Origin of the sequence: Lentibacter sp. (genome assembly GCF_965657785.1) — a bacterium.
In the GTDB taxonomy this organism is placed as follows: Bacteria; Pseudomonadota; Alphaproteobacteria; order Rhodobacterales; family Rhodobacteraceae; genus Lentibacter.
In genome coordinates this window covers 1-57400 of record NZ_CBFHPP010000007.1, presented here as the reverse complement: position 1 = coordinate 57400, position 57400 = coordinate 1, and the positions used below count along the sequence as shown (strand labels likewise).

Here is a 57400-nt window from a genome sequence, read left to right as displayed (position 1 = left end):
ATTGCCGCGTTGAAAAAGCACCGACACGAGCGGCAAGGGGATCACCATAAGCGCCACCGCAGAGGGAAGTGTGAGCGCTAGAGAAAGCTCGGTTGCCCGCGAATAGGCGTTTTGTGCGCCCGCATCATCGCCCGCTTTGAGGCGGCGGGACAGGTCGGGCAAGAGCACGATCCCGACCGCAATTCCAACCACCCCCAAAGGCAGCTGATAGAGACGGTCCGCAGCGTAAAGCCAGCTCACGGCTTTTTCATAATCTGAGGCCACCAATTGACCGACGACAAGATTGATCTGGACAACACCCATAGCCAAGGCCGCAGGCACTGCAACGCGCAGAAGCTTGCCCATTTCAGGGCTTGGGCGTGGAAGTTTTGGCACAATCCGCAGCCCTGCACGGCGCGTGGCGACATAGACCAGTGCAAGCTGCGCCATGCCTGCGAAAGGAATACTCCAGACGAGCGCCACCGCGACGGCGCCGCCACTCTGGGCGGCAAACAGCATGGCTGCTGTGAGAATAATGTTGAGCAACACAGGCGCAGCCGCAGCCGCAGCAAAGCGGCCCGTCGCATTCAAAACTCCCGAAAACAGAGCCGCCAGCGAGATAAAGAAAATATAAGGAAAGACAATCCGGCCAAAGCCTGTTGCCATATCAAAGCGTTCATCTCCGGCAAAGCCCTCAGCTGTGGCCCAAATCAGCGCAGGCATAAACACAAGCGCCACGCCTGTAAGGGCAAGAAGCAACAGACTGAGCCAACTTAAGGCTGCAGAGGCAAACCCCTCGGGGTCTTCGCCAGCTTCGAGTTTTTTGGAAAACATCGGTACAAATGCAGCATTGAAGGCCCCTTCGGCAAAGAAACGGCGGAACATATTGGGCAGACGGAAGGCCACCACGAAAGCATCCATCACGGCCCCCGGGCCGATATAGGAGGAAATCAGAATATCACGCGCAAACCCCATGATCCGGCTCATCAGGGTCCAGAAGCCGACGGTGAATATGCCAGAGATAAGGCGGATTTGTTTCATCTAGAGGTCTTTTATTGTTTGAAGCAGGTTTAGACGATTGCCGCGCAGCAAGGAAGCAAAGGTTTTGCACCGTGCTGCGCACGCCGCCCGGTAGGGGGCTTTGCCCCCTAGTTTCAAAAGCCCAAAGACTTTTGAAACCTACCCCCAGGATATTTAAGGCAAAAAGAAAGGTGGAGATGGCTCAGGCGTGGGCGCGCTCGGCACCTTCTGTGATGGCGGTTCGGAGTTTGTTTTCCAATGTTTTCTGTTTGCTCTCGGTGTAAAATTTGAGGCCGAACATATCTTTGACATAGAAGGTGTCGACCACTTGTTCGCCGAAGGTCGCTATAACGGCGGAAGCGATATACACATTGGAGTTTGCCAAGGTGCGCGTAAGATCGTGGAGCAGGCCGGGGCGGTCGCGGGTGTCGACTTCGATGATCGTGTAGATTTCGGAGCCTTCATTATCAAAGGTGATCGAGGTCGGCACACGGAACGCACGCTCCCGTTTCTTGAGCTTGTCGCGGGTCTGAATGGCTTCGCCGGCGATCACCTCGCCTGCAAATGTGCGCTCGATCATTTTTCGCAGGCGCGGCAGGCGGGCGGCTTCAAAGGGGCTGCCTTCTGTGTCCTGAACCCAGAAGGCCGCTGTGGCGTAGCCGTCTTTTGATGTGAAGGTGCGCGCATCGACGATATTGGCTCCGACAAGCGCGAGCGCGCCGCACATACGGCTGAAAATACCCGGATGGTCCGCCATAACAAAACAGACGCGGGTGGCATCGCGGTCATCATCAGGGTGCAGATCAATGCGAATTTCGCTATCGCCTATGCCTTTGAGAAGATTGGCAAAGACGACATGGGCAGTGATATGCAGGCCTTGCCAATAGGGCGGATAGTGGCGCGCTGTTTCTGCCTTTATGTCTTTTTTCGCCCAACCCACAAGTTCGGAGCGGAGCGCTTTTTTGGCTTCTGCGCCTCTGTTCTCGCGGTTGAGGGCTTCCATGCCTTCTTCAAGCGCATGACGCGTCTGGCGATAGAGCGCACGAATGAGCGCGGCCTTCCAGTTGTTCCATGTATCCGGGCCGACGCCGCGAATATCGCAGACGGTGAGGACTGTGAGCAAATCAAGCCGCTTCACAGTCTGCACGGCCTTGGCAAAGTCGCGCACGGTGCGCGGATCGGCGATATCGCGCTTTTGGGCCATATCCGACATGAGCAAATGATAGCGCACTAGCCACTCGACGGTGTCGCAATCATTGCGGCTGAGGCCGAGGCGTGGCGCAACCTTGCGCGCGATTTGTGCGCCAAGAACAGAATGGTCCTGATCGCGGCCCTTGCCAATGTCATGCAGAAGCATTGCGACCATCAAGACTTTGCGATCCACCCCATCGCGAAGAATTTCTGTGGAAATAGGTAATTCTTCTTCAAGTTCCAAGCGCTCGATCTGCGAGAAATTGGAGATCACCTGAATGGTATGCTCATCGACGGTATAGGCGTGATACATATTGAATTGCATCATGGCGACAATCGGCTCGAACTCGGGCAGGAAGGCCGCAAGCACCCCCAATTCGTTCATACGCCTGAGGGCACGTTCCGGATTTCCATGCTTGAGCAAGAGATCAAGAAAAATGTTTTGGGCTTCGCGATTGTCGCGAAACGCCTCGTCAATCAGGCGCAGGTTTGCCGTGACGAGCCGCATGGCATCAGGGTGGATCAACATCCCTGTGCGCAGGCCTTCTTCAAAAATACGCAACAGATTGAGCGGATCTGAGAGAAACGCCGCCTCATTTAGGACGGCAAGCCGGCCATGGATAACGTGATAGCCGTCTTTCACTCGTGGTTTGCGCGAAAAAATGCGTTGCAACAGGGGTTCCGGCTTGGCGTGGATGGCTTCGAGCTTGGTGAGGAAAATGCGGGTGAGGTCGCCCACGCGGGTCGCATTTCGGAAATAGTCCTGCATGAAATGTTCAACCGCCCGCCGCCCGGCGCAGTCTTCATAGCCCATGCGCTCGGCCACCTCGACTTGCAGATCAAAGGTCAGCTGTTCATTGGGGCGGTTGGTGACGAGGTGCAGATGACAGCGTACCGCCCAGAGAAAGTTTTCGGCTTTCTGGAAGCGCTCGTATTCCTCAGGGCGAAACACTTTGAGGCGCACCAAATCTTCGATCTGCTCCACGTGATGAACGTATTTTGCGATCCAATAGAGAGATTGCAAATCACGTAAGCCGCCTTTGCCTTCTTTAACGTTGGGTTCCACAACATAGCGTTCGCCTTGCCGCTCATGGCGTTCGTCGCGTTCGGCGAGCTTTGCTGTGACAAATTCGGTTTCGCTGCCTTTGAAAAGCTCGTCCTCAAGGCGCTGGTTGAGCTGTGTTGCGAGGGCCGCATCGCCAACCAGAAACCGCTGCTCGAGCAGGGCGGTTCGGATTGTGAAATCTTCCCCGCCAAGGGCGAGGCAGTCTGCAATACTGCGGCTTGAGTGCCCGACTTTAAGGCGCAAATCCCAAAGGATATAGAGCATCGCCTCGATCACGCTTTTGGCGCGGGGGGTGACGCGCTTGGGCATGAGAAACAGAAGGTCGACATCAGACTGTGGCGCCATTTCCCCGCGCCCGTAACCGCCAACAGCCAAAAGCGCGAGTGCTTCCTCGTCGCTCTTGCTACTCAGCGGGTGCAAGACTTGTGACGCTAGAGCATAGGTGCAGCTGACCAAGCAGTCGGCCAGCCAGCAATAGGCGCGCCGTGTGGGCAAAGCTTCCAGTGGCGCCGCCGCGAAGGCCGCTTCAATCGCTGACATCCCTGCCTTGCGATAGGCCAGCAAGAGGCTGGCGGCTTGCTTGCGAAGATCTGCCTCATCACCAAAATCCTGCGCAAGGCGCGCAAGATCGGCAGTGAGCTTTTGCGCATCAATGATCTGATCTGCGGGGCAGATCAGGGTGTCATCGCTTGGGGGGAGGTGGATATTGAGCGACAGTTCAGAATCCTACACCGTTGAATGCTCTTGGAGCCTGATCAATGATCACTAGTTTTTTGTCCTGAACCTGAGCAATCGCAAGGCCACGCTCATTTGTCCCGTCAGGGAAGAAGCGGAAAATGCCGTTGGCGCCTTGAAAGCCGGCGCCTTGCGTAATGGAGGCCGCAGAGAGCGCATCGCGCTTGCCTGATTTTGCGAGGGCTCCGACGGCTGCGATCCCGTCATAAGCCAGCGCGGCCAGTGGATGCGGCGGTTGGCCGTAGGCTTCGGAAAATCTGGCGTTGAACTGGGTTGATTTGGTTGGGTCGGGCAGGGCAAACCAGCCGCCCTGAAGGCCAGAAAGCTCGAGCGTTTGAACAGGGATGTCCCAACGGGAGAGGCCGATAAACTGTGTCGTTGGGTGGCTGATCCCGACGTCAGGGAGCATTTGCGCATAAAACGGCAAGGCCGCATCTGATGTTGAGGTCATGAAGACGGCATTGGCGCTGCTGGCCTCTGCGGCCGCCTTGATCCGTTGAACAGCACTTGTCACACCCTGCTGAGAACGTTCATATCCCACGATCCCTGCAAGGGTTGCGCCAGAGCGCGCGATGGCTTGTGTGATCGCGGCTTTGCCAAGCTGCCCGCCGATTTCCTCGTCATGCACCACAAGAATTCGCTCTTTGCCGCTTTGCTGGGCATAGTCGGCAAGGCGATTGGCGGTGTTTTGAAAGGTCGCACCGAGCAAAAAGAGATTGCCGCCAGAAATTGTTGTGTTGTTGGAAAACGCCAGAACATTCACGCCATTGGCTGCAACAGCGATCGCCGCAGCATTGGCCGCCTCGGCACGCAGGGGGCCAAGGATCACTTGTGCGCCGTCCGCGACAGCCTGCTTTGCGGCCGTCTGGGCGCGCATAACATCTCCCGCTGTTGCATAAACGCGCAAATCAACCTGCACACCCTGAAGGTCGGCCACAGCCAGACGCGCGGCGTTTTCCAAGGCATCAGACACCAGACTATCGCCGTCGATCGCGCTGCCCCGTGGCAAAAGCAGGGCCACTTTAACAGGCGCGCCGGCTTGCAAGTTGCCGCCCGAGGTATCAAAGCTCATGGGCTCGCAAGCCGCGAGCCAAATCAGACCGAGCAGGGCAAAGACTTTAGGGAAAGGCTTGCGAATAACACTCAAAACAGCAAACATGGATAACTTCTTTCTCCGTGAGCTTTGGGTCTTGCTGGCAAAATCCTGCCTGCCCAAGCTTGTTGGTTTAGAATGATAATAAACGTTGAGGCGTGAGGGTCTAGAGGTGAATCATAAAGAAATCGTTCTGGAGCCTATGCTCTATCTTGTGGCAACGCCTCTCGGCACCGCGCGCGATATTACTCTGCGCACGCTCGATGTGCTTGCAAGCGCCGATATTTTGGCGGCCGAAGATACGCGGACCCTTAAAAAGCTCATGGAAATTCATGGGATAGCGCTGGGAGACCGCCCCGTGATTGCCTATCACGATCACAATGGCGAGCGGGCACGCCCAAGAATTCTCAAGGCACTGGCGGCTGGGCAATCTGTCGCCTATGCGTCGGAGGCTGGCACCCCCATGATCGCGGATCCCGGCTATCATCTGGTGCGCGAAGTCCAGAGCGCAGGCTTCGGGGTCACCTCCCTCCCTGGGCCTTCAGCGGTCATTACGGCGCTCACCTTGGGGGGGCTGCCGACAGATATTTTCACTTTTGCTGGTTTTTTGCCAAGTACAAAGTCAGCGCGCCGCAAGGTTTTGAAAAGTTTCGAGAATGCGCAAGGCACATTGGTGTTTTATGAATCTCCCAAGCGTATCAGCGCCATGATCAAGGATGCGGCCGATGTCTTGGGGGGCGCGCGAGAGGGGCGGATATGTCGAGAGCTGACAAAGAAATTCGAGGAAGTGATCGGCGGCACATTGGAAAGTCTGTCTGACGCGCTGACAGAGCGCAGTTTAAAAGGCGAAATTGTCGTTTTGATCGGCAAAGGGGCCGCCCCAGAACTCAGCCGCGACACGTTGGTGGCGGAGCTTGAAAGCTTGCTCAAAGATATGAGCCTGCGGGACGCCGCCGACAGGCTTGCCGAAGATACAGGCATCAAGCGCCGTGAAATCTATCAAATCGGTCTGGAGCTGCAAAAGTCTTCATAATTTGTTGAGGAGAATGTGTTTGCTTGGGGTATGGCTACAAAACTTCTCTCCAAAGCGTCGCAAAACGCTCAAAAGCGCGGATCAACCGCCTATCATTCGGGTGTTGCCGCCGAGAATGTCGCCCGGCGCCATTATGCGCAGGCAGGGTATCGTCTCTTGGACGAGCGCTGGCGTGGCAAGGCGGGCGAGATTGACCTTATTTTTTCTAAAAACGGCGAAACCGTCTTTGTAGAAGTCAAACGTGCACGTGATTTCGCGCAGGCCGTCGAGCGGCTTGGCCCGGCTCAAATGGAGCGGATCGCAGTTGCCGCCGAAGAATATGCCGCCAAGCTCGCCCAAGGCCGGCTCAGCCTGATGCGGATTGATGTCGCTCTCGTAAACGGCACGGGGGCCTGCCATGTGATCAAAAACGCTTTTGGCGCGTGAGCCATTGAACACCGTCGCGATCTCGGCCATTTATAGCGCAACTGATGCAACAAGGCTGCGCCATGAAAATTGCTTTCCAGATGGACCCGATTGGACCGATCAATATCAACGCGGATAGCACGTTCCGTATCGCAGAAGAGGCACAAGCGCGCGGTCACGAGCTGTTTTACTATACGCCAGAGCGCTTGAGCTATCGCGAAGGCCGTATTCTGGCGCGGGGCTGGCCTCTGAGCGTTCAGCGTGTGAAAGGCGATCACTTTGCCCTCGGGGCCGAAACCGAAGTTGATCTCTCTACATTCGATGTTGTCTGGCTGCGCCAAGACCCGCCGTTTGATATGTTTTACATCACAACGACCCATCTCTTGGACCGTATTCACCCCGAAACGCTCGTGGTCAATGATCCGTTCTGGGTTCGCAACTACCCAGAAAAGCTCCTTGTGCTCGATTTCCCTGATCTCACTCCCCCAACGATGATTGCGCGGGATTTGGAGGATTTGAGAGCCTTCAAAGCCGAGCATAAAGACGTGATCCTCAAGCCGCTTTATGGCAACGGCGGGGCAGGGGTTTTCCGTCTCACACCTGAGGACAGAAACCTTGCCTCCCTTCATGAGCTTTTTGCGGCAAACAGCCGTGAGCCTCTGATAATGCAGAAGTTTTTGCCTGATGTGTCAAATGGCGACAAGCGTGTCATCCTCGTTGACGGGGTGCCTGTCGGCGCGATCAACCGCGTCCCCGCTGCGGGCGAAACCCGCTCTAATATGCACGTCGGGGGGCGGCCTGAAAAAGTCGGCCTAACAGAGCGGGACCTTGAAATTTGCGCGCGCATTGGCCCGCTTTTGAAAGAAAAAGGTCAGATTTTTGTCGGGATCGATGTGATCGGGGACTATCTCACCGAGATCAATGTCACCTCGCCCACAGGCATTCAGGAGCTTGAGCGCTTTGATGGTGTGAATATTGCCGAAAAGATATGGCTGGCCATAGAAGCGCGGCGCAGCGGCTCAGCCGCCTGACGCTCCGACGCGAAAGCTCACCGCTTCGGCAATGTGGGGCTTTCGCACCGCAAGGCTTTCATCAAGATCGGCAATTGTGCGGGCAACGCGTAAAATACGGTGATAGCCTCGCGCAGTCAGTCCGAATTTTTCGGCAGCCTTCAACAAAAAGTCGCGTCCTTCTGCGTCGGGGGCGGCTATTTCCTCCAGAAGTTCCCCTTCGGCATCCGCGTTCAGAGACAGGGTGTCCTGATCGTCAAACCGCGCAGCCTGCACAGCCCGCGCCCTTGCAACAGTCTGCGCCACATCCGCCGAACTGGCGCCGCTTGCAGGCAAATCCAGATCGCTCAACGATACGGGCGGGACTTCAAGGCGGATATCAAAGCGGTCCATCAAGGGGCCAGAAATACGGCCTAGATATTCCTCACCACAAAGAGGCACACGGGCACAGGCACGGGCGGGATCAAACAGATACCCGCATTTGCAAGGGTTTGCCGCCGCGATCAGCAAAAAGCTGCAGGGATAGCGCACATGGGCATTGGCGCGACTCACCACAACCTCGCCTGTTTCGATAGGCTGTCGCAAGGTCTCAAGCACAGCGCGCGGAAATTCGGGGAACTCGTCCATAAACAACACGCCATTGTGCGCGAGGCTGATCTCTCCTGGCTTGGCGCTGCGCCCGCCGCCGACAATGGCCGCCATCGAAGCGGTATGGTGTGGCTCCCGAAAGGGGCGGCGCCGCGAAATACCACCTTCTTCAATCAGCCCTGAAAGTGAATGAATCATGGAGGTCTCAAGGGCTTCTGCGGCGCTGAGAGGGGGCAGTATCGAGGGCAACCGCGCCGCGAGCATGGATTTGCCCGACCCTGGCGTGCCGATCATAATCATGTGGTGACGCCCCGCTGCCGCAATCTCGAGCGCACGTTTGGCGCGCTCCTGTCCTTTGACGTCGCGCAGATCGCGCCTGCCACTTTCGGCGCGCACCTCACCCGCCTGCGCGGGCGATAAGGGCATCTGGCCTGTCAAATGCTGGATCGTATGCAAAAGTGAAGCGGGCGCGATCACCTGCGCCGCATCGACCCATGCGGCCTCCGCCCCCGAAGCTTCGGGGCAAATCAGGTTGCGCCCTTGCGCGGCGGCGGCAAGAGCGGCGGGCAAGGCGCCGATCACAGGCACAAGAGCGCCGTCAAGAGACAGCTCGCCCAGTGAGGTGACGCCCTCAACAGCATCATTCGCCAAAATCCCAAGGGCCGCAAGAAGCGCCAGCGCAATGGGCAAATCAAAATGACTGCCCTCTTTGGGCAAATCCGCAGGTGATAGATTGATCGTGAGGCGCTTGGAGGGCAAAGCAATTGAAAGCGCGCTCAGGGCCGCGCGCACTCGGTCACGGGCTTCGGAGACGGCTTTGTCAGGCAAGCCAACAATCGAAAAAGCAGGCAAGCCAGGGGTCACGGCGCATTGCACCTCGACCGTGCGAGCCTCAACCCCTTCAAAGGCCACAGTATACGTGCGCGAAACCATTTTACTCATCCCAACTTGGTTAACGGATAGGCAGGGGACGTTTAAAATTGGTTAACGAAACCGTTAAATTCAGCTCTCACATACCGATAGGGGCCAGTCTGCCGTTTTCAGTGGCAGCGGGTAAGGAAAAGGCTGGTAAGAAACAGCCACGCCCTCGGCGCGCCAAAGCCGAAAGGCCGGGTCCATGAGGGTTGTGTTTACATAGGCAGCCACTTCCACGTTCACAGGGAGCCCAAAGCCTGCAATCCGCGCCATCAGCGGAGCGAAAAACGCATCGGCAATCGAATAAGCTCCAAACAGCCAAGGGCCGTCTGTTGCCAAGGCCTTGGCATGGGACACCAAAACCTCCAGCCGCGCGAGCTCTCTTAAAACCGCCTCGGAAGGCTGAAATCCGACCCATTGGTGAAACAATTGCATCGGGCATTCGCCGCGCAATGCCTGAAAGCCTGCGTGCATTTCGGCTGCGATAGACCGTGCCAATGCCCGCGCCTTGGGAGCTTGTGGCCAAAGCCCAGCGTCAGGGTGGCGTGTGGCAAGCTCTTCAGCGATTGCCATACTGTCAAAAAGCACCGCCCCATCTTCGCACACCAGCACAGGAACAGTGCGAGCCGGCGCGAGCGAGGCAATGTCAGCCGCCAGCGTGCCTGAATACAGCCCCACAAGATGCGCGCGGTATGGCAGCTTGAAGTGCTCAAGCATCAACCACCCCCGCAAAGACCAGCTCGAAAAGGCTCTGTCGCCGATATAAAGATCATATGTCATGGCCTATCTTAAGAGCGCTTATCTGTTGCGAAGCAAGAGGCACATCGCAAAAACTGTCGCTCAGGCGTGTAGAAAGTCGCACGCCACAGCGCCTCACCGCAGTGAGCCATTGAGTTTGCCCGCCGCTCGGCTTAACTCTGTTGCGACCAAATAACCTGCGGAGGCCGCTATGCTGGCTGGCAAAAAACTATTGCTCATCATTGGCGGCGGGATCGCGGCGTATAAATGTCTGGACCTGATCCGCCGCCTAAAAGAGCGGGGGGCCAGTGTCACGCCTGTGTTGACCTCTGCCGCGAAAGAGTTTGTCACGCCTCTCTCTGTTGCGGCTCTGGCAGGCGAAAAAGTTTATACCGATCTCTTTGATCTGACGGATGAGGCCGAGATGGGCCATATCCAGCTGAGCCGTGTGGCCGACCTTGTGTTGGTTGCGCCCGCCACGGCGGATATGATGGCAAAAATGGCTGGAGGCCATGCCAATGATTTGGCTACAACGCTGCTTATGGCGACAGATACACCCGTTATGATTGCCCCTGCCATGAACCTGCGGATGTGGGAGCACGCCGCCACACAGCGCAATCTCGCCACTCTGCAAGGCGATGGCATCAGGGTGGTTGGTCCAAATGCGGGCCATATGGCCTGTGGGGAATATGGCGACGGGCGTATGTCAGAGCCATTGGAAATTGTTGCTGCTGTTGAGACGGCGCTCTCTGATGGCCCGCTCAAAGGCAAACGCGTCTTGGTCACATCTGGGCCGACGCATGAGCCGATTGACCCTGTGCGCTATATCGCCAACCGCTCCTCAGGGGCGCAGGGCACCGCCATCGCAGCGGCGCTGGCGCGGCTTGGGGCCGAAGTGGTCTTTGTCACGGGGCCTGCTGATGTGGCGCCGCCTGACGGGGTTCAGGTGGTCAGGGTTCAGAGTGCTGAAGATATGAGGCGCGCGGTGCAAGACGCGCTGCCTGTTGACGCGGGTGTCTTTGCCGCCGCGGTTGCCGACTGGCGCGTGGCGCGCGAAAGCGCCTCCAAGATCAAGAAGCAGGCGGGGCAGCTGCCTGTGCTCGAATTTACGGAAAACCCTGACATTCTGGCCGAAGTGAGCCAGATGACAGCGGGCAGGCCCAAGCTTGTGATCGGGTTTGCGGCCGAAACAGATGATGTGATCGTCAATGCCACGGCCAAACGCAAACGCAAAGGGTGTGACTGGATTGTTGCCAATGATGTCAGCCCTGCAACGGGGATCATGGGGGGCACGGAAAATGCCGTCCATTTGATCACAGATACAAGTTCGCAAGACTGGCCGCGCATGAACAAGGCGGAGGTCGGACGCCAGCTCGCAGAGCGGATCGCTGAGGCTCTGGCCTAGGAAGCCTCCGGCGGGGATATTTTTAGAAAGAAAAAGGGGGGCGTTGTGGTCACTGTAAAAGTCATATGGGATGAGGGGGCGGACAGCGCCTTGGGCCTGCCGGCTTATGAAACGATAGGGGCCGCGGGCGCCGATCTGCGCGCCAATTTTGCGGACCGTGGCGAAATTATGCTTGAGGCGGGCGCGAGGACGCTGGTGCCCACAGGGCTTAGGGTCGAAATTCCGCAGGGCTATGAGGTGCAATTGCGGCCGCGGTCCGGACTGGCTTTGAAACACGGGATCACCCTGCCAAACAGCCCTGGCACGATCGACGCGGATTATCGCGGGCCGCTCGGAGTGATTGTGATGAATGCGGGCAGTGCAGCTTTTACAATCAGACACGGCGAGCGGATTGCGCAGATGGTCGTGGCGCCAGTTGTGCAGGCGCAATTTGAGCTGACAGCAGCGCTTTCTGATACGGCGCGTGGCGTGGGCGGCTTTGGGTCGACGGGGCAAAACTGATGGCCTTGGGGATATTTGGCCTCCTTCTGATGATCTGGGCTTTGGGGCGGCGCTTGGAGTGGTCCAAGACCAAAGTCTGGGGACTTATGTCTGTGATTTATTCGGGCGCACTCGGTCTGCAGTTTGCCCATCCTGAGGGGAACCCTGCACCTTGGGCCATGGTGGGCGGGCTGGCTGCGATGGTTTGGGTTTACGGGTTTGGCCTGTCACGTCTGAAGGCGCGTGTGGCGCCTGAGCCAGCGCCCCCGCCGCAGGGCACGTTTGGCGTGACAGAACTTGAGCGCTATGCGCGCCATATTGTTTTGCGAGAGCTGGGAGGACCCGGCCAGAAAAAGCTCAAAAACGCCAAAGTTCTTGTGATTGGGGCGGGCGGCCTTGGCTCTCCTGTGCTGATGTATCTTGCGGCAGCAGGGGTTGGAACGATCGGAGTGGTGGATGATGATCTTGTGGATCACAGCAACCTTCAACGCCAAGTCATTCACCGCGACGAAACGATTGGAACAGCCAAAGTGCATTCCGCAACGGAGGCCATGCGCGCGCTCAACCCTTATGTTCATCTGCGCCCCTATCAGCGCCGCCTGACACCGGACATCGCAACAGAGCTTTTTGCCGAATATGATGTGATCATTGACGGGACAGACAACTTCGCGACCCGTTATTTGAGCAATGCAGCAGCCGTTGCGCTGAAAAAGCCGCTGGTGTCGGGAGCGTTGGCGCAATGGGAGGGGCAGCTTTCAGTCTTTGACCCTGCGCGTGGCGGCCCTTGTTATCAATGTATCTTTCCCACGGCCCCCTCTGAGGGGCTTGCACCGTCTTGTGCTGAGGCGGGCGTTGTCGCGCCCTTGCCTGGTATCATCGGGAGCATGATGGCGCTTGAGGCTGTCAAGCTGATCACGGGTGCAGGCCACATCTTGCGTGGTGAAATGCTGATTTATGACGGGCTTTATGGAGAAAGTCGCAAAATCACCCTTGCTGTGCGCGAGGAGTGCCCTCTCTGTCAGACCCAAAAGAGCCTGAAAAAGGAAACATTATGACGAACCCACTCTTGGCCGACTGGTCAACCCCCTTCCAAATCGCGCCGTTTGCAGAGATTGCGGACAGTGATTTTGCGCCCGCTTTGGACGAGGCCCTTGCCACCCATACTGCAGAAATTGCGGCGATTGCGCAGGATCTATCGCCTGCCAGCTTTGACAGTGTGATTGGCGCGCTTGAGGCGGCGGGCGGAGCGCTAGATCGGGTTCTTTCGGTTTTCTTTACGGTGGCAGGTGCTGACAGCACCCCGGCGCGCGAAGCTTTGCAGCGTGACTTTGCGCCCAAGCTGGCGGCGCATTTTTCCCAAATCACCGCCAACAAAGCTCTGTATGAAAAGATTGAAGCCGTATGGGCGGGGCGGGCGAGCCTTGATCTGACAGAAGAACAAGCCCGCGTTCTTATGCTCACACGCCGCAGCTTTGTGCGGGCCGGAGCGGCGCTCTCGGGGGCGCAAGACAAACGTATGGCAGAGATCAAATCGCGTCTGGCAGAGCTTGGCACAAGGTTCACGCAAAATCTTCTGACGGATGAGCGAAGCTGGTTTATGACGCTTGACGAAGACGATCTTGAAGGCTTGCCGCAATTTGTCATCGACACCGCTCGCGCCGCTGGCGAAGAGAGGGGCACAGGCGGGCCGATTATGACGCTGTCGCGTTCGTTGATCGTGCCGTTCTTACAGTTTTCGGCGCGCCGGGATTTGCGCCAAAAAGCGTTTGAGGCTTGGACCGCACGCGGCGCGACTGGCGGGGCAACAGACAACCGCGAAATCTGTGCCGAAATTCTGGCGCTGCGCGAAGAGCGCGCCCTGCTCCTCGGCTATGCCAGTTTTGCTGATTACAAGCTTGAAACCGAAATGGCCAAAACGCCTGCTGCTGTGCGCCAGCTTTTGCTGGAGGTCTGGACACCTGCCAAAGCACAGGCTGAGGCCGATGCTGAGGTGCTGACCGAAATGATGCATTCCGAGGGGGTGAACGGCGATCTGGCGCCTTGGGACTGGCGCTATTATGCGGCCAAGCGCCGCGTTGCGGAACATGATCTCGATGAGGCAGACGTGAAGCCCTATTTTCAGCTCGAACGTATGATTGAGGCAAGTTTTGCCTGTGCCACCCGCCTGTTCGGGCTTGAGTTTGCGCCACTTGATGTGCCGTTATACCATGTGGACTGTCGCGCTTGGGAGGTCACGCGGGGCGGTGAGCATATTGCGGTCTTTATCGGTGATTATTTCGCGCGCGGGTCCAAGCGGTCGGGGGCATGGTGTTCGGCGATGCGCGCTCAGGCGGCATACCCTGAGAGGCAAACGCCTGTTGTGATCAATGTGTGCAACTTCGCCAAAGGAACGCCAGCACTTCTCAGTTATGATGATGCCCGCACATTGTTTCATGAATTTGGTCACGCGCTTCATCAGATGCTTTCCAATGTGACATATGAGAGTATTTCCGGAACCTCTGTGGCGCGCGACTTTGTCGAGCTTCCGAGCCAGCTCTATGAGCACTGGCTTGAGGTTCCCGAGGTTCTGGCCGAATTTGCCACCCATTATGAAACCGGCGAGGCCATGCCCAAGGCGTTGCTCGACAAGGTCCTCGGCGCGGCCACCTTTGATATGGGGTTTCAAACGGTGGAATATGTCGCCTCGGCGATGGTTGATCTGGCGTTTCATGACGGGGCTGCGCCGGCCGATCCGATGGCAAAGCAGGCTGAGGTTCTGGCCGAGATGGGACTGCCTAAGGCAATTGTCATGCGCCATGCCACGCCACAATTCGCGCACGTCTTTGCCGGCGATGGCTATTCCTCTGGATATTACTCTTATATGTGGTCCGAAGTCATGGATGCCGATGCGTTTGAGGCTTTTGAAGAGGCGGGAGACCCTTTTGACAAGGCTTTGGCGGCCTCATTGGAAGAGAATATTCTCTCCAGAGGAGGCGCGCGGGATGCCGCCGAGCTTTATGAAGCCTTTCGCGGGCGGATGCCCGGCGTGGACGCACTATTAAAGGGGCGGGGGCTTCTGGTCTGATTGCACAGCTGATGTCGAATGGCCTTGAGGGCCATCCGACCGGCAGGGGGCGCTGCCCCCTGGGTTCAAAAGCCTGTCGGCTATCGAACCTTACCCCCGGGATATTTCTGGAAAGAAAAAGGAGAGGGCTGGGTGAGGGGCAGGCCCTAGAGGGTCTGGTCGTAATCGCCCACTGCAGGCTCGGTTCGGATGACGGCGTCTATATCGGCGAAAATGGCGCGCATTTCGGCCTCGGACTCAGCGCTTTCACAAACGACCACCAGATTGGGGGTGTTGGAGCTGGCGCGCACAAGGCCCCATGAGCCATTGTCAAGAATGACCCTTGCACCGTTGACTGTAACCACCTCTTTGATGGCGCGGCCAGCAAAGCTTTCGCCAGCTTCGGCCTTGGCGACAAGTTTGTCCACCAGCCGTTCCAAGACATCGTATTTTTCCAGATCGGCGCAATAGGGCGACATGGTGGGCGTCGCCCAAGTCTGGGGCAGGGCGCGGCGCAGGTCTGACATCTTCAGGCTTGGGTTGCGGTCCATCAATTTGCAAATTTCAACGGCGACCCGCAGGCCGCAATCATATCCACGGCCCACAGGCTCGGCGAGAAAGTAATGCCCCGATTTCTCAAAGCCCGCCAGCGCGCCAAGCTCCTTGACGCGGCGCTTCATGTGGCTGTGGCCTGTTTTCCAATAATCTGCTGTGACGCCATTGGCCCGCAATTCCGGGTCAGACGCAAAAAGCCCTGTTGATTTCACATCGGCCACAAAAGTGCTGTTTGGATAAATCTTGCTCAGATCACGGGCCATGATCACCCCGACCTTATCGGCAAAAATCTCTTCGCCCTCATCATCCACAACACCGCAGCGATCACCATCGCCGTCAAAGCCGAGGGCAAAATCGGCCCCGCTCTCCTTGACCGAGGCGCTCATGTCATGAAGCATCTCCATGGCCTCCGGGTTCGGGTTGTAATGTGGGAAGCTGTAATCGAGTTCGGTGTGGCTTGGCACAACCTCAACGCCGATGCGTTCAAAAACTTCAGGGGCAAAGGCCGCTGCTGTGCCATTGCCTGTGGCGCAGACCACACGCAGCTTGCGCGACATTTTGAAATCCCCGACCAGATCGTCGATATAGGCCTCGCGCACCCCGTCGACAAACTCGTATGCGCCGCCAGAGCGGGGCAGGCCGCGCCCCTCAAGCACAATGGCGCGCAGCTCGTTCATTTCGTCGGGGCCATGGGTCAGCGGGCGTTCAAAGCCCATTTTGACGCCTGTCCAGCCGTTCGGGTTGTGGCTCGCCGTGACCATAGCAACCGCGGGCGCATTCAAATGGAACTGGCTGAAATACGCCATTGGCGAAACGGCAGGGCCAATGTCTTTGACGTGAATGCCGGCCTGCATGAGGCCGAGCATCAGCGCATTTTTGATCGACAGCGAATAATCGCGGTAATCGTTCCCAACCGCAATCACAGGTTCGATGCCCCGTGCGTGCATCTGTGTTCCAAGGCCAAGGCCCAAGGCGGTGATGCCGGGAAGGTTGATTTCCTCGGGATATTTCCAACGCGCATCATATTCTCGAAAGCCTGTCGGTGTGATCATCGGATCGCGTAAAAAAGACCATGTGTTCGGTGTCGAGGTATTCTTAGGCAGCATAATGGCTCTCGTTCGGCTGAAGGGAAAAATCTGTGGCGCAGGGCAGGCCCATCGCCACAGGGACTAGTTTGAAACTTGTTCTCGCAGGATCGAGCTTGTCAAAGACACCATGAGGTATACCCCTGAAAAAATCAGAAAGGCCAGAACGGTGTTCTCAAATTTGCGCGGATAGCTTGGCGCATCTGATGCAATCGGGCGCACAGGCACCGTGAGATAACGGACTTGGCGCCCGGCCTCCAGCGCGGCTTGCTTCTCACCTTGCAAGGCGGATTGCAGGAAGGCATCCGCTGTCGCAAGATCGGCGCGGGCAAGTTCTATCTCGGTGGACTGCTGCACCAGGGATAGCCCCGAGCTGTCAGCTTCGATCATCCGCGCATAGAGACCCGTCAACACATCCTGAAGGCGGCGGACATCCCCACGGGCACCATCGACCTTGGCTTGGTTGGGGCGCGGGTTGTCCAGTAAGGCTTGCAGAGCAAGCTTCTTTTCAAGCAGCTGTTGATCATAGGTCGTAATCTGGGAGCGCAGGGCGGTAAGCTGCTCTGTTGGATCAGCGGAATACACCTCTTGCAAGCGGATCAGGTTTTCCTGCGCACTGCGGCGCTCCACTTTCGCGCGCTCAAGGTTGCGCCGCGCGTCTTCCATGGCGTCATTTCTGATATTTTGTGAAAGCTCGTCGACCCGCTCTTCGGCATAGGAAATCAGCGCCTTTGAGAAGTCAGTGGCGACGATAGGATCAGCCGCGATCACTTCCATCCGAACAACGCCTTCTGTCGGATCATAGCCAATTTTGATGTTCTTTTTATAGACTTTATGGGCGGCTTCGTTGGTTGTATTCGGGTCAAGCCGCTGAATGGCGTCAATCTGGGGCTGGGCGAAGTGGCGCTTATAGCCAAGCGCCTCATCCAGCCTGATCATGGCGTCTTTTGATGTGAGGTATGACTGAACGGCAATACTCTCCTGAGAGTTCGCCAGTTGCGACGGAATGAGCCCGCTCAAAGGCCCGCCGCCGCCGGCGCCATCCGCCGACTGGATGAGAAATTCTGATTTCGTGGAATACATCGGAGTTGCGATAGCGTAATAATACCACCCTGCCAGAAGAGTGGGCAGAAAGACAAAGGTCGAGAGTCTGGCCAGCAAGAGGATGAGGCGTTTGCGACGGCGGCTGGCAATGTCGCGTTGAATACCCGTGATTTCCATAGCGCGGCGGTCCGCGGAATAAACTTCGGTCTGGGGCACTTGCGCGGAGGCTGGCCTGATCGTTTGGGGCAGCTGGATTTTGCCCATACCGGGCAAAAATGTGCCCATTTCGCCCTCGGTTTCAGCGTCTTGACCGTCTTTAGCAGGCACAACAAGCTCAAGCATATTGGAGGCTTGAAACGGATCAATTCCTTTAACGCGCAGCTGACGCACCGCGTCAAAGTCAGAGATTGGCGCCAGCCCGTGTTTCTGGGCCATGCGCCGCGCCATGCGCAGCTGACGGCCCGTGAGGCCTTCGCGGCGGATCGCGTCAATATCGGTTTCGGCTTTTACTTCGCGCGCGGAGTCAACGGAGCCCGACCGCGTGGCGGCGGGCTGCTCTGGCTTGGGTGCCGCTTCTGCGCCCTGCGGCTCGGGCCGTGCTTGTTCGGCCTCCTGTTGGGGAGGGGCTTGCTGTGGGTCCACTGCGGCGTCGCGCGCTTCGTCACTCAAAGGTGTTGAGCGCCTAATACGAAACTTTCTAGCTTTGGGTTTGGTAGTCATAGAGGTGTTTCGCTTCTTCTAGGGTGTCAAACATATGTAACTTGCCATCAATCAAAACGGCCGCCGAACGGGCGAACTTTTCGAGCACTTGAGCCTGGTGGGATACGATGATCACGGTTGTGGTGCGCAAACGATCGCGCAGGATTTCGCCGGCCTTACGGTTAAACTCCACATCAGTAGAGTTCGGCATACCTTCGTCGATGAGGTAGATATCAAAATCAAGCGCCAGCAATAGCGCAAAGGAAAAACGCGCCCGCATCCCCTGACTATAGGTGCCAAGCGGCTGCTCGAAATATTCGCCAAGGTTGCAGAGCCAGCGGCAGAAGGCCTCCACATAATCGGGGTCGAGCCCGTAAAGGCGGGCAATATAGCGGCTGTTTTCCACAGCCGTGTGGCGCGGCACCACCCCGCCCATAAACCCCAGAGGGAAGCTGATCTTGCAGTCTCTCAGGATGGAGCCTTCATCAGGCTTTTCAAGGCCCGACATCATATTGATCAGAGTGGTTTTGCCAGTGCCATTGGGCGCCAGAATGCCAAGAGACGTGCCAAGCTCCACACGGAAAGAGACCTTTTCAAGGATCACTTTTCTCTGTGTGCCCGTCCAGAAGGACTTGCTAACGTTGTTAAACTCGAGCATGCCCGCTCCGTTTCTTGTCTGACACCTTGGGTATAACCATATTTTACTAAGACGAAGTGTATTGGTCCAAGCGTGCCGTTTTATTGTTTCGTATAAGTATACAGTTGTTTTGGGCAAAATTAAGACGTGTTTGTCGAAACTAGCCAAAACCTGCCAAATGGCTCCGATTGTTTCTATTTGGCGACGGGTTCGCGGGTCCTATGGGCCTGGGTTCTGAGGTGTTGGCCTTGTTTTCCGCTTGCCGCACAGGTCTTGGCGCAATACGTGAGGGCCAGAGCAATATCGGAGGGCTGCGGCCTGCGCTGCGCTGAAAGAGGGTCTGCATGAGCGAAAAAACACTTCTGGACACGGCCCACGCGGCCATGATGCAAAATCCCGAGGATGTGCAGCTGCGGATGAGCTTTTACTCCATTCTGGCCGATATCGAGGTTTTCCTACTCCTTGAAGCCGAGCCAAAAGCCGACATGATCGAGCCGCAGATTGTTGAGGTTGAGGGGGCGCGACTTGTGCTTGGCTTTGATACGGCTGCGCGGCTGTCGGCGTTTACAGGCGGGCCTGCGCCCTATGCGGCGCTCTCAGGAAGGATCATGGCGCAGATGCTTGCATCAGAAGGCGCGGGTCTTGCGCTCAATCTTGAAGTGGCTCCCTCCTCGATCATGTTGCCAGCCGAGGCGATGGCTTGGATGTGCGAGACTCTCAAGGCCGCTCCCAAAGAGGCCGCGCCCACGGCCAAGCGCAAAGGCGGGCTTGCCGCGCTCAAAGCGCCTGATATTCCCGAAGTGCTGCTTCATGCGCTGGATGCCAAACTGAGCCGCGCCGTTGGCTTGGCGAAAGTGGCCTATCTTGTGGCCAAAGAGGAAGGCGGCATGATGCTGGCGATTTTGGGCGCAAAAGAGCCCGCCCAAGCGCCCTTGGCGAAGGCGGCAAGTGAGGCTTTGGTGTTTTCGGGCCTTGAGGATACGAGCCTTGATGTGGCCTTCTTCAATGATAGCGATGCGTTGAGGGAACAGTTCGGCCGTGCAGGGCTACGCTTTGATGTGCCCCAGCCTTCCGAGGCAGACCTTCAAGCCCCGTCAGCCCCGGGGCGCGATCCGTCCTCGCCGCCAAAGCTGCGCTAAACGCCGATTTGCAGTCCTTTGCACAACATGGGCGTGTCGCTTTTTTCGATTTGATAGAGCGGCGCGGCTTGGGCCCCATTCTCAAACGTGGCGCGCAACTTGCCTGCTTCGATATAAAAGGCCCAGCATTGCGGGGTGTCTGGGCTGTCCTCATAAACAAAACAAATCAACTGCTCTGGGGTGTCATACCAGTATCCCTCTTTGCAGTCCCCGTTCAGAAACGACCAGCGCACGCGGCGGTCGTCTAGGTATTCCTCTGCGCCATAGGCCTCTGCGTCATATCCGTAATAAAACGTCTGGCCGCGTGTGAAAGCATCAAAGGTCTCTGCCGTCAGCCGCTCTTGGGCAGCGGCAGGGCAGGCGAGGGCAGCAAGAAGGCATATGAGGCGTCGCATGGCCCCAGCCTATGCTGTCTTATTTGCCTCTTGCAAGCGTCCTATCGCGCGCGCCATGACCCTGCGATAAAGCGGCGGGTAAAGCGCGATCACGGCCATAACAGGCAGGGCATGGGGCAAGGTGGGCATTGTTTCTGGCGTCAAACGCAGGGCGGGGTAGGGCCGCTGCGGGTGCATATGGTGGTCCGAGTGGCGCGGCGCATTCAGCGTCAGGGCGGAGGAAAACCAATGGGGTGCGTTCCACGAATGCGCTTCACTTACCGGCTCATACCTCTCAGGGCCAAGGCGCATCCGGCGCAGTCCGTAATGTTGCACATAATCCGCCAACAGAATTTGCACCTGAGCATAAAGTGCAAGCCCTACATATACCCCTACGCTAAGCCCGCCCCCAAGGGCATAACTGGCAAGAAAAAGCCCGAGGCCGATAAGAGCGTCTCGCAGATAGGGATGGTGTCTGGCAGGGCGGCCTGCGCGGGCAAGGCGCGCGGCTTCGCTCTTAAACCCGGCTCTGAAAGATGCGATCCAAGCTTTTAGAAAAAAACGATAAAAGCCCATGCCACGCGGGGCTGTGTTCGGGTCTTTTTCGCTCCCGACGTGCACATGGTGAACCAAGACGTGCGCCGAGGCGTGATGCCCCATCAGCAAAGACGCATAGACCCAGCGGCCAAGACGGTGGGCATAACGCTCTTTGCGGTGGATCAGCTCGTGCGCATTTGGGTGTGAGACCTGCCCGAAAAACAGGGCAAACCCCACAAAAAGCGCCAGAGCCTCAAGCAGGCTGTGCGCCCCCAACACAAGGCTGTAAAGCGCCAGAAAGAGCAGTCCGAAATGCAAGACGCCCAGCAAAACCGAAAGCCGCGCTCCCGTTGGGAATTCCGCCCCCTCGGGCATTTCTGGAAGGATATAGGGCACAAAACGGTCAAGCGCGGCTGTGAAGAGGGTGATGTAAAGCAGCGCAGCCCAGATAAATCCGCCGCCATAGCAGGCAGCCAGACCCAAAAGCGCGATATGCGCCAACGTTGCACAGGCAAAATAAAACATGAACAAGCCCTCACTCGCCTCATCCTAACGCGCAATCATGGTGAGAATTTGGCGCAAATACGCAGAGTTTTGGCCCCATGAACGCGAATAGAGCGCCTAACGTCGTTTTTGGCCTCGCCTTGAAAGCAGGGCGCAATTAGGGTCGGCTCAAACGCAAAACAGGAGCGCTCGCATGGGCCTGGATGAACGCAAAGGTGTCTGGAAGTCAGGCAAAGGCAAAGGACGTCACACCCCCAAGGGCCGCCAGCTTGATGATACGGCTTGGGATGAGGTCAAAAGCCTGTTGGCCGACGCGCCGCGCCGTCGTGATTTACTGATCGAGCATCTGCATAAAATTCAGGACGCCTTCGGACATCTTTCAGCGGCTCATCTGCGCGCCTTGGGCGAAGAGATGCGTCTGTCGATGGCCGAAATCTATGAGGTCGCCAGCTTTTATGCGCATTTTGATGTGGTCAAAGAAGGCGAAACACCGCCACCCGCCCTCACGATCCGCGTGTGCGATTCTCTGTCTTGCGAGCTTGCAGGGGCGCAGGCCCTCAAATCAGCCCTCGAAGAGGGCATGAACCCCGCCGATGTGCGCGTGGTGCGCGCGCCGTGCATGGGCCGCTGCGACACGGCGCCTGTGCTTGAAATCGGTCACAACCATATCGATCACGCCACAGTTGAAAAAGCTCAGGCCGCGATTGCGGCGGGCGATACCCATGCGCATCTGCCAGCCTATGAAACCTTCGCCGCCTATCAGGCCGCAGGCGGCTATGCGCGCCTTGCCGAGTTGCGCGACAATGGCGATTGGGAGGTTGTGCAGGAGCAGGTCCTCGCCTCGGGGCTTCGCGGTCTTGGCGGGGCTGGCTTCCCCTCGGGCAAGAAGTGGGGATTTGTTCGGATGAACGAAGGCCCCCGCTATCTGGCTGTCAATGGAGACGAAGGCGAGCCAGGAACATTCAAAGATCGCTATTACTTAGAGCGCACTCCTCATGTGTTTCTTGAAGGAATGCTGATCGCGGCATGGGCGGTAGAGGCCGAAACCTGCTATATCTATATGCGCGATGAATACCCTGCCGTGCTTGAGATTTTGCGCCGCGAAATCAAAGCACTGGAAGACGCAGGTCTTGTGGATAAAGGCTACATCGATCTGCGCCGTGGTGCGGGTGCCTATATCTGTGGCGAAGAAAGCGCCATGATCGAAAGCATTGAAGGCAAACGCGGCGAGCCGCGTCACCGCCCGCCCTTTGTGGCGCAGGTCGGGATCTTCAACCGCCCCACTTTGGTGCACAATGTCGAGACACTCTACTGGGTGACCAAAATTGTGAAAGACGGTCCGGAAGTCCTTAATTCGGTTGAGAAAAACGGCCGCACAGGGCTGCGCTCCTATTCGGTCTCGGGCCGCGTTCAAAACCCGGGTGTGCACCTCTTGCCCGCAGGCTCCACGATCATGGATGTGATCGAGGCGGCTGGCGGAATGCTCGCGGGCCACAGCCTCAAAGCCTATCAGCCCGGCGGGCCGTCGTCAGGCATTCTGCCCGCCCGTATGAATGACATTCCGCTTGATTTTGACACGCTCCAGCCGCACGGATCGTTCATTGGCTCAGCGGCTGTCGTGGTCCTGTCTGACAAAGACAGCGCCCGCGACGCGGCGCTGAATATGCTGCGTTTCTTTGAGGATGAAAGCTGCGGCCAGTGCACGCCATGTCGTGTCGGCTGTGAAAAAGCGGTCAAGCTCATGCAGGCCGACACATGGGACACCGCGCTTCTGGAAGAGCTTTCAAGCGCCATGGTCGACGCTTCGATCTGCGGGCTTGGACAGGCCGCGCCCAACCCGATCAGAATGACGATAAAGCATTTCCCTGAGGAAATTTAATGCAAAACTGGCCCTCAGACGCGATCCTTTTCTTCCTTGCGGCTGGGTTTCTCGCGCTTTGCTATCTCGCTATTTCAGGGCGCGACGGGGTCTCATGGCTCAAAACAGTGCTCAAAACGGTCTCCGTCGCCCTCTTGGCGGTGGTGGCGTTTCAGCTTGCCGATATGTTGCTCCTCGCGGTGGCTTTGCTGGCCTGCGCCACGGGCGATTTATTTTTGTCCCGTCACGGCACAGAAAATAGGGTCACAGGGATAGGAGCCTTTGGCTTTGGCCATCTCTCCTACGCGGCGTTGTTTTTCCTTCATCCCAGCGCCGATCTTCACCGCATTTCTGATGGTTGGCCTTTGGCTGCGGCACTTGTCCTGCTTGGTCTGATCATGCTCTATCTTCTGTTTCATAAAGCAGGCCCGCTGCGCTGGGCGGCGCTGCTTTATGTCCCTCTGATTGTTATGATGGGCATTCTGTCGATGATCCTGCCGCCCTTGGGGGCGCTGGCGCTGGTCCTGCCGGCGGCGCTATTGTTTATCGTCTCAGATTTCATTCTGGCGCAAGAGATGTTTGTTCTGCCCCAAGGCCACAAGCTGCGCCGTGTCACGCCCTATCTGATCTGGAGCAGCTACTTTCTTGCCCAAACGCTGTTTTTGCTTGCCTTCACAGCGTCCGCCTAGCGCGCTCTGCGGGTGTTGCGATAGACGGCACAAAGACAGCCCGAACCCTTCAGTCTGTTGCACAAGCGCCATGCGCTCTTGGCGCTGTCGCGGCCAATGCGGGCAAAGTAATATCCCTTCTGTCGGCTGGCGCGGCTCTTTTGAAACACATAATCAGGCTTCTCGTCCCTCAAGAGCGGGCGGCAGCGCGCAGTGGTCTTGTTATATTTCTCTTCAGCCGCCTTCAGACTTGGCCCAAAAGCAAGCTGCACCCCCCAAGGCCTGAGCTGTGGCGCGGTGCGCGGTGGCGGCGAAAGCCGGCGGTTTTGCGCCAGTAAAAGACAAGCGCTCTGAAAGCTAACGGTGCTGGACAGGCTCAAATCAAGCGCCTGAGGCGGCTTGGTCACCCAGCTCTGATAGTCCGCCCCCGTGATGATGCGCACATACTCAATGGTTTCCTGCGCCAATCCGCCTGTGCCCGCAAGCAGGCCCTCGGTGCGGCGTTCCCCGCCGTTATAGCCGATCGCGGCCAGCCCGATGTTGCCATAGCGGCGCTCCATTTCCGCCAGATATTGTGCCGAATGTTCCAGCGCATCTGCTGGGTTATACGGGTCTTCAAGCCCGCGTTGCGCAGCGGTTGAACGGATAAACTGTGCAATGCCCATGGCGTCTGCATGACTTTTGGCAAAAGGGTCAAAGCGGCTTTCCTGCCAGATCAAGCGGGTGAAAAATCCAGTGTCCAAGCCATGCCGCGCCGTCACGGTTTTGATCAACTGACAGGTGTCATGTGCAAAATGCGCCCAGCGGATACATTCTTTCTGGCCCCATTTGGTGGTGGTGCAGGCCCGCTCGGGCGGCTCGGCCCAGAGAGGCCCTGCGAGGCCAAAAAAGAACACCAACACAAAATACCGCATGGTCGCAGATGGCCTGAGCCATGCAATCATGTCAACTCATGGCTTTTCACTTTGGCACAAGCGTATTAACTGAGAGGGGAACTGCTCGGGAACGGATATGTCTTTTTTCAACAAACTCAAAAACAAGCTCTTCAAATCCTCCTCCAAGCTCGAAGAGGGCTTGGATGCGATTGTAAAAGACGGCGGTGTTGAGGACGAGGCCCCCGAGCAAGAGATTTCAGGGCTTGCGCCTGTTCCAGATCACAACAGTCTTCCAGAGCCAGAGCCAGAGCCAGAGCCAGAGCCAGAGCCAGAGCCAGAGCCAGAGCCAGAGCCAGAGCCAGAGCCAGAGCCGGAATCAATCGCGATCCCCGCCTCTGAACCCGCCGCGCCTGCGCCCGCGCGCTCAGAGGCGGTCGCCCCCGCTGCGCCCAAAGCCAAAAAAACAGGTCTGATGGGCCGCCTCTTGGGTCGCAGCGAGGCAAGCCAGAAAGTTGTGCGCCGCGTTCTGGATGATGAAATGCTGGAGCAGCTCGAAGAGTTGCTGATCGCCTCCGATATGGGCGTCGATACCGCGCTGCGCGTCACAGCCAATATGGCCGAAGGCCGTTTGGGCACAAAGCTCTCGACCCGAGAGATCAAACAGCTTCTGGCCCAGGAGATCAGCCGGATCATGACCGAGGTCGCAAAGCCGATGCCGCTCTATGCCAAAAAGCCTCAGGTCGTGCTTGTGGTCGGGGTGAACGGCTCTGGCAAAACCACAACCATCGGCAAGCTTGCCAGCCAGTTCAAGGCTGCGGGCAAGGATGTGGTGATTGCGGCAGGGGATACCTTTCGCGCCGCCGCAGTCGAGCAGCTTCAGGTCTGGGGCACACGCGCGGGCGTGCCTGTGCTCACCGCTCCGGAAGGCTCCGATCCCGCCAGCCTCGCCTTTGACGCCATGACAAGGGCCGAAGCCGATGGCGCAGATCTCTTGATGATAGACACAGCAGGGCGCCTGCAAAACCGCGCCGACCTGATGGAAGAGCTGGCCAAGATCGTCAGGGTGATCCGCAAAAAAGACCCAAGCGCGCCGCACAACACACTTCTGGTTCTGGACGCCACCACAGGCCAGAACGCCCTGTCGCAAGTCAAAACCTTTCAGGAGCTCGCCGATGTCACAGGCCTTGTGATGACAAAACTGGATGGCACGGCCAAAGGCGGCGTTCTTGTGGCGCTCGCCGATAAATTCGGCCTGCCGATTCATGCCATCGGTGTCGGCGAACAACTGGATGATCTCGCACCCTTTGATCCCGATGAGTTCGCCGCCGCCCTCACGGGCCTTGAGGCCGAGTAAGCCCATGCTCTTTCTTTTTGCCCGAAATATCCCGGGGGGTGCGGGGGGCTGGCCCCCCGCTGAAGGCTGTGGTGCAGGGGGCGGCCTCGCGCAGGCAAGACGTGAGTGAGTGGCTGATCTCACTGGAGGGCACCGAAGCGGGCCACCGCCTCGCTCTGACGCTGGCGCTCTTGGCTGCTTTTTTGCACGCTGTCTTTGGGGCCTTGCAAAAGGGGCGTCACGATCCTTGGCTCACGCGCGGCGCAATCGACTTCAGCTATGCCACCATCGCCGCGCCCTTTGCCTTCTTCGTTGTGCCTTGGCCCGAGCCGCATATGTGGCCGATTTTTGCGGCGGTTTTCGTCATCCATGTCGCTTATAAACTCATGCAAAGCTGGGCCTATACCAAAGGCGCCTATACGGTGGTCTATCCCGTTGTGCGCGGCACAGGCCCGCTCTTTACCGTGATCGGCGCTTATTTCCTCTTTGGCGAGCGGTTCAATCTGGTCCAATGGGCGGGTGTCGCCACCCTTCTGGCAGGGATCTATGGCCTCGCCGCCTATAACCTGCGCCATGTGACCGCCGAACGCGACACGCTCAACACAGCCCTGATCCTTGCGGTCATAACGGGCCTCTTCGTGGCGCTCTACACCACATGGGACGCCTACGGCATCCGTGCCACAGCCAACCCCTTCACTTTCCTCGCTTGGTTCTTCTTCATCGACGGGCTGTTCTTCCCATGGGTCGCCTATGCCCGCTACCGCAGGATGAGCCACCCGCCTGCGCTGGCCCCGCTCATGCAGCGTGGCCTGATCGGCGCGTTCGTGGCCTTTGCGAGCTTTGGCTCGGTGATGCTGGCCACTCGGCTTGATAACGTCGGCGAAGCGGCGATCCTGCGCGAAACCTCGACAGTGTTTGCCGCCCTCATAGGATGGCTCGCGCTCAAAGAAACAGTCGGGCCACGGCGCATCGCACTTATGGCATTGATTGCTCTGGGTGCTGTGATAGTTGAAATGGGTGGTTAACTTAGGAATGAACATGGCCGAAAAACGCGAGATCAACCCCCTCTTGAAAACAGCGCTCGAACTGGGGCCTGTGCTTGCCTTCTTTGCGGCCTACCTCATGTTCAAAGACGATGTCTTCACAGTCGCTGGCCGCGACTACTCGGGGTTCATCTTCGTGACAGCAGGCTTTGTGCCACTGATCGTGCTCACAACCGCGATCGTCTGGAAGCTGACGGGCCATATCTCCAAGATGCAGATCATGACGCTGGTGCTGGTCGTGGTCTTTGGCGGCCTGACTGTCTGGCTCAATGATCCCAAATTTCTCAAGATCAAACCGACCATTTTCTTCAGCCTGATGGGGGCCGCCCTTGCTGTCGGCCTCTGGCGGGGGCAGTCCTACCTGCGCTACATGATGGAAGGGATGATGCCGCTGCAAGATGAAGGCTGGATGATCCTCACACGCCGCCTGATGTGGTTTCTCTTTGCCACAGCGCTCGCCAACGAGCTGATCTGGCGCTTTATGTCCGAAACAACATGGGTCTATTTCAAGACATTTGGCGACACGGCCGCATTGTTTGTGTTCTTCATGAGTCAGACCAAGCTCTTTACCAAATACGCCCTTCCCGACGAAGGCGAAACTTGACCGACCCCTCGATCAGGTCTAAACGCACATCCCAGTGGCGATTTGTTACCAGATTGCGGGCCACTTAAAATATTCTGCTAAAAGGTCGGGAAGAAGGAGGCTCCTTCGGCTTGGCCGATGGGGCTTTTTTTACGGGGTATGAGACCGATGACAAAAACAAGCAAAAACCGCACCGCCCTTGTTCATGGCGGCACCCGCCGCTCGCAATATGGCGAAGTGAGCGAAGCGCTGTTTCTCACGCAGGGCTTTGTCTATGAAACAGCCGAAGCCGCCGAGGCCCGCTTTGTCAAAGCGGGTGAGGACGAGTTCATCTATGCGCGCTACGGAAATCCGACAGTGCGGATGTTTGAAGACCGCATTTCTGGCTACCTCGGCTATGAAGACGGCTTTGCCTGCGCCTCTGGCATGGCGGCGGTCAATGGCGCGTTGATGGCGCTCTTGAAGGCGGGAGATCATGTTGTGGCGTCCCGCGCTTTGTTTGGCTCCTGCCTTTATGTGCTCGAGGATGTGCTGGCGCGCTTTGGCGTGAAGATCACATTGGTGGATGGCACAGACAACGCGGCATGGGAGGCGGCGATTGATGCGCAGACCCGTCTTGTGTTCTTGGAAAGTATCTCCAACCCGACCCTTGAGGTGATTGATCTGCGCCATGTTTGCGAGCTGGCCCATGCCAAGGGCGCATTGGTCCTGGTTGATGATGCCATGGCGACGCCTGTATTTTCCTATGCTCAAGATTGCGGTGCCGATCTCACCATTATTTCTACAACAAAGCACATAGACGGGCAGGGCCGTATGCTCGGCGGGATCATCTGCGGCTCCAAAGAGCTGATCCGTGGCCCGATTGAAACCTATGTGAAGCACACAGGCGGCGCGATGAACCCGTTCACAGCGTGGTCCCACCTCAAGGCGCTGGAAACGCTTGAGTTGCGGGTGCGGGCACAGGCAGATGCGGCCTATAAAGTGGCCGATGCGCTTGCCGGCCATCCCAAGCTTGTCGCCGTTCGCTATCCGACCCATGCGGCCCATCCGCAATCCGATCTGGCGCTTGCGCAGGCTGAAGCGGGCGGAACCGTGTTGACCTTTGAAGTCAGGGGCGGGCGCACACCCTGCTTTGCCATGATGAACGCGCTTCAGGTGGCAACGATCTCAAACAACTTTGCAGACTCCAAATCCATCGCCACCCATCCCGCAACCACCACCCACCAGCGCTTGCCGCAGGCCCAAAAAGACCTGCTCGGGATCTCGGACGGCTTGGTGCGCTTTTCCGTCGGGCTGGAGGATGTTGAGGATATCATTGCCGATCTTCTGGCCGCGCTTGAGGCGGCATGATCTATCTGGCTGTCCATATAGCTTGCCATATAGACTGCCACATAGGCTGCCCTACGTCCTCAAAGCGTATATTTGCCCGATGACGCTTGCGAGATGTTTTTGGTCTGAGTTGGCAATACCCACGTATTGACCTTAGGGTAAATATAACGTGAGCCTAGGGGGCGATACTATGAACAAGCAGGTTGGAACGATGATTGCTGCACCAGACCGTGCCGAAGCCGAGGCGGCTCTCCTGCGACTGCGCGCTTGGGCACAAGGGGCAACGCCGGAAGAGGTTGCTGATCTTGACCCTGCGATCGCGCGGCTTCTGCCCTCAGGCGAAGTTCAGAATTATCCAGCTCTTGCAAGGGCTTACCCTGAAGATTTTGCGGTTGATGACGCTTATAAAGCCAGTTTGCCAGACCTTCAGAACGGCCCCTCGAGCCTGATCAAAGGCGCGCCACGGGTGATCCAGCACGTTGGGATCTCGAATTTCCGCCTGCCTTTGAAAGTCCACACCCGCGACAATGGCGATCTGACATTGGAAACATCCGTGACAGGAACCGTCAGTCTGGAGGCGGGTAAAAAAGGCATTAATATGTCGCGCATCATGCGCAGCTTTTATAAACACTCGGCCTCTACATTCTCCTTTGATATTATCGAAGCCGCCCTCAACGATTACAAAACCGATCTCGAAAGCTTCGACGCCCGCATCCAGATGCGCTTTTCCTTTCCGATGAAAGTGGGCAGCCTGCGCTCGGGCCTTGAGGGCTATCAATATTACGATTTTGCGCTCGAGCTTATTGAGGTCGACGGAATACGTCGTAAAATCATGCACTTAGACTATGTCTACTCCTCCACTTGCCCATGCTCTCTTGAGCTGTCCGAGCACGCCCGCCAAACCCGTGGGCAGCTTGCCACACCGCATTCCCAACGCTCGGTTGCGCGTATTTCAGCAGAGATGACACAGGGCGATTGCCTGTGGTTTGAAGACCTGATCGAGATGTGCCGCGACGCTGTTCCGACCGAGACGCAAGTCATGGTCAAACGCGAAGATGAACAAGCCTTTGCCGAACTGAACGCTGCGAATCCTATCTTTGTAGAAGACGCCGCACGCCTCTTTGCCCAGAAACTCGAGCAAGACGAGCGCGTCGGAGATTTCCGCGTTATCGCAAGCCACCAGGAGAGCTTGCACAGCCATGACGCTGTCAGCGTGCTCACGGAAGGGCCTTTGTTTGAAAGCGAAAGCCTTGATCCAAAACTCTTTTCCACGCTGTTTCACGTGGGCTAAGCTATGCGCTCCGTGCGATTTGGCTATGCAGGATCAGCAGTGGTAAGGTGAGCATTGCTGACCTATGTTGGTGGCAGGGGAGGAAACCACACACCTAATACGAGGTTTCCAAATGGCACTAACATCTACAAATTCGATCGCAAGCTTTGGGTTTTCGCGAGGCTTTTCTAACATTCTCGACAACCTTGTGAGCTGGTTTGAGCAGCGTGATGAGGCGCGCAGCGCGCCTTACCGTTTGCGCATCGCAAGTCTTCACGCTTTGAGCGACACCGAGTTGAAAGCCATGAATTTGCGTCGCGAAAACATTGAAGTTTATGTCTTAAGTCACTTTTTTTACTGCTGAAAAGTGAAGCTTGTCGTCATCCTGTTGCGGCGCCTGGCTTGGCGCTGCATCGGGTGCTCTCTGTTTTTGCGCAGCTTGATCACGTCATACGCTTGACAGCCGCATGGGTTACATCCAAGCCTTCGCGTCATGTTTGATTTGCGCCCCGTAGGATATGTGATTGGTCTGCTTGTCGCCGCTCTGGGGCTGACAATGCTTGCGCCATTGGCGGTTGATCTCGCCGAAGGGCGGGGCCATTGGCCGGCCTTTGCAGAAAGCGCCGTGATCACAATTCTGATTGGTGGCTTGGTTGCCATTGCCTGTCAAAATGGCCTCAAAGACCGATTGAGTATTCAGCAAACCTTCCTGCTGACAACAGGTGTTTGGCTTGCGCTGCCGGTGTTTGGCGCGCTTCCCTTCATGATCGGTGCGACTGAACTTTCCTTTGTTAACGCTATGTTTGAAGCGATGTCAGGGCTGACCACAACGGGCGCAACCGTTCTGACAGGGCTCGATGAAATGCCGCAAGGTATTCTGCTTTGGCGTGGCATTCTGCAATGGCTCGGCGGCATTGGGATTATTGTTGTCGCGATGGTTTTCTTGCCCGAATTGCGGGTTGGGGGAATGCAGATATTTCGTGCCGAAGCCTTTGATACCTTTGGCAAGATTTTACCACGGGCAACGCAGATCGCCTCCCAGATTTCAGCGATATATGTGAGTGTGACAATCGGCTGTATCGTGACGTATTTGGTGCTTGGTATGAACCCGTTTGATGCGGTTGTGCACGCCTTTACCACGGTCTCAACGGGGGGAATGGCAAATTATGATGCCAGCTTCGGAACGTTTTCAGGGCCGATAGAATATGCGGCGTCCTTGTTTATGATCCTCGCGGCCCTCCCGTTTGTAAGATATGTCCAGATGCTGAACGGCAATTATAACGCGCCGTTCATGGACGTTCAGGTCCGCGGCTTTCTCTATACGATTGCGGTGCTAGTGGGTGTGACGAGTGTGTTGTTGACGCAAATTTTCCCGCACCATTGGGAGCAGGCTTTTCGTGAAGCCCTCTTTAATATCACCTCGATCATTTCAGGCACAGGCTATTCGAGCGTGGATTATATGAGTTGGGGCCCGTTTTTGATTACAATTTTCTTTTTCATCGGGCTGATAGGCGGCTGCGCTGGCTCGACTGCCTGTTCGATCAAGATCTTTAGATATCAGATTCTTTTTGCGTCGATTGCCTCCCAAATCAAAAAGATCAGAGCCCCGCATGGTGTTTTTACACCAAAATACAGCGGTCGCCCCATCTCGGAAGATGTGCTCAACTCGGTGATGAGTTTTTTCGTCTTTTTCATTCTGACCTTGGGCTTCGTGGCGGTGGCCCTGTCTTTCACAGGGCTTGATTTTGTCACATCGGTTTCGGGTGCCGCAGCCACAGTTGGCAATATCGGGCCTGGACTTGGCGATATCATCGGCCCGTCGGGAAACTATGCCAGCCTCAATGATGCGGCCAAAGTCATTCTGACATTTGCCATGCTGATCGGGCGCTTGGAGCTGCTGGTTGTGTATGCCTTGCTCATCCCCGCTTTCTGGCGAGGTTGAAAAAGCAGACCTGCGCGCCCCCGATCAGCGCGCTATATAAGCCTTAATCCCAACACCCGATCAGAACGGTTAACTCCTGTGCCTCATCTGTGAGATCTTCAGGTGCAATTCGGTTTGTCCGACCCGTCTGGTTTGTGCTCAGGCCGACAGATTGCGCCACTTTGCTGATTGTATCCGCGTCGATCGCAAAGCTGACATCCTCAGGAAGCTGGCGCGCGCCTGTCGCCTCTGGGAGCAACATACCAAGGACCGCACCTGTATCATCAAACACTGGCCCCCCAGCATCGCCAGCCAGCGCAGTCAGCGCGAGCCGTTTCAGCTCGGGTTCTCCATCAAGTCCTTTCACATCGCTCAGCACCCCGAATGTCAAAGTGGGAGCGCCAAGCACCCCTTCATAACTAAAGCCTGCGACGGCAATTTCAGTTTGAAGGCGCGGATCGGCAGAAGACAAAATGGCAAATCCGGTGGGGCTGAGGGCCTCTTTAGGCTTGAGGATGGCAATGCCTGACATCAGATCATCGGCGATAACATCTGCCTCAAAGGCGTTTTCGATTGTGATGCGCGCACAGGATTGAACGGCTTCAGACGTGGTGACAATATGGCCTGATTGGTCCAGAAAGAAGCCTGATCGCGCCAGTCTTGGCCGGCGAATTTCCAACCCGGAGACTAGATCAATGCTCTGTTCGGCTGTGCCTGCGGAGGCATTCATGACACCGTCTATGCTGGTGAAGCTGGCCAGCATTTCGTCCAAGAGGCGTTGGCGGCGCGCTTCGTCGCCCGTCGGCCAAATGAGAGTAAAGCCTTTAAGGCTCCCGTTTGTAAGCCAAACTTGGGTATGGGAGATAAAATCTGCCGCTTCCCCGACCAGCGTAAACGACGCGTCGTTGCGCTCGCGCGGGCCTTCTTCGGGAACGATTTCCAGAGTTTGCATAATGTCATAAAGGCCGAAAAGCGTATTCTGGTCGCCTTGCTGGCTGATTAGAAGGACACGCTCATTGCTTGCACCAAGGCTGTCATATTGTGCAAAAGGCGGGCTGTATTCCGAGAATTTGACGCGCGCGAGGGGCATCTTGATTGCAATACCTGCTGTCGCATCCTCCACAAGCCTCAAGTCAAGGTCACTCAAGATCGCGTTGTATTGTGCCAAGAGTTCGGCGCGCTGGCGCGTCGTCAGAACGCCTGTGCTTGGGTGGTTGTTGGCCTCTTGCCATGCGCTCATAGAGCTGCGCGTGCCGCGCCCAAAAGCGCCGTCAATGGCGCTGTTGTAGTGTCCCGCCCATTGCAGCGCGATTTGCAGCTCTTCGCGCTCATTGCGAGACAGGGAGGCCTCAGAGGCCCGCGCTTGTGAGAGTGTTTCATCGGGCAGGACATCCGTAGGCTCTTGAGGGGTTTCGTTTGCAACAGGTGTCGAATTTGTTTGAGCCTGTAGCTCAGGCTCTGCGAGAGGGGCCTGCGCTGGGTCAGTTGCGCTGGTCATTGCCTGACCAACAGAGGCCCCGATCGGCCAGAACTGTTGGCGGAAATTGGCAGGATACGCGATATAGCTGTCACGCGGGATTTGCCCTTCCCGACGATAGACCCGCAAGACTTCACGCGCGTCCTCGGCGGTATATGGCCCAAGCGCGATTGCATACCAGCCGCCGCCAAGCGAAAAGCCGTTCACATCAGGAAGCACTGCGCCATAGTCTCGGGCGCGGTCCTGTGCTTTGCTCAAGCTGGGTTGCGCTTCGATCTGAACCCAGACAGGGGATTGGTCTTGGGCCATCACGCCGCTGACCCAGAAAATTACTGTAAAAAATACTGCACCTATAAATCGTACCATTTTGTGAGATGTCCTCGCCTATACTCATATCAACCCGGAGCTTAAGCCGTTTTATCAAATTCTTTTCACAGTGCACTTAAATAACGATAAATATGCGGTTTTTGTTCGATTTCCCCAGTTGTGCTCCCTTCAGGCCGTGACGCCTAATTGACCTAATGGGAAGAGCGGCATAGGTAGGGCCAACTTATCTACTCACGCTGAGAAAAGGCGAACGCATGGCCGTAAATGCTGACAAACCGCAAAGCTTTCAAGAGATCATCTTGCGACTTCAAGCCTATTGGGCAGAGCGGGGCTGCGCCGTGTTGCAGCCCTATGACATGGAAGTCGGGGCAGGGACGTTCCACCCTGCCACAACCTTGCGATCACTGGGGTCAAAGCCATGGGCTGCCGCCTATGTTCAGCCGTCGCGCCGCCCGACAGACGGGCGCTATGGTGAAAACCCGAATCGCTTGCAGCATTACTACCAGTTTCAGGTATTGATTAAGCCAAGCCCGCCAGATCTTCAGGCGCTCTATCTTGGCTCGCTGGAAGCGATCGGGATCGACATGGAGATGCATGATATCCGCTTTGTGGAAGACGACTGGGAAAGCCCGACACTTGGCGCTTGGGGGCTGGGCTGGGAAGTCTGGTGCGATGGTATGGAAGTCTCGCAGTTCACCTATTTTCAGCAGGTTGGCGGACATGACTGCCACCCTGTCTCGGGAGAGCTAACCTACGGCCTCGAGCGCTTGGCAATGTATGTCTTGGGTGTCGAACACGTGATGGATATGCCTTACAACGCTCCGACAGCGCCGATTGCGCTAAGCTACGGTGATGTTTTCCGTCAAACAGAGCAAGAATACAGCCGTTGGAACTTTGATGTTGCGGATACAGACATTTTGCTGCGCCACTTTGAAGAGGCCGAAGTCGAATGTCAGCGGATCCTGAGCCAAGAGGCGCAAGACCCCAAAACAGGCAAGCGGATCATCATGGCGCACCCGGCCTATGACCAGTGCATCAAGGCATCGCATTTGTTTAACTTGCTCGATGCGCGCGGAGTTATTTCTGTCACAGAGCGTCAGGCCTATATCGGGCGCGTGCGCGCGCTTGCCAAGCTTTGCGCTGATGCCTTTGTTGAGACAGATGCAGGAGGATATGCCGCATGAAGTTCGCAGTGAGACACAGAACGATTGGATTGAGAGGCTGTGCTCGGGTCGTGAGATTTGATCATGCCGCCTTTGTCCCGAATGGAGGTGCTCAATGATGGCTTCTAAATTACTGGTGATTGGAATTGTAGTGATTGCATTGATCTCAGGTGCTGCGATTTATTATTTGCAGGTCTACGCTTATTATGAGGACGTTGTTTCTCAGGGCGAAACCGATGTGCAGCTCACGGCCCTCATGAGCGGTGCTCCGGAGCCTATTCTCTATGATGCGTTTCAGGCGATCACGGCGACCAGCTCGCCCATTCGTTATCGCGCGTGTTTTACAACGCCACAAAGTATTGCCCTCTTGAGCGAGACATACGAGCTTTACGAGAAAGCCGAGCCTCTTGTCGCTCCCAGCTGGTTTGAGTGCTTTGATGCGAAAACCATTGGCACCGGCCTTGAAAGTGGCGAAGCCGTTGCGTTTCTGGGCGAGCAGAACATCCAATACGGCATTGACCGTGTCGTAGCTGTTTTACCCGATGGGCGGGGCTTTGCCTGGCATCAAATTAATGAATGTGGCGCTGAAGTCTTCGACGGAAAACCCGTCCCTGAAGGCTGCCCTGCGAAACCATGACATAAGAAAGAGCAGCCAATGCCAAATCTGCTGATTGAGCTTTTTTCCGAAGAGATCCCTGCGCGTATGCAAGCGGGTGCGGCGGAGAATTTAAAAACACTTCTGACCAATAGCTTGGTGGAGGCTGGCCTCACATATGCTGGAGCAAAAGCCTTTAGCACCCCACGCCGCCTGACTTTGGCTGTTGAGGGGCTTTCGGTGGAAAGCCCGACCCTTCGGGAAGAGCGCAAAGGTCCGAAAGTGGGGGCGCCTGAACAAGCGATTGAAGGCTTTTTGCGGGGCGCAGGTCTCACACGCGACCAGCTTGAGGAACGGGAGACCCCCAAGGGGGCCGTCTATTTTGCAACCGTTGAGAAAGAGGGCCAGCCCGCCGAAGTGATTGTTGCGCAGGCCTTGGAGGCAACCGTTCGTGCCTTCCCATGGCCCAAGTCAATGCGCTGGGGCAGCGGCAGTTTGCGCTGGGTGCGGCCGCTGCACTCGATAATCTGTCTCTTTGAAGACGAAGCGGGAAGCCGTGTTGTTGAGCTGGACATCGACGGCATAAAGTCGGGCGACACGACCGAAGGCCATCGCTTTATGGGGACAGGGCCTTTTTCTGTCACCTCGTTTGACACATATGAAGCCGCGCTGAAGCGCAATCATGTTGTGTTGGATGCACAAGAGCGCGCAGATCATATTTGGCAGGACGCCACCAATCAGGCTTTCGCAAGCGGTCTTGAAGTTGTGGAAGATAAAGGTTTGCTTGCCGAAGTTGCAGGGCTCGTTGAGTGGCCTGTTGTCCTGATGGGTCAAATCGGAGAGGCGTTTCTAGAGCTGCCGCCCGAAGTCTTGCAAACCTCCATGAAAGAACATCAAAAGTTTTTCTCGGTCAAGAACCCCAAGACCAATCGCATTGAGCGCTTTGTGACAGTGGCAAATCGGGAAACCTCTGACAATGGAGCCACTATTCTGGCTGGAAATCAGAAGGTTCTTGCCGCCCGCCTGAGCGACGCCAAGTTTTTCTGGGAGAATGATTTACGCGTTGCCAAAGAAGGCATGGACGCATGGACGCGCCAACTGGAAAATGTGACGTTTCATAACAAGTTAGGCTCTCAAGCCGAGCGGATTGAACGGATCGCGGCTTTGGCGAAAGATATCGCGCCCCACATTGGTGCAGATGCTGACCAAGCAGAGCAGGCAGCACGTGTCTGCAAAGCGGATCTAAGTTCTGAAATGGTCTACGAGTTCCCCGAGCTGCAAGGTTTGATGGGGCGTTATTATGCCAAAGCTGCGGGCCTTTCAGAGGCGATTGCCGCCGTGTGTCAGGAGCATTACGCGCCTCTCGGGCCGTCTGATGTTGTCCCGAACGCTCCGTTGTCTGTCGCGGTCGCTTTGGCTGACAAGCTTGATACTTTGACAGGCTTTTGGGCTGCCGATGAAAAGCCGACTGGCTCGAAAGACCCGTTTGCCTTGCGTCGTGCGGCCTTGGGGGTGATCCGCCTGATACGTGAAAACCAGCTATCGCTTCGACTGGAGCGGTTTATCCAATTGCAGCTTGGTCGCCATATGGCCCATCTTGCCAAGTCGCTTGCAGAAGAGGGCGCCGCCGGACTTGACGCGCTTCAGGCCGAGCAACTGCCCAAGGCGACAAACGATCTCATGGGATTTTTCCATGATCGCTTGAAGGTGCACCTCAAAGATGAAGGTATTCGTTATGATGTGATTGATGCTTGTTTGGCGAATGAGATTTCGGATGATTTGCTCTTGGTGTCTCAGCAGGCGGTTGCTCTTGAGCGTGTTTTGAAAACCGATGAAGGCGCCAACCTCGTTCAAGGTTTTAAGCGGGCAAACAATATTTTGAAGCAAGCCGAAGCCAAAGATGGTGTCGAATATAGCTATGGCGCAGATTCGAAATACGCCGAAACCGCAGAAGAGAAGGCGCTGTTTGTGGCTTTGGACGCTGCCGATGTCACAATTAAAGACGCCCTGAAGGATGCAGGCTTTGAAAACGCGATGACCGCAATGGCACAGTTGCGCCAGCCTGTTGATGCCTTTTTTGAGGCTGTCCAGATCAATGTTGAGAATGAGGTCTTGCGACGCAACCGCCTCAATCTCTTGAGCCGGATCAGAAGCGTTTGTGGGCAAGTCGCTGATTTGACGCAACTTGAAGGCTAGGCTTGCGCTGGTTTCAGAACTGGAGTTAATGTGCCGCAGTGCAGAAAGATAACAAAAATATCACGCTGATCACGGCCTCCGCTCCGATTGCCTCAAAAACGCATGGCGGGCGGGCAAAATGCTTGCAGCGACTGGTCAGGCTTGATTTGCCTGTTCCCAAAACTGTTGCTCTGTCGTTTGATGCCGTTCACGCTATAGCGGCAGGGCAGATGCCGGATATGGATGCGCTTCTGGCGCCCTTTGATGCAAATCCGCTCCTATGCGTCAGGCCGTCTTCTGAAGACCCTGATTGGGGCGGGCCAGGGGCTATTTTAAATATTGGTATGAATGATGCCCGATATATCGATTTTTGCGATGTCTTGGGGCAGGATGCCGCCGCCCAAATCTATCTTCGCTTCGTTCAGGCCTATGCCATACACGTTGCAAGGCTTGATCCTGATCTGTTTGAAGGGATTGAAGCCGATGGGCAAGAAGGGCTTTCAGCCGCTCTGAAGGCCTATGAGGATGAGGCCGAGGAAGCCTTCCCGCAGGCCCCCTCTGTTCAGCTTGGGGCTGTGTTGCGCTCCATGGCGCGTGCTTGGGAAGGAACAACGGCTCGATTGTTGCGCCAAGCCAAAGGCGCACCAGCGGATGCTGGCCTCGGGCTGGTTGTGCAGGAAATGGTCTTTGGCATTGGGGCGGGCGAAAGTGGCTCCGGTGTCATTCAGCTTGTCGACTCAGCGACTGGAGAGGCCCAAATAACGGGGCGCTACCTGTCTCAAAGTCAGGGGCGAGACGCGCTGCAAAAAGGGGCATCTGCTTTGTTTTTGGAAGCAGACGCACGTGGTCCTTCGCTGGAGGAACTGGCCCCGCAAGCCTTCGCGGATCTCAAGGCCCATACCGCCTTGATGCGCCACAAGCTGCGTGAGGAAATGCAGGCGGAATTTGCGATCGAAAATGGCAAGGTCCATCTCCTAGATGGTGTGCGAATCGCGCGCTCTGCACGTGCTGCGGTGCGGATTGCTGTGGATTTGGCCAAAGACAAAATTATCCCGCGTGAAGAAGCTTTGTTGCGGATCGAACCAAGGGCTTTGAACGAATTATTGCACAGACAGATCGACCCCGAGGCCAAGCGTGACCGTATTGCGACTGGCGTCGCAGCCAGCCCGGGTGCCGCGACTGGTAAGATTGTCTTTACCTCCTCTGAAGCCCAAGCCAGTGCGGCGCGGGCTGAGCCATGTGTCTTGGTGCGCAGAGAGACCTCGCCTGAAGATATCAGAGGAATGCACGCAGCTATTGCCGTCTTGACCGAGCGGGGCGGGATGACAAGCCATGCTGCAGTGATTGGCCGCGGAATGGGTCTGCCTTGTGTGGTTGGTGCGTCTAGCCTGACATTCAATCTGCAAAAGAGAACGCTCACGGCGTCAGACGGCCGTGTCTTCCGCGAGGGAGACACCCTCACGATTGATGGCTCGTCGGGAGATGTTTTGGTTGGCGAACCAACCATGCTGGAAGCAACCCATGACGATGCATTTCAAGAGCTTATGGAATGGTCTGACCTCGTGCGTGACATTGAGGTGCGCGCCAATGCCGATACGCCGAAGGATGCGATCACGGCCCGTAACTTTGGTGCAGAGGGTATTGGCCTCTGTCGCACCGAACATATGTTTTTCGAGGCCGACCGCCTGACGCCGATGCGTGAGATGATTTTTGCTGACAAAGCACAGGACAGGCGCGCGGCTCTTGAGCGCCTTTTGCCTATGCAGCGCGATGATTTCACCGAGCTTTTTCGGATTATGCACGGGAAACCAGTTTGTATTCGCCTGCTTGACCCGCCGCTGCATGAGTTTTTGCCGCAAGATAAAGCAGGGTGCCGCGAGCTGGCAGAGGCGCTTGATTTGCCCCTGTCAGATGTCACAAGACGGGTGGAAGCTCTTGGGGAATACAACCCGATGCTTGGTATGCGGGGGGTCCGCCTTGGTGTGACTGTGCCCGAAATCTACGATATGCAGGCAAGAGCCATTTTTGAAGCAACGATTGCGGCAAGCCGTGATGGGGATCCTGTCGTGCCGGAAATCATGATTCCGCTGGTCTCGGCCATGCGCGAGGTTGAGCTTGTCAAAACCCGTATTGATGCTGTGGCTGCGGCTGTGCGGACCGAAACAGGAGAAGATTTTGAGTTTCGCTTGGGCGTCATGGTCGAGACACCTCGTGCCGCTTTGCGCGCCGAGGAGATTGCACCTTATGTTTCGTTTTTGAGCTTTGGGACGAATGATCTTACACAAATGACATACGGGCTGTCGCGGGATGACGCGGGGCGCTTTATGTCGACCTATGTTCAACAGGGGGTATATCCTGAAGACCCGTTCCATACGCTTGATCTTGACGGGGTCGGGGAGCTTTTGGAGATTGGCGCAACGCGTGGGCGTAAGGCTGAACCAGATCTGGTCTTGTCGATATGTGGCGAGCATGGCGGCAACCCTGAATCGATCGCTTTTTGCCGAAATGCAGGCTTTAATTATGTCTCTTGCTCCCCCTTTCGTGTGCCCGTCGCGCGCTTGGCCGCTGCGCAACTCGCATTGCGAGATAAAATAGGCTGAGATATGTCAACTGCGCGAGGAAGAGGCGCGGTGCTTTGCCGATCGGCGTAAATTCGCAACAGATGCGAGATATGCGCTTTATCGTAAACTTGCCTCAAGACAACAAACCGCCTAAGAGTCGCCAAAATTTCACAAGACAACCTAAGTCTCAGGAGGCCCTACTGATGTTGCGGCTTATATTTTCTTTTGCTCTTGGTGCTTCTTTGGCGCTTCCCGTTTCAGCGGATGTGTCCTTAAAGCGCCTTTACGGTAAAGAACAACGGTCTCTAAACTCTATCCCACAAGATCGCCTTGCCAACCTTCTGGAGCGTTCTGCAACAGCCAAAATGTCTTATGGCGGCATTTCATACACCCGCGAATGGCTTGCGAGCCAGCCAGTGTCCGCGGGCGGCGCAGAATGGCGTTGTCTTGCCGAAGCGCTTTATTTTGAAGCACGTGGTGAAAGCGTTAAAGGGCAGTTTGCCGTTGCTGAAGTGATCATGAATCGCGTCAACAGTGCACGCTATCCAGATACAATTTGCGGAGTTATTCACCAGGGAACTGGCCGTAAGTATGCGTGCCAGTTTAGTTATACCTGCGATGGATATGCAGAAGTGATTTCTGAACCGAAAGCGTTTGAGCGTGTCGGGAAAATTGCGAAAATTATGGTAAAAGGCGCCAAGCGTCCTTTGACGGACGGTGCGACGCACTATCATACCAAATCCGTAAATCCGCATTGGGCCAGCAAGTTCCCAAGAACAGCGACAATAGGGTTTCACCATTTTTACAGGCAACCCACGCGCCTTTCGAGCAATTAGACGGCCTTTGTCTGCCTCTGTAACACCTCTTGGGGTTTACCTAAGCCATATGAGGTGTATAGGCGAGAGCGAGCCAAATACTGGGAGCGCAGCACCGTGAAGAGTGAAACATCACAAGCCTTTGATCACCCTGATGCCAGATCGCGAGCGACCTCGATGGCAACTCCGCTTGATCGCATTTCCTTGCGGGATCACATTGTCGATGTGGAGATCGGTGCCTTTCAGGCCGAGCGGGGAACAACCCAGCGTATATCCTTTAATGTGGTCGTTGAGGTTTTGCCTACGCAACTCAATGTAGAAGACGATGTCGACAAAATATTGTCTTACGACAAGGTGACGGAGGCTATCTCAATCGCTCTTGGCGAGGAGCGGCTCAATCTTTTGGAGACGCTGGCCGACCGCGTTGCCGAGCGTATTCTTTGGGAGCCGCAAGCCGTTCGGGCCTTTGTGCGCATTGAGAAGCTTGATCGCGGCCCTGGGGCGCTGGGCGTTGAGATTGTGCGCGCGAAGGCCAATGATGGGAGTGTTTCTAACAAAGAAACCAAAATCTCCCCGTTGGTTGTGTTTTTTTCCAATGAAGCAATCGCCTCTGCGCATTTGCAGGGCTGGATTGACCAGTTGGCAACAAACACTGCCCCAACTCTGATCTGTGTTGGAGCACCTGACACAAGTCCTCCCCAAGCTTTGTCGCCCCTGGCGCAACGCAGAATTGATCTTCTCTCGATCGAGCAAAATGCTTGGATACTTGCTGCACGTGACAAGCGCTGTGTTGTTGTAGAAACGCGCACAGAGCTTGATTGGGCCATGAAAAACAACCAAATTAGCGTCTGGGCGCCGTCTAAACTTGTGCTAGACACAGTTGATGGGCCTTCAACAGAGTGCAAGGATGCTTTGGATTTGGCGCTTTGGTTTGCGACAGATATGGGCGCTGAACGGTTCGTTGCTTTTGATCAAGCCGATGTTATGCTCCAGACTGCTTTTCCTGTAGCTTTTCGAAAATCCACCGAGCCCAAGATCTGACTCTTGTTCACGGGCGGGTGTTGGGTAACATCAAAACATGACCAAATATTATTACCGTCCACTTGTGCAAACAGGTCAAAAGCGTCCGCCTGATGCTGTCTCCCTAGCGGGCGGTCCCTGTTGGTTTACGCAGGTCGAGGTGCTCCAGCGGGCCCAAGAACCCTATTTTGTCGAAGCTGCCCGATTGCCCGCAGATGTTCTGATGCGGCTCGAGGACGCACGGGCGCCAATTGCTGGTATAGGGCTGGAAACCCCGCGCCTCATGGGAATTTTAAATGTCACGCCTGACAGTTTTAGCGACGGTGGGCGCTTCAATGGAGCGGCGATGGCACTTCAACACGCCCAAGCCATGGCGAGTTCGGGGGCAGACATTATCGACATCGGCGGCGAAAGCACACGACCAGGCGCTCATGAAGTGCCGCGAGATGCCGAGATCGCCCGCACAACCCCAGTGATCAAAGCGGTCAGATCGGTCTTGGAGACGCCCATCTCTATTGATACGCGAAAAGCCGAGGTTGCCAAAGCCGCCTGTGATGCGGGCGCGACTATGGTTAATGATGTCTCTGGTTTCACATTTGATACGGGCTTGGCTCCGTTTTGTGCCGCCAGAGACCTGCCCGTATTTGTCATGCACTCGCAGGGCGGGCCGGAGACCATGCAAGACAATCCTTCCTATGAGGATGTTGTGTTTGACGTGTATGACTTCCTTGAGGGTCGCATTCAAAATCTGATGGAAGCTGGCCTTCCCAGAGAGCGTATCGTGGTAGATCCCGGAATTGGGTTCGGAAAGAAAATCGAGCACAATCTTGCCCTTCTTGCCAATTTGAGTGTGTTCCATAGCCTTGGATGTGCGATCCTTCTCGGGATTTCACGCAAAGGCTTCATCCATAAAATCGGGGGCGCCGAAGAGCCTGACGCACGAATGCCTGGCTCGATTGCCGTCGGGTTGGCGGGTGTTGCTCAGGGCGTCCAATTGCTACGGGTTCATGATGTCGCTGAAACGAAGCAGGCGTTAAAGCTATGGTTGGCGGCTATACGAGGAGATTGTTAATGACACGAGAGCTTTTTGGCACCGATGGTGTGCGCGGAACGGCAAACACCTATCCAATGACAGCCGAGATGGCCCTAAAAATCGGCGCCGCCGTCGGCCGCTTCTTTCGAAAAGACAGCTCCGCCGCCCATAGGGTTGTGATTGGGAAAGATACGCGCTTGTCAGGGTATATGTTTGAAAGTGCGTTGACAGCTGGCCTCACAAGCACGGGAATGAATGTGCTTTTGTTGGGTCCGATCCCGACGCCTGCAGTGGGCTTGCTGACCACATCAATGAGAGCCGACTTGGGCGTGATGATTTCAGCAAGTCATAACCCCGCTGTGGACAACGGCATTAAGTTTTTTGGCCCTGACGGCTTCAAGCTTTCTGACGAGGCCGAAATGGAGATTGAAGCTTTGGTCAAAGCGGGCGTTGAGCCCGCACAATCGCGAAATATCGGACGCGCCAAGCGAATTGATGACGGGCGGTTTCGGTATATTGAGCGGGTCAAGTCGACCTTTCCGAGCGGTATGCGGCTCGATGGGATCAAGGTTGTCATCGATTGTGCGCATGGTGCGGCGTATAAGGCTGCGCCCGAAGTGCTTTGGGAGCTTGGGGCCGAAGTCATTGCGGTTGGGACGTCTCCAAACGGCTTTAATATCAATCAGGAATGTGGATCAACGCAGCCCCGCGTTGCGGCCGAGACCGTTGTGGCACATGGGGCTGATCTCGGGATTTGTCTTGATGGAGATGCTGACCGCGTCATCTTGATTGATGAGACGGGCGCTGTTGCGGATGGTGATCAGATCATGGGGTTGTTTGCAGCGCGCTGGGCGCAAGAGGGGCGTCTGAAGGGCAACGCTCTTGTTGCAACTGTAATGTCCAATCTGGGATTGGAGCGTTTCTTGAGCGACAAAGGTATCGGACTTGAGCGCACCAATGTTGGCGACCGTTACGTTGTGGAGCGGATGCGAAGCGGTGGCTTTAATCTGGGCGGCGAGCAATCGGGTCATATTGTTATGACAGATTATGCCACGACCGGTGATGGCTTGATGGCAGCTCTCCAATTTCTAGCCGCCTTGGTGCAGTCTCAAAAACGGGCCTCAGAGCTGTCCAACGTGTTTGAACCCGTTCCTCAGCTTCTCAAAAATGTCCGGTTCCAATCAGGGCAGATGCCGTTGGAGGTTGCGTCTGTAAAGGCCGAAATAGCGCGTGTTGAGAGCGAGCTGTCTGGACGTGGCCGGCTTCTGATCCGAAAGTCGGGCACTGAGCCTTTGGTGCGGGTTATGGCCGAATGTGAAGATGAGGCTGTTTTAAATGCATCCGTTGACGCCATTGTCAGCGCGGTTGAAGCGGTTCTTTAACGGCGCTTGAAGAGCTGGGTGATGGCCCCGTATTGTGTCAGCCCTACACCGGCCAAAATGAGTATCATTGCCGCGATCAGGCTACTTGGGAGGGGTTCTGACAAGATGAGTGCCCCCAGAAGGACAGACCAGATTGGGACTTGGTAGTTTGTCAGGCTCATAAAGACGGGCCCTGCGGTGCGGATAACCCAAACACGTAAAAAATTTGCCCCAGCAGTGGGAACAAGCCCCAAAAACGCCAAAATGAAAAGTGTGCGGGCTTCTGGGAGGGGGGGGAGGCCTTCGTTCAGATAGGCCGTGGGAATGACAATTGCTGAGCCAAAAATCAAAGGCACGGCTGCAAGCCCGATCGGATCAATCGGCGGCAGGCGGCGCATCACAATTGAACTGACGGCATAACAAGCGGCGGCTCCTAGGCAGGCGAGGCGTCCTTGCGTTTCAAGAGCTGCGCCAGTGGATGTGAAGGCGTTTGAGCCGATTAGAATAAGCACCCCACTGAAGCCGATAAGGAGACCGATGACGCGCTTGTGTGTCATGCGCTCACCCGCAACAAAAAAATGCGATAGGGGAAGAACAAGCAAAGCAACCGCAGCCATAGAAACCCCAGCGAAGCCAGAGCTGACATATTGCTGGCCCCAACTTAGTAACATGAAAGGGATCGCCGAGGAGGCTGCACCCACAAGTATGAGTGAGCCCCATGCCCGTTCTGGGCTGCGCCATATATGACGCCCCATAAACGCCCAGATCGCCAATGTGAGCAGTGTCGCAAAACCAATGCGTGCAGCTGCAATCCAAAAGGGGCTTAGAGCTTCCAGCGCTAATTCGATAACTAAAAATGTGCCCCCCCAGATAAAGCCCAATAGTAAAATGGCAAGCCAACTGAGCGGCGTGATCGCGGGGCTATTTGGCATTGGATGACCTTATGGAAATTGTTGTCTGTGACCTAACATGACTGTTGAAAGGTTTCGCACATAAAAAAGGCGCCATCTAGGGCGCCTTTTTTCTTTTGTTTTAAAGAGCTTAGTTTTTCTCTTTGTCGACCATTTTGCCAGCGGAAATCCATGGCATCATACCACGGAGTTTTGCACCGGTTTCTTCGATCATATGCTCATCATTGGCGCGGCGCGAGGCTTTGATAGTCGGTTGACCAACGGCATTTTCAAGCATGAAATCACGCACGAACTTACCTTGCTGAATGTCTTCCAGAACGGCCTTCATGCGCGCTTTGGTTTCGTCGTATTTCAGGATCCGTGGGCCCGTGACATACTGACCGTATTCCGCTGTGTTCGAGATCGAGTAATCCATATTGGCGATGCCACCTTCGTAGATCAGGTCTACAATCAGCTTCACTTCGTGCAAGCACTCAAAGTAAGCCATTTCAGGGGCATAGCCTGCTTCGACGAGTGTTTCAAAGCCACAACGGATCAGCTCAACAAGCCCGCCACAGAGGACAGCTTGCTCGCCAAAGAGGTCTGTTTCGCACTCCTCGCGGAAGTTTGTCTCGATAATGCCCGAACGACCACCACCAATAGCAGAGCAATACGAAAGGCCAATTTCCAGGGCTTTACCTGATGCATCGTTATCGATGGCAACAAGGCAAGGCACGCCGCCGCCTTTGGTGTATTCGCCGCGCACTGTATGGCCTGGACCTTTGGGCGCCATCATGATGACATCAACACCTTCTTTCGGCTCAATCAAGCCAAAGTGAACATTCAGGCCATGGGCAAACGCGATGGCTGCACCTGGCTTAATGTTGTCGTGGACATATTTTTTGTATGTTTCAGCCTGAAGTTCATCGGGCATGGTGAACATGATCACGTCACACCAAGCGGCGGCTTCGGCGATCCCCATAACTTTGAGGCCTTCGCCTTCAGCTTTTTTGGCCGAGGCTGAGCCTTCACGAAGAGCCACAACAAGATTTTTAGCGCCGCTGTCACGCAAGTTGAGCGCGTGGGCGTGGCCTTGTGAGCCATAGCCCAAAATGGCTACTTTCATGTCTTTGATGAGGTTGATGTCGCAGTCACGATCATAATAAACGCGCATAGTAGCTTCCTTTTGATGTCTTGAATAATCTGAAGCCAACATAGCCAAGTTGAAGAAATGGGCTTGTCAGAATTGATTGAATTTCCCGCATTTGTGAGATAAGTATTCACAAAATGTTACTTATTGAGAAAAATTATGCTTGATGACGTTGATCGACGTATTTTAAGACAGTTTCAGGCCGCTCCTGAGATGTCTGTTGCCCAGCTTGCAGAGCGTTGTTTTCTCACTACGGCGAGTTGCTGGAGGCGGTTGGAAAAGCTGGAGAGCAGTGGCGTCATTTTGGGGCATGAAGCTGTTGTTGATTGGCAAGCTTTGGGTTTTGGCGTTGAAGTCAGCTTACGGATTACCTTGGACAAAACCCAATCATCAGCTTTTGACGACTTTCTGACCAAGGCGCGTGATGTGCCTGAAGTGTTAGAAGTTCAAACATTCTTGGGGCGCGTCGATGTTCGCCTCTTGGTGATTGCGCGCGATATGGCGCATTATCAAGATGTGTATCGTTCTCAGATATTGTCACTCCCTCACATCGCCGACATTGAAGCGCTCATGCATATTGCAAGGCTGAAATCTGACGAAGTTCTGCCGATATGATTGAAACAGATGAAATTGACCGAAGAATTCTAAGGATATTGGTTCGCGATGCTCGTAAAAGCAGCAAGGCGATTGGAGAAGATCTGGGGCTTTCGCAGCCTGCGGTTTGGCGGCGGATTCGTCGTTTGAAGGACTGCGGCGTCATTCGGGGCCAACGGCTGTGCCTCAAGAGCGAAAAGCTAGGGCTCGGCGTGATGGTTTTTTTAGGGGTGAAGCTCGCTGCCAAAGGACGGGGCAGTATCGAGAGCTTTGAGCGGGCGGTGTCTGCGATTCCTGAGGTTCTGAGTGTTGAGCACGTTCTTGGGCTATACGACTATCGCCTAAAGGTGGTTGCTCGTGACATACCTGATTTTGAGCGCGTATTGCGTCGACGGATTATGACCCTCCCAGGAGCGGGGCAGGTTGAGGCGAATGTCTTGCTCAGCGAAGAGCGAAAGTACGGTCCTTTATAAAGGGAGATCGGTCTGGTCGTTAGGATGCGTTATTGGTAGTGAGTTTGTAAGCACTTGAATTGGAGATAAATATGGCATTGCTAAAAACAGTCGACCCAGATGGTCTAGACGAATTTTCTGTCGTTTTCACCGATCGTTCGCTCAACCATATGAGCGCACGCTTTCGAAGCGTAATGAATGATATTTCCGAAATGCTTAAAGATGTTTATGCCGCTGATGCCGTCGCTTTGGTTCCTGGGGGCGGGACGTTTGCTATGGAAGCTGTAGCACGCCAATTTGGATCGGGTGCCCATGCATTGGTTGTGCGCAATGGCTGGTTCTCTTTCCGCTGGAGCCAAATTTTTGAGGCGGGAGGGTTTGCGCAAGAGGTCACTGTTCATAAAGCGCGCCAAACTGGTAATGGGGCGCAAACCCCGTTTGCTCCAGCACCGATTGAAGAGGTCGTTGCGGCGATCAAGTCAACAAAGCCTGATGTAGTGTTTGCCCCCCATGTAGAAACCTCCGCGGGCCTTATTTTGCCTGATGATTATCTTACAGAACTGGCTGCGGCGGCCCACAATGTGGGCGCTCTCATGATTTTGGATTGTATCGCATCAGGTTGTGCATGGGTTGATATGAAAAAAACAGGCGTAGATGTGTTAATTTCAGCGCCGCAAAAAGGCTGGTCGGCGTCTCCATCTGCGGGTCTTGTCATGATGTCAGATCGGGCGGTTGAGCGGCTGGACAAAACAACATCTGATAGTTTTGCAATAGATCTCAAAAAATGGCGCGACATTATGAAGTCTTATGAAGGTGGAGGGCATTCTTATCATGCCACCATGCCGACAGATGCGCTTGAGAAGTTCCGAGATACTATGCTTGAGACCCGTGATTTTGGCTTTGATAAATTAGAGCAAGCGCAATGGGATTTGGGCAGTGGTGTACGTGCTATGTTAAAGGAAAAAGGCGTTCATTCGGTTGCAGCTGATGGATTTGGGGCGCCTGGCGTGGTGGTGAGCTATACGCAAAACCCCGATATTCAGAATGGCAAAAATTTCGCGGCGCAGGGTATGCAGATTGCGGCTGGTGTTCCTCTTGCCTGTGATGAGCCTGAAAACTTCATGACGTTCAGGCTTGGTCTCTTTGGGCTGGACAAGCTTTATGATGTTGATGGCACATTGGCGCGCTTGAAAGCGGTGATTGATAAAGTGCTTTAATTGCGCGCGCCAAGCCCTATTTTCATCAAGGTTTTTCGGATGGGCGAGAAACCATATATGATGTTGAGCCCTAAGGCCCTCATATCGCGAAGTGGGCGTGAGGAGACCATTGAGGCGCGGTTTAGGGCGTCAATTCCCATGACACGTGTTCTGATGTCTGTGTGTCTCGCGCTATGATAATCCGATTGCATTTTTGTGCTGCCGATGTCGTTGGGATAGGTTTTTGCCAGATCATAAAGGGCTCTTATGTCGGCAAGAGACATATTTAGCCCTTGCGCTCCAATAGGGGGCACCACATGGGCCGCTTCTGCAACAAGGGCTGTTCTCTGGCCGCTCATAGTTTGGGAGTATTGCGAAATGATGGGCCAGATTGTCCTGGGACTGTTGAGAGTAAGAGGGCCCAATATGGAGCAAGATCTTGTATTGATTGCATCCATAAATGTTGAAGTATCCACGTTTTGAAGGCGGAAGGCTTCAGAACTTCGTTCCATCCAGACAACTGCAGATGCTGGCAAGCCATTGTGATCTGGGAGAGGCACCATCGTGAAGGGGCCACCTGTTCTATGTATCTCTGTTGATATATTTTTGTGTGGTATTGAGTGGGTGACGGTGAATGCAAGCGCGTGCTGACCGTATCGAATGGTTTTGGACTGAATACCAAGAGCTTCCCGCACGTGTGAGGTTCGCCCGTCAGCCGCAATCAGCAGTTTGGCCTTGATTTGTTCGTTATTGCTGAGAGAAACGGTTGCGCTGTCTGTTCTTGTCATGACCTCAACAACAGACACTCCGGTTTCGAACGTGAGGGATTTAAGCTGGGAAATTCGTTTCAGGCATTCTCGACGAAGCAGCCAATTTGGAAAATTCCACCCAAATGGCTGGTCCGAGATATCCGACGAATTGAACTCAGATTGTGTTCTTACGACAGGCTCTGAGCCACCGGCATCAATTATTTTCATAATCTGAAGGGGGGCGGCGTAAGCTTCAACAAGCTCCCACAATCCGATTTCTGTCAGTAGCTTTTTAGCCGGTTGCAAAAAAGCCGTTGATCTCATGTCTGCGTTTTTTGCGAGCTGGTCTGTCACAGGCGGCGACGGATCGACGCAAACGGTCTTGTAACCCAGTGACGCAAAGCTAATGGCAGAAATCATTCCTGCAATGCCGCCACCTGCGACGCAAACATCTACTTCGATTGCCGACATTAAACCGCTCCTTTGATTTGAAAATAATTTAGCTTGTCACGTGAGGGTTTCAACTGTGAAGGCCGCGTGAAATGAGCGCAACCAAGCGCTTTGAGGGTATGTTTCATTCTGGCGTAGTAGGCTTGTGAAGAAAAATAAGAAAACGCCCCCGCCTCAAAAATTTTCAGCTCAAGCGGCTCAGAAACGTGGATAAATCATCTGTATGGTAATGGATATGCTGTGCTGGTTCAGGCGTTGGCCCAACATGAACGGTCTTCATGCCCAAATTATATGGAACAACGAGGTTGCGGCTGACATCTTCAAACATCGCGGCCGTTGTGGGATTTACTTTAGCTTGTTTGAAGATTTTTAGAAATGCACTTTTGTTTGGCTTCGGTTCATATGCAGCGTGCTCGATGCCGAAGACGCCATCAAAAAGGCCATTCAAGCCACGCGCTTTCAGAACACGCTCGGCGTAGGGCGCGGTTCCATTTGTATAGACGATTTTGCGACCGGGGAGGCGAGAGATATGCTTTCTTAAGGCTGGATCAGGTTTAAGCGGATGAAGTGAAATGTCGTGCACGTCCTGAAGATACGGCTCAGGGTCGATAGCATGAAATTTCATCAGCCCCGCGAGAGTTGTCCCGTATTCTGACCAGTAGTGGTTTCTCAACCTGTCGGCTTCCCTTTGAGAAACGTTCAGTGTCCGCATCACATAACCAGTCATTTTGGCTTCTATTTGGGGAAACAGGTTCATATGTGAGGGATATAAGGTCTCATCGAGGTCGAAGACCCAAGTTTGCACTTCTAAGAAGAGTTTGCGTGTCATTGGCATGATGTTATGCAAGGCGAGTGCATTGTGCAATGAATGTAATGAAGTTTCGTGCGAACGCGGTGGCCTGAACTAAGGCTGAAAGGATGCTGAATGAAAGAGCCTAAACCCACACAAAAAGATGCTTATGGGCTCATTCTTGAGGCTATCGATCGCGGTGTTTATCGTCCTGGAGATAGGTTGGTTGAAAATGAACTTGCCGAGCGGTTTGGAGTGTCAAGAACGCCCATTCGTGAAGCGCTGCAGAGGCTTGAAACGCAATCGTTGCTCACACGTGACGGGCGCAGCCTTATTGTTTCATCCCTCGATCACAATCAAATGGCCGAGCTATATTCGGTTCGTGCGGAACTTGAAGGGTTGGCGGCCCAACTGGCTGCTCGGCACGCAACAGACGAAGAAATGCGCGTGTTGCGCGACATGATTGAAGAAGATCGCTCTCTTCTGGACAATCCAAATGCGCTTGCCCAGGCCAATCGCCGTTTTCATCGTCAAATACATTTGGCGTCGCACAATAGATTTTTGGTGCAACAACTAAATTTGGTGCATCAGTCAATGGCCCTCATGGCAACAACGTCTCTTGCCGCGGAGGGGCGTAGCGCCAAGGCGCTTGAGGAGCATGATACCATTGTTAAAGCCATTGAAGCGAGGGACGAAATCAAAGCGAGGGAAGCTTTAAAAGCTCATATCTCAAAGGCTTTTGTGACCAGACTCAAGCTCGACGCTGCCAAGGCGGGGGGGTAAGGAATTCTGAGTTTGTTCTTGAAGATGTGATAGAGAAAGGCCGTGCTGGGTTTTGTCCCAGTAAAATGGCTTTGCGACCAATTCAAAGAGAGCTTTGTATGCTGCTAATGCGCCGAGAGGGTAATAGAAGTGCATAATTGGAACCCATGCAAATAAATGTTTCAGCTCAGGTTTTGAAACGGCACTCGCGTTTATCAATGCATTTGCAAGCTCAATTGCGAGAAATGATAGGCCAAGTGCGACCAGTATTTCATGAGATACATATGCTTCCAGAGGGTGTGGCAAGCCAAAGAGAACAAGCCAAAAACTCCATAAAACGGGAGCCAGTATGAATTGTGACAAGGCGGTTACAAAATGTGCCTGAAACCCGATAAAGCGCCAAAGGCCGATTTGTCGATATAGTTTTGCGGGTTCTCGCATATGAACAAAATAGGTCACCATGTAGCCCTTTAACCATCGAGAGCGCTGTTTTATCCAAGGCCAAATGCGGCAGTTTGCTTCTTCGCCTGTGCGCGTTGGAATAACATCTGTTCTATAGCCATGACGTGCCAGCCTAAAGCCAAGATCGGCGTCCTCTGTTACATTATGAGCGTCCCAGCCCCCCAGACTTTCTAACGCGTTACGGCGAAAAAATAAGGTGGTGCCGCCAAGAGGAATAGCAAATCCTAACTTTGCCATGCCAGGTAAAATAAGTCGGAACCATGCCGCGTATTCAATTGTAAAACAGCGTGCGAGCCAGTTTTGCCGACTGTTGTAATAATCTAATACACCTTGCAGGCAGACCAGCTCTGGACTCGCGCTATGAAAATAATTCGCGACAATCTCGAGTTGGTTGTCTGCGGGGGCATCTTCGGCATCCCAAATACCAATTATGTCACCTTTACAAAAATCTAACGCGTAATTCATGGCCCGTGGCTTCGTTTTTGGTGTGCCTTCTGGCACCTCAATGATGCGGATCCATGGTGGGAGTGAACATTTAGACAACACTGCTTTGGTTAAGGTGTCATTTACCTCAACGACGAGCGCCACGTCCAACAGAGCTTTTGGGTAAGTGAGATGTGTAAGCCGTTGTAATAACGCCGTGGCAATTTCGCGTTCTTTGAAGAGGGGAACCAAGACTGATATTGTTGGCAGTTGATCGTCAGGGCAAACGGGCGGAGCTTCGTTTGGCACGCTTGACAGTTCTGCTGCGAAGGCTGAAAGGCGTAAGAGAGCGGATACGAAGAGCGTCATAATCGCCCAAAGGGCGAAGATCCCCAATGTGGCTTTGGGGAAAGCGAGAATAAGTGCTAAGAAAAAGGTTAACCCCAGAAGGGTTATAATCAATCGCTTTTGACTCGTGTGCCGCGCCCACCCTCTGCAACTTTCGCTTTCTGGAACACGCGCAGAGGCTTTACCTCTCAATTCCTCTTCGTGGTGTTTCATTAGCCAGCTTAAAATCTGGTCCCGCTTGCCCAGTGCAAACTCGTATTTTTCGCTGGTGGTGTCTAAATGTGATAGAAATGCTGAATAGGCTTCAGGACTTTCACAGAGCAAAATCACTTTGCTGCCTTTTTTCCGCCAAGGAACAACACAATATCGAACCAGCGTAGCGGGCTCAAATATGTTGGCAAGTTTAGTATCTGGTGGAGACATATTGATATTGATGAAGTCGATATTAAGAAAACGCGCGTTCGCTTGGGACAGCACATCACTCTTGACTACATTGGCTGCAATTAGGCTGCGATCGAGTGAGCAGTTCAACCGCTGGCTCTCCAAATGCGCCACCTTTAAAGATGCTGATGAAATGTAACCGCGTTCGACAAGATACCCCCCGAAGTCGGAGTGCGTCTTGAACTCTTGGTTCTCAATGTGTTTCACAACCACTACCTACAAAATGGTAAAATTAACCATTAAGAGGATATATGAAACTGGTTAATTGACCATTAACCAAACGTTAACAAGATGTTACTATTGGCTGCGTGTTATGATCTCGCGCTCATGTACTCTGCGAATTTCTCAAAGAGGTAGAAGCTGTCTTGTGGGCCAGGGCTCGCTTCGGGGTGATGTTGCACAGAGTATACGGGGCGATCATCAAGAGCTATGCCACAGTTTGAGCCATCAAACAGTGACACATGAGTTTGACGAACACCTGTTGGCAGTGATTGTGCATCAACAGCGAAGCCGTGGTTCATGGATGTGATTTCCACTTTTCCGGTCTCGAGGTCTTTCACGGGATGGTTAGCGCCATGATGCCCGTGGTTCATTTTGATCGTTTTGCCGCCCAGTGCCAGAGCCAGCATTTGGTGGCCAAGACAAATGCCAAAGACAGGCAGATCCGTTGTTTCCAGGATTTCCTTTATCATGGGCACTGCATAAACGCCTGTTGCCGCTGGATCACCTGGGCCATTGGACAGAAAAACACCGTCAGGTTTATGGGCTAAAACGTCTTGTGCCGTTGCATTTGCGGACAGCACGATGACGTCACATCCTGTCGAGGCAAGGCAGCGCAAAATGTTTCTCTTGGCGCCATAATCAATCGCAACGACTTTGTGTTTAGGATCTTCTTGAGGCTGATACCCATCTGGCCAAGCCCAACGCATTTCATTCCAGCGATAGGATTGAGAGCAAGTCACGTTTTTGGCAAGGTCCATACCTTCAAGACCGACAAAGTCACGAGCGGCTTTTACTAGTGCATCAGTGTCGAAAACTCCGTCAGCATTGTGTGCGAGCGCCACGTGTGGCGCTCCCTGCTGTCGGATTGCTCGGGTAAGGCGACGTGTATCTATTCCGCCGATGGCAATTCGGTTTTGTGTTTCAAGCCAGTTTGAAAGTGTTTCGGTCGACCGCCAATTGCTCGGTGCAGTGGGGTCCCACTTTACAACCATTCCTTCTGCAACAGGATTTGGGGTTTCATCATCTTCTGTGTTGATGCCGGTATTTCCAATGTGTGGGAAGGTAAACGTTACAATTTGGCCGGCATATGAGGGATCAGTCATGATTTCCTGATAGCCTGTCATAGCTGTGTTGAAGCATAATTCAGCCACGCAATGCCCCTGAGCTCCAAAGCCGTATCCGTAAAAAACTGTCCCATCAGCAAGTGCAAGGCAAGCGGTAGGGTGCGAGGGGGTTGCCTGCGCCATGTGAGTCACTCCAGCTGATAAATCGGGGCATTCCTACGTCTGGCGTGCGCGAGGGTCAAGAGCTCATGCAACTGTTGTCACGGCCACTCCATTTCGGTAGTGTCGTCTAGCTGTACTAGAACTCAGACTGAGGGCCATCACCAAATGCGCAACGAAATTAGCGCTGCTTTGAAGCAGGCAATGAAAGACAAGAACACGGATCGTCTCTCGACATTGCGCCTGATTAGCGCCGCGATAAAAGACCGCGATATCGCTGCAAGAAGTGACGGGAATGACGCAAGTGTGAGTGATGAGGAGGTGCTTGCCATTCTTGTTAAGATGGTTAAGCAGCGTCAGGAAAGCGCTCGCGTGTATGAGGAAGGCAACCGTCTTGACCTCTCTGAGCGCGAGCTGGCTGAAATTATTATCATTGAAGAGTTTTTGCCTCGCCAATTGGGAGAGGAAAAAACAAATGCCGTTATCGCCCAAGCTATTGCCGAGACGGGTGCCGAGAGTATTCGTGACATGGGAAAAGTCATGGGAATACTTAAGTCAAAATACACGGGGCAAATTGATTTTGGCGCAGCAGGTGCCAAAGTCAAAGCTGCATTGACGGGCAATTAACGTTTCAACGCAGCGATCTACGCGTTGTATTTGCGCCAATTTTTCCTGATTGATTGAGCAACGTGCGCTCAAGTGAGCGCGTGTTAACCTATCGTTGATACTTCCTTCTGCCGTGCGGGCTGTTCCCCGTACGTGGCTTATGACCGTCCATATAGGACGAGAAGAGGGAATGGATGAACAAAGTTATTTCGGATGGTGCGCTATTGATGCCGCCCAAATTTACTCCAGCGCTCGATGTTTGGTCCAGTCAAGATGGAACACCGGGCTCAGACACATATGCAAACAACCCAAATGCCGCTTTTGTGCCTGCAGATTCTGACTTTGGGGGGTGTCTAGAATTGGTGAAAACGGCACCCGTTCAAAAGGTGCGTTACATGGGGGAAACGCCTCTTTTGTCCGAGTGCTACCTTCAAGTGCGCGCCAAAGTGAAAGCAATCAGTGGCCCGCTGCCTAGCGTGCGGATCGCTGCATGGGCTGGGGGCCAAGGCGGAGCACACGTGACGAATGTCACAGAGCATGGCCCGGCCACGCTATTGACAGCTTATGGTGAGGTGGTCGAAATCAAGGCGATTATTGGCGTCGGAAATCGTTCTGGAGTCGATATGGTATGGGGGGCGAACGCACTCTATGGACACATCGGGTTAGATATCCTTGGCACCACCGGCGGCGTTGTCAGGATTGATGATCTCATCATCGAGGATATCACATCCGCGTTTTTGCGCGATATGCTCGCAACGGTTGATGTGCGCGACTATGGTGCCATTGGTGACGGTATCACAGATGATCTAGCTGCCTTTGAAGCAGCTGATGCTGCTGCAAACGGGCGCACTGTAATCGTATCCAAGGGGCTCTACTTTTTAGGTGATGATATCACCTTTGAAAATCGGGTTCGGTTCGAGGGAACAGTGACCTTGGCGGATGAACACGCTTTCGCGCTTACAAAAAACTTTGACCTTCCAGCGTATATAGACGCTTTTGGCGATGAGGAACTGGCGTTCAAGAAAGCGTTGCAAGCGCTATTTGGATCATCTGATCACGAATCTCTGGATATGGATGGTCGGCGTATTCGCATTGACAGCCCGATTGATGTTCGCGCGGTTATAGGCCGTGATCGGTATTCTACGCGACGCCATGTTCACAACGGGCAGTTTGACGTGACACCAGGGCCTGCCTGGGACACAGAAATTTTCACAGCTCAGGGCACTTACACAAGCGCAAATGGCTTTAAGCTCACAGGGGTCGCCAATATTGCCAGCATACCCGTTGGCGCTTTGGTCGAGGGGAACGGTGTGGGGCGCGAGGTCTATGTTCGTTCAAAAAATGTTGCCGCGCAGGAGATCATGCTTTCACAGAGGCCTTATGATGCTGAAGGCACGCAAAACTATACGTTTCGCCGGTTTAAGTATGTTCTTGATTTTAGCGGTATGGAGGACTTGGACAGATTTTCTATTAAGGATGTCGAATTTAGGCTTCAAGGAGAAGCGAGTGGGATTCTTCTCGCTCCGACCGGATTGATCTTCTCAGTCGAAAATTGCTTTTTTACGGGCCCGAAAGATCGGGGAATTACGAGCCCCGGAGAAGGCTGTCAGGGTATGCTGGTGGACAGGTGCCAATTTCTATCTGATGAAACGGATGTTCCTGCGCAAGACAGGACATCTATCGCGATGAATGCGAATGGAAATGACATCAAGCTTCGGAACAATCGTATTGTGCGCTTTAGGCACTTTGCCATTATCGCAGGTTCTGGCTCGATCATAACTGGAAATCATTTCTTTCAGGGAGATGGGGTGTCAAACGGTTTGCGGCTTGCTGGGATTGTGATTACAGGAACGAATTGTCGTGCCACGATCGACGGCAATTACATCGATAATTGCTTTATCGAGTGGGCAAATGAGCATGATGATGCTGAGCAGCCCCACTTGAGTGGTCCATATTAAAA

50 protein-coding genes and 1 riboswitch (1 of these 51 cut by a window edge) are annotated in these 57400 nt (G+C 54.8%); of the genes, 32 read left to right on the top strand and 18 right to left on the bottom strand.

Annotated elements, in window-relative coordinates:
• Positions 1-1020: the 5' portion of a murein biosynthesis integral membrane protein MurJ gene (gene murJ / locus ACTF58_RS06330; RefSeq protein WP_438991129.1), read on the bottom strand. It extends 522 nt beyond the left edge of the window; only the first 1020 of its 1542 coding nucleotides appear in the window; the start codon lies at positions 1018-1020; the stop codon falls past the left edge of the window.
• A 181-nt stretch (positions 1021-1201) separates the two neighbouring features.
• Complete coding sequence (locus tag ACTF58_RS06325; RefSeq protein ID WP_438991181.1) at positions 1202-3910, bottom strand: [protein-PII] uridylyltransferase; 2709 nt, start codon at positions 3908-3910, stop codon at positions 1202-1204.
• On the opposite strand from ACTF58_RS06325, the gene ACTF58_RS06320 reads away from it, so the two are divergent.
• Positions 3833-3994, top strand: coding sequence for a hypothetical protein (locus tag ACTF58_RS06320; protein ID WP_438991128.1), 162 nt, complete (start codon positions 3833-3835; stop codon positions 3992-3994). The two genes, ACTF58_RS06325 and ACTF58_RS06320, sit on opposite strands and share 78 nt — an antisense overlap.
• Here ACTF58_RS06320 and ACTF58_RS06315 read toward each other — a convergent pair.
• Positions 3975-5150: a penicillin-binding protein activator gene (locus ACTF58_RS06315; protein ID WP_438991127.1), complete on the bottom strand. Its 1176-nt coding sequence runs from the start codon at positions 5148-5150 to the stop codon at positions 3975-3977. The two genes, ACTF58_RS06320 and ACTF58_RS06315, sit on opposite strands and share 20 nt — an antisense overlap.
• Positions 5151-5256: 106 nt before the next feature.
• Between ACTF58_RS06315 and rsmI the strand changes: the two genes are divergently transcribed.
• The 3 genes from rsmI to gshB all read left to right on the top strand — a co-directional run bounded on the left by rsmI (position 5257) and on the right by gshB (position 7553).
• Positions 5257-6117 (top strand): 16S rRNA (cytidine(1402)-2'-O)-methyltransferase, encoded by an 861-nt coding sequence (rsmI, locus tag ACTF58_RS06310; protein ID WP_438991126.1) that lies wholly within the window; start codon positions 5257-5259, stop codon positions 6115-6117.
• Between the two features lie 30 nt (positions 6118-6147).
• Positions 6148-6543: a YraN family protein gene (locus ACTF58_RS06305; protein ID WP_438991125.1), complete on the top strand. Its 396-nt coding sequence runs from the start codon at positions 6148-6150 to the stop codon at positions 6541-6543.
• 62 nt (positions 6544-6605) lie between these two features.
• Entirely contained in the window at positions 6606-7553 is a 948-nt protein-coding gene (gene gshB / locus ACTF58_RS06300; protein WP_438991124.1) for a glutathione synthase, read from the top strand.
• On the opposite strand, the gene ACTF58_RS06295 is transcribed toward gshB, so the two are convergent.
• A complete protein-coding gene (locus ACTF58_RS06295; protein WP_438991123.1) occupies positions 7542-9053 on the bottom strand; it encodes a YifB family Mg chelatase-like AAA ATPase in 1512 nt (503 codons plus the stop codon). The genes gshB and ACTF58_RS06295 overlap by 12 nt on opposite strands.
• A gap of 69 nt (positions 9054-9122) precedes the next feature.
• Positions 9123-9815, bottom strand: a complete 693-nt coding sequence (locus ACTF58_RS06290; protein WP_438991122.1) for a glutathione S-transferase — start codon at positions 9813-9815, stop codon at positions 9123-9125.
• Between the two features lie 169 nt (positions 9816-9984).
• Here ACTF58_RS06290 and coaBC point away from each other — a divergent pair, with 169 nt between their 5' ends.
• From coaBC to ACTF58_RS06270, 4 genes are read left to right on the top strand one after another with little or no spacing between them, the layout of a single operon-like run.
• Complete coding sequence (gene coaBC / locus ACTF58_RS06285; RefSeq protein WP_438991121.1) at positions 9985-11178, top strand: bifunctional phosphopantothenoylcysteine decarboxylase/phosphopantothenate--cysteine ligase CoaBC; 1194 nt, start codon at positions 9985-9987, stop codon at positions 11176-11178.
• A gap of 45 nt (positions 11179-11223) precedes the next feature.
• Complete coding sequence (gene dut, locus ACTF58_RS06280; RefSeq protein WP_438991120.1) at positions 11224-11679, top strand: dUTP diphosphatase; 456 nt, start codon at positions 11224-11226, stop codon at positions 11677-11679.
• Positions 11679-12713: a HesA/MoeB/ThiF family protein gene (locus tag ACTF58_RS06275; protein WP_438991119.1), complete on the top strand. Its 1035-nt coding sequence runs from the start codon at positions 11679-11681 to the stop codon at positions 12711-12713. Before dut ends, ACTF58_RS06275 begins: the two co-directional genes overlap by 1 nt.
• Positions 12710-14722: a M3 family metallopeptidase gene (locus ACTF58_RS06270; protein WP_438991118.1), complete on the top strand. Its 2013-nt coding sequence runs from the start codon at positions 12710-12712 to the stop codon at positions 14720-14722. The genes ACTF58_RS06275 and ACTF58_RS06270 overlap by 4 nt, the downstream gene beginning before the upstream one ends.
• A gap of 146 nt (positions 14723-14868) precedes the next feature.
• Here the strand turns inward: ACTF58_RS06270 and ACTF58_RS06265 are convergent, their stop codons facing one another.
• The 3 genes from ACTF58_RS06265 to ACTF58_RS06255 form a co-directional block, all read right to left on the bottom strand.
• Positions 14869-16362: a phosphomannomutase/phosphoglucomutase gene (locus ACTF58_RS06265; protein ID WP_438991117.1), complete on the bottom strand. Its 1494-nt coding sequence runs from the start codon at positions 16360-16362 to the stop codon at positions 14869-14871.
• 63 nt (positions 16363-16425) lie between these two features.
• Positions 16426-18105, bottom strand: coding sequence for a capsule biosynthesis protein (locus ACTF58_RS06260; protein ID WP_438991116.1), 1680 nt, complete (start codon positions 18103-18105; stop codon positions 16426-16428).
• Positions 18083-18742, bottom strand: coding sequence for an ABC transporter ATP-binding protein (locus ACTF58_RS06255; RefSeq protein WP_438991115.1), 660 nt, complete (start codon positions 18740-18742; stop codon positions 18083-18085). Before ACTF58_RS06255 ends, ACTF58_RS06260 begins: the two co-directional genes overlap by 23 nt.
• Before the next feature lie 323 nt (positions 18743-19065).
• Between ACTF58_RS06255 and ACTF58_RS06250 the strand changes: the two genes are divergently transcribed.
• On the top strand, positions 19066-19860 hold the full coding sequence (locus ACTF58_RS06250; RefSeq protein ID WP_438991114.1) for an SseB family protein: 795 nt from the start codon (positions 19066-19068) through the stop codon (positions 19858-19860).
• Here ACTF58_RS06250 and ACTF58_RS06245 read toward each other — a convergent pair.
• Entirely contained in the window at positions 19857-20255 is a 399-nt protein-coding gene (locus ACTF58_RS06245) for a hypothetical protein (protein ID WP_438991113.1), read from the bottom strand. The two genes, ACTF58_RS06250 and ACTF58_RS06245, sit on opposite strands and share 4 nt — an antisense overlap.
• A 9-nt stretch (positions 20256-20264) precedes the next feature.
• Entirely contained in the window at positions 20265-21296 is a 1032-nt protein-coding gene (locus tag ACTF58_RS06240; RefSeq protein WP_438991112.1) for an alkane 1-monooxygenase, read from the bottom strand.
• Positions 21297-21468: 172 nt separating this feature from the next.
• On the opposite strand from ACTF58_RS06240, the gene ACTF58_RS06235 reads away from it, so the two are divergent.
• A complete protein-coding gene (locus ACTF58_RS06235) occupies positions 21469-23154 on the top strand; it encodes an NAD(P)H-dependent oxidoreductase subunit E (RefSeq protein ID WP_438991111.1) in 1686 nt (561 codons plus the stop codon).
• A complete protein-coding gene (locus ACTF58_RS06230) occupies positions 23154-23822 on the top strand; it encodes a lysoplasmalogenase family protein (protein ID WP_438991110.1) in 669 nt (222 codons plus the stop codon). Before ACTF58_RS06235 ends, ACTF58_RS06230 begins: the two co-directional genes overlap by 1 nt.
• On the opposite strand, the gene ACTF58_RS06225 is transcribed toward ACTF58_RS06230, so the two are convergent.
• The gene (locus tag ACTF58_RS06225) at positions 23819-24715 is read right to left on the bottom strand and encodes a lytic transglycosylase domain-containing protein (protein ID WP_438991109.1); all 897 of its coding nucleotides are present in this window, start codon (positions 24713-24715) and stop codon (positions 23819-23821) included. The two genes, ACTF58_RS06230 and ACTF58_RS06225, sit on opposite strands and share 4 nt — an antisense overlap.
• 97 nt (positions 24716-24812) lie before the next feature.
• Here ACTF58_RS06225 and ftsY point away from each other — a divergent pair, with 97 nt between their 5' ends.
• The 7 genes from ftsY to ACTF58_RS06190 all read left to right on the top strand — a co-directional run bounded on the left by ftsY (position 24813) and on the right by ACTF58_RS06190 (position 32176).
• Positions 24813-26030, top strand: a complete 1218-nt coding sequence (gene ftsY / locus ACTF58_RS06220; RefSeq protein WP_438991108.1) for a signal recognition particle-docking protein FtsY — start codon at positions 24813-24815, stop codon at positions 26028-26030.
• A gap of 101 nt (positions 26031-26131) precedes the next feature.
• On the top strand, positions 26132-27034 hold the full coding sequence (locus ACTF58_RS06215) for an SMR family transporter (RefSeq protein ID WP_438991107.1): 903 nt from the start codon (positions 26132-26134) through the stop codon (positions 27032-27034).
• Positions 27035-27047: 13 nt separating this feature from the next.
• Positions 27048-27656 (top strand): inner membrane-spanning protein YciB, encoded by a 609-nt coding sequence (locus tag ACTF58_RS06210; protein WP_438991106.1) that lies wholly within the window; start codon positions 27048-27050, stop codon positions 27654-27656.
• Positions 27657-27680: 24 nt separating this feature from the next.
• Positions 27681-27757: riboswitch (SAM riboswitch) on the top strand.
• A 46-nt stretch (positions 27758-27803) separates the two neighbouring features.
• Positions 27804-28985, top strand: coding sequence for an aminotransferase class I/II-fold pyridoxal phosphate-dependent enzyme (locus tag ACTF58_RS06205; RefSeq protein WP_438991105.1), 1182 nt, complete (start codon positions 27804-27806; stop codon positions 28983-28985).
• Between the two features lie 169 nt (positions 28986-29154).
• A complete protein-coding gene (gene folE2, locus ACTF58_RS06200; RefSeq protein ID WP_438991104.1) occupies positions 29155-30255 on the top strand; it encodes a GTP cyclohydrolase FolE2 in 1101 nt (366 codons plus the stop codon).
• 112 nt (positions 30256-30367) lie between these two features.
• Complete coding sequence (locus ACTF58_RS06195; RefSeq protein ID WP_438991103.1) at positions 30368-30598, top strand: hypothetical protein; 231 nt, start codon at positions 30368-30370, stop codon at positions 30596-30598.
• A gap of 129 nt (positions 30599-30727) precedes the next feature.
• On the top strand, positions 30728-32176 hold the full coding sequence (locus ACTF58_RS06190) for a TrkH family potassium uptake protein (protein ID WP_438991102.1): 1449 nt from the start codon (positions 30728-30730) through the stop codon (positions 32174-32176).
• 43 nt (positions 32177-32219) lie between these two features.
• Here the strand turns inward: ACTF58_RS06190 and ACTF58_RS06185 are convergent, their stop codons facing one another.
• The gene (locus ACTF58_RS06185; protein WP_438991101.1) at positions 32220-33998 is read right to left on the bottom strand and encodes a serine protease; all 1779 of its coding nucleotides are present in this window, start codon (positions 33996-33998) and stop codon (positions 32220-32222) included.
• 215 nt (positions 33999-34213) lie between these two features.
• On the opposite strand from ACTF58_RS06185, the gene ACTF58_RS06180 reads away from it, so the two are divergent.
• The 8 genes from ACTF58_RS06180 (at position 34214) to glmM (ending at position 44703) form a co-directional block, all read left to right on the top strand.
• The gene (locus ACTF58_RS06180) at positions 34214-35143 is read left to right on the top strand and encodes a glycine--tRNA ligase subunit alpha (RefSeq protein ID WP_438991100.1); all 930 of its coding nucleotides are present in this window, start codon (positions 34214-34216) and stop codon (positions 35141-35143) included.
• A 97-nt stretch (positions 35144-35240) separates the two neighbouring features.
• Positions 35241-35759, top strand: coding sequence for a DUF6446 family protein (locus tag ACTF58_RS06175; protein WP_438991180.1), 519 nt, complete (start codon positions 35241-35243; stop codon positions 35757-35759).
• Positions 35760-35777: 18 nt separating this feature from the next.
• On the top strand, positions 35778-37913 hold the full coding sequence (gene glyS, locus ACTF58_RS06170) for a glycine--tRNA ligase subunit beta (protein WP_438991099.1): 2136 nt from the start codon (positions 35778-35780) through the stop codon (positions 37911-37913).
• 38 nt (positions 37914-37951) lie between these two features.
• Positions 37952-40492 carry a pyruvate, phosphate dikinase gene (gene ppdK, locus ACTF58_RS06165; RefSeq protein WP_438991098.1) on the top strand — a complete coding sequence of 847 codons (2541 nt, stop codon included), beginning with the start codon at positions 37952-37954 and terminating at the stop codon, positions 40490-40492.
• 164 nt (positions 40493-40656) lie between these two features.
• The gene (locus tag ACTF58_RS06160; protein WP_438991179.1) at positions 40657-41289 is read left to right on the top strand and encodes a cell wall hydrolase; all 633 of its coding nucleotides are present in this window, start codon (positions 40657-40659) and stop codon (positions 41287-41289) included.
• Positions 41290-41385: 96 nt separating this feature from the next.
• Positions 41386-42309 (top strand): dihydroneopterin aldolase, encoded by a 924-nt coding sequence (locus ACTF58_RS06155; RefSeq protein WP_438991097.1) that lies wholly within the window; start codon positions 41386-41388, stop codon positions 42307-42309.
• A 37-nt stretch (positions 42310-42346) separates the two neighbouring features.
• Positions 42347-43360 (top strand): dihydropteroate synthase, encoded by a 1014-nt coding sequence (gene folP, locus ACTF58_RS06150; protein ID WP_438991096.1) that lies wholly within the window; start codon positions 42347-42349, stop codon positions 43358-43360.
• Positions 43360-44703 carry a phosphoglucosamine mutase gene (glmM, locus tag ACTF58_RS06145; RefSeq protein WP_438991095.1) on the top strand — a complete coding sequence of 448 codons (1344 nt, stop codon included), beginning with the start codon at positions 43360-43362 and terminating at the stop codon, positions 44701-44703. The genes folP and glmM overlap by 1 nt, the downstream gene beginning before the upstream one ends.
• Here glmM and ACTF58_RS06140 read toward each other — a convergent pair.
• Positions 44700-45614, bottom strand: coding sequence for a DMT family transporter (locus ACTF58_RS06140; RefSeq protein ID WP_438991094.1), 915 nt, complete (start codon positions 45612-45614; stop codon positions 44700-44702). The genes glmM and ACTF58_RS06140 overlap by 4 nt on opposite strands.
• A 109-nt stretch (positions 45615-45723) precedes the next feature.
• Positions 45724-46788 carry a ketol-acid reductoisomerase gene (ilvC, locus tag ACTF58_RS06135; RefSeq protein ID WP_438991093.1) on the bottom strand — a complete coding sequence of 355 codons (1065 nt, stop codon included), beginning with the start codon at positions 46786-46788 and terminating at the stop codon, positions 45724-45726.
• 93 nt (positions 46789-46881) lie between these two features.
• On the opposite strand from ilvC, the gene ACTF58_RS06130 reads away from it, so the two are divergent.
• The 3 genes from ACTF58_RS06130 to ACTF58_RS06120 all read left to right on the top strand — a co-directional run bounded on the left by ACTF58_RS06130 (position 46882) and on the right by ACTF58_RS06120 (position 48985).
• Positions 46882-47337 (top strand): Lrp/AsnC family transcriptional regulator, encoded by a 456-nt coding sequence (locus ACTF58_RS06130; protein WP_438991092.1) that lies wholly within the window; start codon positions 46882-46884, stop codon positions 47335-47337.
• Positions 47334-47789, top strand: a complete 456-nt coding sequence (locus tag ACTF58_RS06125; RefSeq protein ID WP_438991091.1) for an Lrp/AsnC family transcriptional regulator — start codon at positions 47334-47336, stop codon at positions 47787-47789. Before ACTF58_RS06130 ends, ACTF58_RS06125 begins: the two co-directional genes overlap by 4 nt.
• Positions 47790-47860: 71 nt before the next feature.
• Entirely contained in the window at positions 47861-48985 is a 1125-nt protein-coding gene (locus ACTF58_RS06120) for an aminotransferase class V-fold PLP-dependent enzyme (protein WP_438991090.1), read from the top strand.
• Here ACTF58_RS06120 and ACTF58_RS06115 read toward each other — a convergent pair.
• Together ACTF58_RS06115 and ACTF58_RS06110 are read right to left on the bottom strand one after the other, a co-directional pair.
• Positions 48982-50184 carry a UbiH/UbiF family hydroxylase gene (locus tag ACTF58_RS06115; protein ID WP_438991089.1) on the bottom strand — a complete coding sequence of 401 codons (1203 nt, stop codon included), beginning with the start codon at positions 50182-50184 and terminating at the stop codon, positions 48982-48984. The two genes, ACTF58_RS06120 and ACTF58_RS06115, sit on opposite strands and share 4 nt — an antisense overlap.
• A gap of 163 nt (positions 50185-50347) precedes the next feature.
• A complete protein-coding gene (locus ACTF58_RS06110; protein ID WP_438991088.1) occupies positions 50348-50992 on the bottom strand; it encodes a pyrimidine 5'-nucleotidase in 645 nt (214 codons plus the stop codon).
• Between the two features lie 96 nt (positions 50993-51088).
• On the opposite strand from ACTF58_RS06110, the gene ACTF58_RS06105 reads away from it, so the two are divergent.
• Positions 51089-51736, top strand: a complete 648-nt coding sequence (locus tag ACTF58_RS06105) for a GntR family transcriptional regulator (protein WP_438991087.1) — start codon at positions 51089-51091, stop codon at positions 51734-51736.
• Here the strand turns inward: ACTF58_RS06105 and ACTF58_RS06100 are convergent.
• Together ACTF58_RS06100 and carA are read right to left on the bottom strand one after the other, a co-directional pair.
• The gene (locus ACTF58_RS06100) at positions 51683-53596 is read right to left on the bottom strand and encodes a glycosyltransferase family 2 protein (RefSeq protein ID WP_438991086.1); all 1914 of its coding nucleotides are present in this window, start codon (positions 53594-53596) and stop codon (positions 51683-51685) included. The genes ACTF58_RS06105 and ACTF58_RS06100 overlap by 54 nt on opposite strands.
• Before the next feature lie 104 nt (positions 53597-53700).
• Positions 53701-54858: a glutamine-hydrolyzing carbamoyl-phosphate synthase small subunit gene (carA, locus tag ACTF58_RS06095; RefSeq protein WP_438991085.1), complete on the bottom strand. Its 1158-nt coding sequence runs from the start codon at positions 54856-54858 to the stop codon at positions 53701-53703.
• 144 nt (positions 54859-55002) lie between these two features.
• On the opposite strand from carA, the gene ACTF58_RS06090 reads away from it, so the two are divergent.
• Both ACTF58_RS06090 and ACTF58_RS06085 read left to right on the top strand, forming a co-directional pair.
• Positions 55003-55461 (top strand): GatB/YqeY domain-containing protein, encoded by a 459-nt coding sequence (locus ACTF58_RS06090; RefSeq protein WP_438991084.1) that lies wholly within the window; start codon positions 55003-55005, stop codon positions 55459-55461.
• A 173-nt stretch (positions 55462-55634) separates the two neighbouring features.
• The gene (locus ACTF58_RS06085; protein ID WP_438991083.1) at positions 55635-57398 is read left to right on the top strand and encodes a right-handed parallel beta-helix repeat-containing protein; all 1764 of its coding nucleotides are present in this window, start codon (positions 55635-55637) and stop codon (positions 57396-57398) included.
• Positions 57399-57400 lie beyond the last annotated feature (2 nt).

Excerpts from the sequence above, each read along its gene's own strand:
- ACTF58_RS06315 (WP_438991127.1), bottom strand. The coding sequence starts at position 5,150 with ATGTTTGCTGTTTTGAGTGTTATTCGCAAGCCTTTCCCTAAAGTCTTT.
- ACTF58_RS06305 (WP_438991125.1), top strand. The coding sequence starts at position 6,148 with ATGGCTACAAAACTTCTCTCCAAAGCGTCGCAAAACGCTCAAAAGCGC.
- gshB (WP_438991124.1), top strand. The coding sequence starts at position 6,606 with ATGAAAATTGCTTTCCAGATGGACCCGATTGGACCGATCAATATCAAC.
- ACTF58_RS06295 (WP_438991123.1), bottom strand. The coding sequence starts at position 9,053 with ATGGTTTCGCGCACGTATACTGTGGCCTTTGAAGGGGTTGAGGCTCGC.
- ACTF58_RS06290 (WP_438991122.1), bottom strand. The coding sequence starts at position 9,815 with ATGACATATGATCTTTATATCGGCGACAGAGCCTTTTCGAGCTGGTCT.
- coaBC (WP_438991121.1), top strand. The coding sequence starts at position 9,985 with ATGCTGGCTGGCAAAAAACTATTGCTCATCATTGGCGGCGGGATCGCG.
- ACTF58_RS06275 (WP_438991119.1), top strand. The coding sequence starts at position 11,679 with ATGGCCTTGGGGATATTTGGCCTCCTTCTGATGATCTGGGCTTTGGGG.
- ACTF58_RS06270 (WP_438991118.1), top strand. The coding sequence starts at position 12,710 with ATGACGAACCCACTCTTGGCCGACTGGTCAACCCCCTTCCAAATCGCG.
- ACTF58_RS06265 (WP_438991117.1), bottom strand. The coding sequence starts at position 16,362 with ATGCTGCCTAAGAATACCTCGACACCGAACACATGGTCTTTTTTACGC.
- ACTF58_RS06260 (WP_438991116.1), bottom strand. The coding sequence starts at position 18,105 with ATGACTACCAAACCCAAAGCTAGAAAGTTTCGTATTAGGCGCTCAACA.
- ACTF58_RS06255 (WP_438991115.1), bottom strand. The coding sequence starts at position 18,742 with ATGCTCGAGTTTAACAACGTTAGCAAGTCCTTCTGGACGGGCACACAG.
- ACTF58_RS06250 (WP_438991114.1), top strand. The coding sequence starts at position 19,066 with ATGAGCGAAAAAACACTTCTGGACACGGCCCACGCGGCCATGATGCAA.
- ACTF58_RS06245 (WP_438991113.1), bottom strand. The coding sequence starts at position 20,255 with ATGCGACGCCTCATATGCCTTCTTGCTGCCCTCGCCTGCCCTGCCGCT.
- ACTF58_RS06240 (WP_438991112.1), bottom strand. The coding sequence starts at position 21,296 with ATGTTTTATTTTGCCTGTGCAACGTTGGCGCATATCGCGCTTTTGGGT.
- ACTF58_RS06235 (WP_438991111.1), top strand. The coding sequence starts at position 21,469 with ATGGGCCTGGATGAACGCAAAGGTGTCTGGAAGTCAGGCAAAGGCAAA.
- ACTF58_RS06230 (WP_438991110.1), top strand. The coding sequence starts at position 23,154 with ATGCAAAACTGGCCCTCAGACGCGATCCTTTTCTTCCTTGCGGCTGGG.
- ACTF58_RS06225 (WP_438991109.1), bottom strand. The coding sequence starts at position 24,715 with ATGCGGTATTTTGTGTTGGTGTTCTTTTTTGGCCTCGCAGGGCCTCTC.
- ftsY (WP_438991108.1), top strand. The coding sequence starts at position 24,813 with ATGTCTTTTTTCAACAAACTCAAAAACAAGCTCTTCAAATCCTCCTCC.
- ACTF58_RS06210 (WP_438991106.1), top strand. The coding sequence starts at position 27,048 with ATGGCCGAAAAACGCGAGATCAACCCCCTCTTGAAAACAGCGCTCGAA.
- ACTF58_RS06205 (WP_438991105.1), top strand. The coding sequence starts at position 27,804 with ATGACAAAAACAAGCAAAAACCGCACCGCCCTTGTTCATGGCGGCACC.
- folE2 (WP_438991104.1), top strand. The coding sequence starts at position 29,155 with ATGAACAAGCAGGTTGGAACGATGATTGCTGCACCAGACCGTGCCGAA.
- ACTF58_RS06195 (WP_438991103.1), top strand. The coding sequence starts at position 30,368 with ATGGCACTAACATCTACAAATTCGATCGCAAGCTTTGGGTTTTCGCGA.
- ACTF58_RS06190 (WP_438991102.1), top strand. The coding sequence starts at position 30,728 with ATGTTTGATTTGCGCCCCGTAGGATATGTGATTGGTCTGCTTGTCGCC.
- ACTF58_RS06185 (WP_438991101.1), bottom strand. The coding sequence starts at position 33,998 with ATGGTACGATTTATAGGTGCAGTATTTTTTACAGTAATTTTCTGGGTC.
- ACTF58_RS06180 (WP_438991100.1), top strand. The coding sequence starts at position 34,214 with ATGGCCGTAAATGCTGACAAACCGCAAAGCTTTCAAGAGATCATCTTG.
- ACTF58_RS06175 (WP_438991180.1), top strand. The coding sequence starts at position 35,241 with ATGGCTTCTAAATTACTGGTGATTGGAATTGTAGTGATTGCATTGATC.
- glyS (WP_438991099.1), top strand. The coding sequence starts at position 35,778 with ATGCCAAATCTGCTGATTGAGCTTTTTTCCGAAGAGATCCCTGCGCGT.
- ACTF58_RS06160 (WP_438991179.1), top strand. The coding sequence starts at position 40,657 with ATGTTGCGGCTTATATTTTCTTTTGCTCTTGGTGCTTCTTTGGCGCTT.
- folP (WP_438991096.1), top strand. The coding sequence starts at position 42,347 with ATGACCAAATATTATTACCGTCCACTTGTGCAAACAGGTCAAAAGCGT.
- glmM (WP_438991095.1), top strand. The coding sequence starts at position 43,360 with ATGACACGAGAGCTTTTTGGCACCGATGGTGTGCGCGGAACGGCAAAC.
- ACTF58_RS06140 (WP_438991094.1), bottom strand. The coding sequence starts at position 45,614 with ATGCCAAATAGCCCCGCGATCACGCCGCTCAGTTGGCTTGCCATTTTA.
- ilvC (WP_438991093.1), bottom strand. The coding sequence starts at position 46,788 with ATGTTGGCTTCAGATTATTCAAGACATCAAAAGGAAGCTACTATGCGC.
- ACTF58_RS06130 (WP_438991092.1), top strand. The coding sequence starts at position 46,882 with ATGCTTGATGACGTTGATCGACGTATTTTAAGACAGTTTCAGGCCGCT.
- ACTF58_RS06125 (WP_438991091.1), top strand. The coding sequence starts at position 47,334 with ATGATTGAAACAGATGAAATTGACCGAAGAATTCTAAGGATATTGGTT.
- ACTF58_RS06120 (WP_438991090.1), top strand. The coding sequence starts at position 47,861 with ATGGCATTGCTAAAAACAGTCGACCCAGATGGTCTAGACGAATTTTCT.
- ACTF58_RS06115 (WP_438991089.1), bottom strand. The coding sequence starts at position 50,184 with ATGTCGGCAATCGAAGTAGATGTTTGCGTCGCAGGTGGCGGCATTGCA.
- ACTF58_RS06110 (WP_438991088.1), bottom strand. The coding sequence starts at position 50,992 with ATGACACGCAAACTCTTCTTAGAAGTGCAAACTTGGGTCTTCGACCTC.
- ACTF58_RS06105 (WP_438991087.1), top strand. The coding sequence starts at position 51,089 with ATGAAAGAGCCTAAACCCACACAAAAAGATGCTTATGGGCTCATTCTT.
- carA (WP_438991085.1), bottom strand. The coding sequence starts at position 54,858 with ATGGCGCAGGCAACCCCCTCGCACCCTACCGCTTGCCTTGCACTTGCT.
- ACTF58_RS06090 (WP_438991084.1), top strand. The coding sequence starts at position 55,003 with ATGCGCAACGAAATTAGCGCTGCTTTGAAGCAGGCAATGAAAGACAAG.
- ACTF58_RS06085 (WP_438991083.1), top strand. The coding sequence starts at position 55,635 with ATGAACAAAGTTATTTCGGATGGTGCGCTATTGATGCCGCCCAAATTT.